The 57,671-nt window shown below is 37.4% G+C and carries 45 protein-coding genes, 8 tRNA genes, 1 other RNA gene and 7 pseudogenes (2 of these 61 running past the window's edge); 9 read left to right on the forward strand and 52 right to left on the reverse strand.

Translation table 11 applies throughout. The features are described 5' to 3' along the window. Positions 1-366: the end of an NAD(P)H-binding protein gene (locus H3Z85_04630; protein ID QPQ52723.1), read on the forward strand. It extends 513 nt beyond the left edge of the window; 366 of the gene's 879 nt are visible here — the last part of the coding sequence; the start codon falls outside the window, past its left edge; it ends in the stop codon at positions 364-366. Between the two features lie 155 nt (positions 367-521). Here the strand turns inward: H3Z85_04630 and H3Z85_04635 are convergent, their stop codons facing one another. The 43 genes and pseudogenes from H3Z85_04635 to H3Z85_04845 form a co-directional block, all read right to left on the reverse strand. Further along, positions 522-1,802: an alkaline phosphatase family protein gene (locus H3Z85_04635; protein ID QPQ52724.1), complete on the reverse strand. Its 1,281-nt coding sequence runs from the start codon at positions 1,800-1,802 to the stop codon at positions 522-524. 88 nt (positions 1,803-1,890) lie between these two features. Further along, the gene (locus H3Z85_04640) at positions 1,891-2,754 is read right to left on the reverse strand and encodes a GNAT family N-acetyltransferase (protein ID QPQ52725.1); all 864 of its coding nucleotides are present in this window, start codon (positions 2,752-2,754) and stop codon (positions 1,891-1,893) included. 31 nt (positions 2,755-2,785) lie between these two features. Continuing rightward, a complete protein-coding gene (locus H3Z85_04645) occupies positions 2,786-3,181 on the reverse strand; it encodes a cytidine deaminase (protein ID QPQ52726.1) in 396 nt (131 codons plus the stop codon). A 10-nt stretch (positions 3,182-3,191) separates the two neighbouring features. Continuing rightward, the gene (locus tag H3Z85_04650; GenBank protein ID QPQ52727.1) at positions 3,192-3,791 is read right to left on the reverse strand and encodes a GrpB family protein; all 600 of its coding nucleotides are present in this window, start codon (positions 3,789-3,791) and stop codon (positions 3,192-3,194) included. Positions 3,792-3,930: 139 nt separating this feature from the next. Next, positions 3,931-5,628 (reverse strand): hypothetical protein, encoded by a 1,698-nt coding sequence (locus tag H3Z85_04655; GenBank protein QPQ52728.1) that lies wholly within the window; start codon positions 5,626-5,628, stop codon positions 3,931-3,933. 196 nt (positions 5,629-5,824) lie between these two features. Beyond that, the gene (locus tag H3Z85_04660; GenBank protein ID QPQ52729.1) at positions 5,825-6,574 is read right to left on the reverse strand and encodes a T9SS type A sorting domain-containing protein; all 750 of its coding nucleotides are present in this window, start codon (positions 6,572-6,574) and stop codon (positions 5,825-5,827) included. A gap of 1 nt (position 6,575) precedes the next feature. Next, a complete protein-coding gene (locus tag H3Z85_04665; GenBank protein ID QPQ52730.1) occupies positions 6,576-7,100 on the reverse strand; it encodes an ankyrin repeat domain-containing protein in 525 nt (174 codons plus the stop codon). Then, on the reverse strand, positions 7,097-7,642 hold the full coding sequence (locus H3Z85_04670) for a YceI family protein (GenBank protein QPQ52731.1): 546 nt from the start codon (positions 7,640-7,642) through the stop codon (positions 7,097-7,099). The genes H3Z85_04665 and H3Z85_04670 overlap by 4 nt, the downstream gene beginning before the upstream one ends. Before the next feature lie 11 nt (positions 7,643-7,653). Beyond that, positions 7,654-8,031: a hypothetical protein gene (locus H3Z85_04675; protein ID QPQ52732.1), complete on the reverse strand. Its 378-nt coding sequence runs from the start codon at positions 8,029-8,031 to the stop codon at positions 7,654-7,656. After that, positions 8,003-8,844 (reverse strand): annotated as a pseudogene (locus tag H3Z85_04680) (hypothetical protein). The gene H3Z85_04675 and the pseudogene H3Z85_04680 overlap by 29 nt, the downstream one beginning before the upstream one ends. Positions 8,845-8,976: 132 nt before the next feature. After that, positions 8,977-9,627, reverse strand: a complete 651-nt coding sequence (locus H3Z85_04685; GenBank protein ID QPQ52733.1) for a Crp/Fnr family transcriptional regulator — start codon at positions 9,625-9,627, stop codon at positions 8,977-8,979. A 239-nt stretch (positions 9,628-9,866) separates the two neighbouring features. Continuing rightward, on the reverse strand, positions 9,867-10,172 hold the full coding sequence (locus tag H3Z85_04690) for a DUF3467 domain-containing protein (GenBank protein QPQ52734.1): 306 nt from the start codon (positions 10,170-10,172) through the stop codon (positions 9,867-9,869). 87 nt (positions 10,173-10,259) lie between these two features. Continuing rightward, a complete protein-coding gene (gene rpoC / locus H3Z85_04695) occupies positions 10,260-14,525 on the reverse strand; it encodes a DNA-directed RNA polymerase subunit beta' (GenBank protein QPQ52735.1) in 4,266 nt (1,421 codons plus the stop codon). Between the two features lie 124 nt (positions 14,526-14,649). Further along, positions 14,650-16,200 (reverse strand): hypothetical protein, encoded by a 1,551-nt coding sequence (locus tag H3Z85_04700; GenBank protein ID QPQ52736.1) that lies wholly within the window; start codon positions 16,198-16,200, stop codon positions 14,650-14,652. A 53-nt stretch (positions 16,201-16,253) separates the two neighbouring features. Beyond that, a complete protein-coding gene (rpoB, locus tag H3Z85_04705) occupies positions 16,254-20,075 on the reverse strand; it encodes a DNA-directed RNA polymerase subunit beta (GenBank protein QPQ52737.1) in 3,822 nt (1,273 codons plus the stop codon). Positions 20,076-20,519: 444 nt separating this feature from the next. Then, positions 20,520-20,777 carry a T9SS type A sorting domain-containing protein gene (locus H3Z85_04710; GenBank protein QPQ52738.1) on the reverse strand — a complete coding sequence of 86 codons (258 nt, stop codon included), beginning with the start codon at positions 20,775-20,777 and terminating at the stop codon, positions 20,520-20,522. Positions 20,778-20,840: 63 nt separating this feature from the next. After that, a complete protein-coding gene (locus H3Z85_04715) occupies positions 20,841-21,611 on the reverse strand; it encodes a hypothetical protein (protein QPQ52739.1) in 771 nt (256 codons plus the stop codon). Between the two features lie 305 nt (positions 21,612-21,916). After that, a complete protein-coding gene (gene rplL, locus H3Z85_04720) occupies positions 21,917-22,285 on the reverse strand; it encodes a 50S ribosomal protein L7/L12 (protein ID QPQ52740.1) in 369 nt (122 codons plus the stop codon). A 46-nt stretch (positions 22,286-22,331) separates the two neighbouring features. Beyond that, a complete protein-coding gene (locus H3Z85_04725) occupies positions 22,332-22,925 on the reverse strand; it encodes a 50S ribosomal protein L10 (protein QPQ52741.1) in 594 nt (197 codons plus the stop codon). Positions 22,926-22,942: 17 nt separating this feature from the next. Continuing rightward, the gene (locus H3Z85_04730) at positions 22,943-23,635 is read right to left on the reverse strand and encodes a 50S ribosomal protein L1 (protein ID QPQ52742.1); all 693 of its coding nucleotides are present in this window, start codon (positions 23,633-23,635) and stop codon (positions 22,943-22,945) included. Positions 23,636-23,646: 11 nt separating this feature from the next. Next, positions 23,647-24,093: a 50S ribosomal protein L11 gene (rplK, locus tag H3Z85_04735; GenBank protein ID QPQ52743.1), complete on the reverse strand. Its 447-nt coding sequence runs from the start codon at positions 24,091-24,093 to the stop codon at positions 23,647-23,649. A gap of 405 nt (positions 24,094-24,498) precedes the next feature. Next, positions 24,499-25,167: a hypothetical protein gene (locus H3Z85_04740; GenBank protein ID QPQ52744.1), complete on the reverse strand. Its 669-nt coding sequence runs from the start codon at positions 25,165-25,167 to the stop codon at positions 24,499-24,501. A gap of 8 nt (positions 25,168-25,175) precedes the next feature. Further along, a complete protein-coding gene (locus H3Z85_04745) occupies positions 25,176-25,823 on the reverse strand; it encodes a hypothetical protein (GenBank protein ID QPQ52745.1) in 648 nt (215 codons plus the stop codon). 12 nt (positions 25,824-25,835) lie between these two features. Further along, positions 25,836-26,453, reverse strand: coding sequence for a hypothetical protein (locus tag H3Z85_04750; GenBank protein QPQ52746.1), 618 nt, complete (start codon positions 26,451-26,453; stop codon positions 25,836-25,838). A gap of 538 nt (positions 26,454-26,991) precedes the next feature. Then, positions 26,992-27,534: a transcription termination/antitermination factor NusG gene (gene nusG / locus H3Z85_04755; protein QPQ52747.1), complete on the reverse strand. Its 543-nt coding sequence runs from the start codon at positions 27,532-27,534 to the stop codon at positions 26,992-26,994. A gap of 19 nt (positions 27,535-27,553) precedes the next feature. After that, entirely contained in the window at positions 27,554-27,760 is a 207-nt protein-coding gene (gene secE / locus H3Z85_04760; protein QPQ52748.1) for a preprotein translocase subunit SecE, read from the reverse strand. A 12-nt stretch (positions 27,761-27,772) separates the two neighbouring features. Further along, a tRNA-Trp gene (locus H3Z85_04765) sits at positions 27,773-27,843 on the reverse strand. A 52-nt stretch (positions 27,844-27,895) separates the two neighbouring features. Continuing rightward, complete coding sequence (gene tuf, locus H3Z85_04770) at positions 27,896-29,107, reverse strand: elongation factor Tu (GenBank protein QPQ52749.1); 1,212 nt, start codon at positions 29,105-29,107, stop codon at positions 27,896-27,898. 254 nt (positions 29,108-29,361) lie between these two features. Next, positions 29,362-32,460: an efflux RND transporter permease subunit gene (locus H3Z85_04775; protein ID QPQ52750.1), complete on the reverse strand. Its 3,099-nt coding sequence runs from the start codon at positions 32,458-32,460 to the stop codon at positions 29,362-29,364. Between the two features lie 55 nt (positions 32,461-32,515). After that, complete coding sequence (locus H3Z85_04780; GenBank protein QPQ52751.1) at positions 32,516-33,601, reverse strand: efflux RND transporter periplasmic adaptor subunit; 1,086 nt, start codon at positions 33,599-33,601, stop codon at positions 32,516-32,518. A gap of 4 nt (positions 33,602-33,605) precedes the next feature. Next, positions 33,606-34,852: pseudogene (locus H3Z85_04785) on the reverse strand (TolC family protein). Between the two features lie 211 nt (positions 34,853-35,063). Beyond that, positions 35,064-36,437 (reverse strand): HAMP domain-containing protein, encoded by a 1,374-nt coding sequence (locus H3Z85_04790; protein QPQ52752.1) that lies wholly within the window; start codon positions 36,435-36,437, stop codon positions 35,064-35,066. Beyond that, positions 36,438-37,117: pseudogene (locus tag H3Z85_04795) on the reverse strand (response regulator transcription factor). A 459-nt stretch (positions 37,118-37,576) separates the two neighbouring features. Next, positions 37,577-37,648 (reverse strand) — tRNA-Thr (locus H3Z85_04800). Positions 37,649-37,686: 38 nt separating this feature from the next. Continuing rightward, positions 37,687-37,759, reverse strand: a tRNA-Gly gene (locus H3Z85_04805). Between the two features lie 86 nt (positions 37,760-37,845). Beyond that, a tRNA-Tyr gene (locus H3Z85_04810) sits at positions 37,846-37,926 on the reverse strand. Between the two features lie 20 nt (positions 37,927-37,946). Next, positions 37,947-38,020, reverse strand: a tRNA-Thr gene (locus tag H3Z85_04815). A gap of 89 nt (positions 38,021-38,109) precedes the next feature. Continuing rightward, a tRNA-Gly gene (locus H3Z85_04820) sits at positions 38,110-38,182 on the reverse strand. 86 nt (positions 38,183-38,268) lie between these two features. Continuing rightward, a tRNA-Tyr gene (locus H3Z85_04825) sits at positions 38,269-38,349 on the reverse strand. A gap of 18 nt (positions 38,350-38,367) precedes the next feature. Then, positions 38,368-38,441, reverse strand: a tRNA-Thr gene (locus tag H3Z85_04830). 107 nt (positions 38,442-38,548) lie between these two features. Beyond that, the gene (locus H3Z85_04835) at positions 38,549-38,839 is read right to left on the reverse strand and encodes a ribosome-associated translation inhibitor RaiA (GenBank protein ID QPQ52753.1); all 291 of its coding nucleotides are present in this window, start codon (positions 38,837-38,839) and stop codon (positions 38,549-38,551) included. Next, positions 38,836-39,723 carry a tyrosine-type recombinase/integrase gene (locus H3Z85_04840; protein QPQ52754.1) on the reverse strand — a complete coding sequence of 296 codons (888 nt, stop codon included), beginning with the start codon at positions 39,721-39,723 and terminating at the stop codon, positions 38,836-38,838. The genes H3Z85_04835 and H3Z85_04840 overlap by 4 nt, the downstream gene beginning before the upstream one ends. 82 nt (positions 39,724-39,805) lie before the next feature. Then, the gene (locus H3Z85_04845) at positions 39,806-40,003 is read right to left on the reverse strand and encodes a 30S ribosomal protein S21 (GenBank protein ID QPQ52755.1); all 198 of its coding nucleotides are present in this window, start codon (positions 40,001-40,003) and stop codon (positions 39,806-39,808) included. Between the two features lie 269 nt (positions 40,004-40,272). On the opposite strand from H3Z85_04845, the gene ssrA reads away from it, so the two are divergent. Next, positions 40,273-40,675: a transfer-messenger RNA gene (gene ssrA, locus H3Z85_04850) on the forward strand. Between the two features lie 51 nt (positions 40,676-40,726). On the opposite strand, the gene H3Z85_04855 is transcribed toward ssrA, so the two are convergent. The 4 genes and pseudogenes from H3Z85_04855 to catB all read right to left on the reverse strand — a co-directional run bounded on the left by H3Z85_04855 (position 40,727) and on the right by catB (position 43,912). After that, positions 40,727-41,281, reverse strand: a complete 555-nt coding sequence (locus tag H3Z85_04855; protein QPQ52756.1) for an NAD(P)H-dependent oxidoreductase — start codon at positions 41,279-41,281, stop codon at positions 40,727-40,729. 79 nt (positions 41,282-41,360) lie between these two features. Next, entirely contained in the window at positions 41,361-42,164 is an 804-nt protein-coding gene (locus tag H3Z85_04860; protein QPQ52757.1) for a helix-turn-helix transcriptional regulator, read from the reverse strand. Positions 42,165-42,214: 50 nt separating this feature from the next. Continuing rightward, positions 42,215-43,111 carry an SDR family NAD(P)-dependent oxidoreductase gene (locus tag H3Z85_04865; GenBank protein ID QPQ52758.1) on the reverse strand — a complete coding sequence of 299 codons (897 nt, stop codon included), beginning with the start codon at positions 43,109-43,111 and terminating at the stop codon, positions 42,215-42,217. A 172-nt stretch (positions 43,112-43,283) separates the two neighbouring features. Continuing rightward, positions 43,284-43,912: pseudogene (catB, locus tag H3Z85_04870) on the reverse strand (type B chloramphenicol O-acetyltransferase). A 388-nt stretch (positions 43,913-44,300) separates the two neighbouring features. On the opposite strand from catB, the pseudogene H3Z85_04875 reads away from it, so the two are divergent. The 5 genes and pseudogenes from H3Z85_04875 to pyk all read left to right on the forward strand — a co-directional run bounded on the left by H3Z85_04875 (position 44,301) and on the right by pyk (position 48,483). Continuing rightward, positions 44,301-44,541 (forward strand): annotated as a pseudogene (locus tag H3Z85_04875) (acyl carrier protein). Between the two features lie 34 nt (positions 44,542-44,575). After that, the gene (gene fabF / locus H3Z85_04880; GenBank protein QPQ52759.1) at positions 44,576-45,820 is read left to right on the forward strand and encodes a beta-ketoacyl-ACP synthase II; all 1,245 of its coding nucleotides are present in this window, start codon (positions 44,576-44,578) and stop codon (positions 45,818-45,820) included. 9 nt (positions 45,821-45,829) lie between these two features. Next, entirely contained in the window at positions 45,830-46,594 is a 765-nt protein-coding gene (rnc, locus tag H3Z85_04885; protein QPQ52760.1) for a ribonuclease III, read from the forward strand. Then, the gene (locus tag H3Z85_04890) at positions 46,572-47,045 is read left to right on the forward strand and encodes an IPExxxVDY family protein (protein ID QPQ52761.1); all 474 of its coding nucleotides are present in this window, start codon (positions 46,572-46,574) and stop codon (positions 47,043-47,045) included. The genes rnc and H3Z85_04890 overlap by 23 nt, the downstream gene beginning before the upstream one ends. Beyond that, complete coding sequence (gene pyk, locus H3Z85_04895; GenBank protein QPQ52762.1) at positions 47,038-48,483, forward strand: pyruvate kinase; 1,446 nt, start codon at positions 47,038-47,040, stop codon at positions 48,481-48,483. Before H3Z85_04890 ends, pyk begins: the two co-directional genes overlap by 8 nt. Before the next feature lie 193 nt (positions 48,484-48,676). On the opposite strand, the pseudogene H3Z85_04900 reads toward pyk, so the two are convergent. The 5 genes and pseudogenes from H3Z85_04900 to H3Z85_04920 form a co-directional block, all read right to left on the reverse strand. Beyond that, a pseudogene (locus tag H3Z85_04900) lies at positions 48,677-49,968 on the reverse strand (aldehyde dehydrogenase family protein). A gap of 138 nt (positions 49,969-50,106) precedes the next feature. Further along, positions 50,107-51,030, reverse strand: coding sequence for a formimidoylglutamase (hutG, locus tag H3Z85_04905; protein QPQ52763.1), 924 nt, complete (start codon positions 51,028-51,030; stop codon positions 50,107-50,109). Between the two features lie 125 nt (positions 51,031-51,155). Further along, positions 51,156-53,170: pseudogene (locus tag H3Z85_04910) on the reverse strand (BCCT family transporter). A gap of 285 nt (positions 53,171-53,455) precedes the next feature. Beyond that, positions 53,456-54,520, reverse strand: a complete 1,065-nt coding sequence (locus tag H3Z85_04915) for a DUF695 domain-containing protein (GenBank protein QPQ52764.1) — start codon at positions 54,518-54,520, stop codon at positions 53,456-53,458. A gap of 13 nt (positions 54,521-54,533) precedes the next feature. Beyond that, a complete protein-coding gene (locus tag H3Z85_04920; protein ID QPQ52765.1) occupies positions 54,534-55,760 on the reverse strand; it encodes an imidazolonepropionase in 1,227 nt (408 codons plus the stop codon). Between the two features lie 266 nt (positions 55,761-56,026). Between H3Z85_04920 and ruvB the strand changes: the two genes are divergently transcribed. Continuing rightward, positions 56,027-57,049: a Holliday junction branch migration DNA helicase RuvB gene (ruvB, locus tag H3Z85_04925; protein QPQ52766.1), complete on the forward strand. Its 1,023-nt coding sequence runs from the start codon at positions 56,027-56,029 to the stop codon at positions 57,047-57,049. Positions 57,050-57,086: 37 nt separating this feature from the next. Next, positions 57,087-57,671, forward strand: partial view of an FMN-binding negative transcriptional regulator gene (locus H3Z85_04930; protein ID QPQ52767.1) — the 5' portion only. The gene runs 27 nt beyond the window's last position; only the first 585 of its 612 coding nucleotides appear in the window; its start codon is at positions 57,087-57,089; its stop codon lies off the right edge, out of view.

Here is a 57,671-nt window from a genome sequence, read left to right on the forward strand (position 1 = left end):
TCCAGCATTCCGTTAGTACACCCTCATGATATTGCCAAAGCAGCAGCAGAGGAGCTGGTTGCAAATGAAAGTGGAAAGAATATAAAATACATTGTAAGCGATATTCGTAATGCTGCAGATTTTGCTAAAGTATTGGGTGCTGCTGTTAACAAACCCGAGCTGCCATGGGTTGAATTCTCTGATGAGGAGGCCCTGAACGGTATGCTACAGGCGGGACTTCCACAGGATATGGCGGAACTGTATGTAGAAATGGGAAGAGGAATGAGAACCGGGGTGGTACAAAAGGATTTTATTGACCACGGCTCACCTGTTGCGGGAAGTGTAACACTTGAAGAGTTTGCGAAAGAGTTTTCTTCGAAGTTTTAAGGCATAAGTAAGGAAGCTGGAGGCAGATGATCGTTTAACAGTGGTATTTTTTCAACAAATCTCAAGATTCTTTATCTTTTAAACGGATTTCGGCGCACCAAAGGTGCGCCGAAATCCGTTTTGAATATCAATTTTAGCTTTAGCTTCAACTGTGATTATTTTTCCTTAAGAATTCCCTGTAAAACCTTTTGCTTTCCGTCGATAGGCTGATCAATTTTTAATCCCAAAACCTCAGCTACCATAGGATAAACATTAATATTGTTAAACTCGTCAATCGCTATATGATTCTTGAATTCAGGTCCCCAAGCATAGAATGTAGCTTTCATTTCAGGAACGACTCTCGGATTATATCCATGTTTCCCTACAGAAGACTTTTTTCCTTTTTCTAAAAATATCTTGGGAGCTTTAGGAAGTAAAAGAATCTGTCCTATTCTGTTGTATTGGTCATCTCTGGTTGCAAAATGAAGATATTTCGGAAGTCTCTTATCCAGATACACTTCATAATCATCTGTTTTATGAGCTTTTAGTTCTTTATAAACAGATTTTACCTCATCAGGATTTTTGACAAATACTCTCAATAAAGTCTGAGAATTATAAAAATCGAATCTGTTTTTATCTAAAAGAAGAGCAGGAATTTCTAAAGGCGCGCCGCCATCTACTTTTATCATTCCATGATCGGAAACAAAAACAAAATTGACATTTTTCAATCCCAGGTCACTTACTTTCTGAACCAAATCTCCGATAGCGTTATCAATCAGATGAACGGCAGTTTCCGTTTCCTTGCTATCAGGGCCAAAATGATGTCCGCTCCCATCTACTTCAGGGAAATACAATGAAATAAAGTGCGGCCTTTTGTCTTCGGGAAGTTTCAGCCAGTTAACTACTTTTTCTACTTTTTCAGATGGGGTAAATTTTTCATGGTACGGATAGTAATAAGACGGCCTTATTCCTCCCGCATCACTGGCAGAACCTACCCACATTAAAGAAGCGGAGACCATCCCCTGTTTTTCTGCCAATCCCCATAGCGGAATTCCACCATACCAGCTTCCGTCTTCAGCATTCTTTTTATTACTCATGGCATAGGCTTCGTTTTTCTTGTAGTCATAGAAAAAATTATCTATCAAACCATGATGAGAAGGATAAAGCCCTGTAATCAGGCTCCAGTGATTAGGAAATGTGATACTCGGGTAGCTCGGAATCATCGCTTTTGCCTGCACTCCGTTGCCGGATAGTTTCAACAGATGCTCAGCATTGTACTTTTTAGCATAATCATATCGAAAACCGTCGGTGGAGATCATGATCACGTAGGGCTTCGACTGAGCTTCTAAACTGTTATGCCTTCCCGGAACAACTACCTGGGCCGTATCAATAACAGGTTGCTGGGCAAAAACCGTAAAGGAAAGCAACAGCAGTAAAAAATGTAATCCTCGCTTCATTGTTTAAAAATTTCGGCAAAGTTACATTCTCTATTGCTGCCTGAAAAGTTTATAAGGTTAAAAGAATATTAAAAACCTGTTATTTCTTTTAATCAAATAATAATTTTCTAAATATTTTTTTCATTTCAAATTGTGACAGCCAATTGGTAAGCCCCATTTTTTGGCTAAGAAATACACTTGTATTTTCTGAGGAATCATCTACGTTATTCAATGCTATAGTCTGTCCGTTATTTCTCTCTCTGATCGCATTAAAAAGCGCAGTACCGATTCCCTGATTTCTATAGTTTTTATCTACTGCAAACTGATATACTTTTTTTGATGCTGGACCATAAATGATATAGCCAACTAAGGTATCCCCGTGGTAAGCACCTAAAGTTACGTAGTTTTCAGGCATTGGTTCTAAGACGAAAACAGATCCTTGCCATGAAGGTTCAATATCCCAGAAAGACTGCATCAACTTCCAGGGAAATTCTTTCATATCCTGAACAGAGACCTCAGCCGTATCATTTCTTTGTTGGATATTTCCATTAAAACAAAGCAACCTGCGAACAATGTTAAATCCAAGATTTTCATATGCTCTTATTGCATTTTTATTTCCTTCAATAACCTCCAGCAGTAGTGTATCGGCATTTCTTTCTTTTAAGACCGGTATAATAAAATCGTACATTTTTCTCACCAGTCCCTTCCCTCTGCTTTCTGGTATTACTCCCGTTCCGCCGTTATAAATAATCTTTTTACCATTTTCCAATTTTTCAGACTGAAGAATAAAGCTTACCAGTTTTCCGTTTTCAAATGCTCCGACTGACAGGCTCATATCTAATTTTTCGGCTGCAATTTTCGAGATCAGCACCTCTTTTGTTAAGTGAAAAGGAACAACATAATCAGAGAAAGAATAATTGAAAACTTCTAAAAGTTCGTCTATAGCAGTATGGCTTAAAGTATTGAATTCCATAGATATTTATTTACATAATAAGATTAAAAAATTACCATTCTCTGTCAAGATCTTCTTTCCAGTCAAAAGGCATGAGTTCTTTTAAAGTGACAAATACGCCGTTTTTCACTTCTATAATTGCATTGAGATTTTCCTTAGATAACTGGCTCATCAATTCGCGACAACGTCCGCATGGCGGTACGGCATTTCCATCACTTCCTACTGCCACGGCCGCCTTAATATACCTTTCGCCATTTTTCAACATTTCCGCAACAGCACTATGCTCGGCACAAAACCCCATAGAACAGGCTGTATCAATACTGATTCCTGTATATATATTTCCGGCTACCGTTTCAATTGCAGCAGCTACTCCTCCATATTCTATAAAATCATTGAGTACACGGGATTTCGCAAATTGGGCAGCGATTTCTTTTAAATCATTTCTCATGGTTATTTTTTTATTTCTGATGTGCTAAATACCATTGAACAGCTTTACGTTCTTCCCTTTTAATAAACGGATCTTTTCCGTCATTATAATCATTCCCGTCATGCCATTCTTTTTGACTCAGATGTTCTTTCAATTGTTGATATTCCTTCTTTACTTCAGGATGAGCACGTAAATAGTCCCGGAATGCGATATGCCGAAGCCAATGTTCTGAAGAAACAGGTATTGCATGAATATGGGCAATGCGAAGTTTGTGATTGTGCAACTTATCCGGAATCTCGTCATCCGTACGAATAATTTCGGGGAAACCAAGTTTATGAGGTCGGTCTATAAGTTTAATAAAGAAGCGACGGTAAGGCATATCTTCATTATACTTTTCATAGTATACATAGTCCAGACCTTGTAACAGCGGGGGAATCTGATCGAGTTCCTGTTCATTTTTCACTCCAATCATGATATCTATTACCGGTTTGGCAGATAAACCTTCTACGGATGTACTTCCTATATGTTCGATTTGCGGATGTAAAAAACCTATACTTTTTTCTAATTCAGTTTTAATCGATGCAAACTGATCTTTCCAGGAAGGATTGTATTGTTCAAAAGTCACTTTCATAGGTATCCGTTTGTACACAAATATATAAAAATTCGTCCAAAACCCTTATGGATAAGTGATTCAATTTTTTAAACTACAGATAAAACGAAAATACCTCTGAAAAATCAGAGGTATTAATTTAAAGTATTATATTTTTATTTTAATCCGGCCAGTTACTAAAGAGTTCGTCCAGATATATTTTGGTAGGATTAGAATAGCTGTTTTTTATTTTATCTCTCCACTGGTACCAGTTTCTGGATCCTTTAAGTGCCTGCTCCAGCTGTGGAGCTGTATATCCGGTAACCCTGTCTACAGGATATCCCACGCCATACATTATGCTTTGGTTCTGCCCGTCGATCATATCATACCCACCTGAGGTGTAATGGTTTTCAGCACTGATGGTCCGGTTCTGGAAATTATTAGATCCTGTGGATCTGTACACTGCATAGCCTCTGATTTTTTTATATCGCTCTAAAGTCATCAAAGTTTCCACTGTAGTCGGCCAGCTTTCCAGCAATCTGCGGTTTCTGTTTTTAACTGCTGAATTAAAAGACAGAAATGCATCCTGACAGATGTCATTATAAGCTGATCTGTCTATAATGGAATGCAACGCGTGGCTTAGTTCATGAATCGTTGTTCCGTACACCATATCAGATAATCTTCCATATGCCTTAATATGCACCTGAGCCGAAAGACCAAATGTGAGCTCACTCCTTATATGAGAATAAGAAGATGGCACTCCCCAAGGCGCTGTTTTACGAGCAGCAATTTTTATCTGGCTCTGTCTTCCAAAATTGTAAATATGGTTATTCTGCGGTGGAGAAGTTAATCCAAATCTATTTCCGTAATAAAAGTCGTGTGCCGCCTGATGTATCAGAGCATGATACTCATCTTCACCTCCGTCAATGACAGGATACCACGCTTGTTGTTTAACATTGGGCCCTTTCATTTCAGCCTGGAAAATAGATCCGTTTCTTACACTATAATTGTATCTTTCCCATTGGATGACGTATTTTGCCTTTCCGCGTACAGATGACGTTGAAAAGTTCCCGTTTCCGTCTGTAATTCCCTGGGCAACGGTAAACCATTGTCGCATCAATACCTGAGCTCCGGTTACCGGTACCACATCTAAAATATCATCTTTCACCATAATTCTACCGCTTGGATACCATTTTTTTCCAAAGATCCACTTGGCTTGCGGGGTAGAACCGTCGACCAGCAGATCATTTTCATTTCCGGTAAGCTCATAAGCAGTGTACAGCAGATTATGAAACAAGTCAGTTTTATTTGCTACTTTCCCGTTTACTTCATAACGTTCTATATCTTCGATATCGGCAAAATAAGGATCCTGCTCAGGAATATATAGTTCGCTGATTACTTCATGTCGCACTGCAGGAAGTGGTTTTCCTACAGGAACTGCAGTGTAATATACAGGGATAGAATCTGCATCGGGAGCTCTGTTTTCAAGAAATCCTTCTCTATATTCAGCATCTAATCTGTAATCAAAATAATGAGTGGTAGAATCCTGTTTCAACAGGCCTACTTCGTCTTCATTCTGAGGGGTGAATTTAAGATAAAGGTGTGATGGGTGTACTTCAAATCCTCCAATTTCATTTGGATTCTGTTCTCTTACTTTTTCCAGAGCTATCTTCATAGACTCTAAGGAATAAGGATTTTCCAAAACGATTGAATCTCCGGAAAAAGAGCGGGCATAAGCATTATTAAGGCTTTTTGCTTCAGCCTTGTCGTTCTGGCTTTCAATAAAATCATCTTTACAGGAGTGTTGAAAAGAAAGGAGTAAAGCTCCGAATGCAAATAGCAGGATCTGCCCAAGTTTAAACGTGGTAGTTGTTTTCATCGTTGATTATTAGTTTTTGTTTGTTTTTTGATGTCGTAAATATAAAATAAAAATTGAGAGAAAAAATATAATTTTCAATAAATAATTATTAATTCTGTAAAATTTCCACTAATAACCTATCAATTTATAGATAATAAAAATCAAATACCTCTGAAAAATCAGAGGTATCGATTACTATTTTTACAGATGTTTATGGCTATTCCTTGATCAGCTTTTCATACGATGTACTTCCATCTTTAAGCTTAATTTCAAAATAATAATTTCCTGGCTGAAGATCTTCGACATTGATGCCTGCATTACTTAAGTCTGCAGATTTCAACTTTCTTCCGGACGCTTCATAGATGTCGACAGTTTTTATCTTATCATAATTTTTAAAATATACAGTCTGCCTGGCTGGATTCGGATATAGTCCTGTTTTTTTATTTGCCGCGGCAATTTCATTGGTAGATAAAGTACTTGCGGTCATTGTTAACGTCGCATACCCTCTTCCTGCATCATGATATCCCAATGCAGTTCCACTGCCTTTGCGGGAATAAAAAATATTAATCGTTCCGGGAGCATTTGGAATGGCAAAATCGCCTGCCCCTCCTGACAATGATCTTGTAGCTACAATAGTTCGTGTAGACCCTGATACAGTATTGGAGGTTTCAGTCCAGTCTTGCGATGTATCAGCTGTCGGTGTGTTAGGAACTCCGCTGAAAGAATAATCTCTATTGGCAGATGAATTATAAATAAATCCGTCTGCACCGGCAGCCATGCCTGTACTTCCAAATCCGAGTCCCAACATAGAATTGCTGTCACCTGTTACAGTCATCGTTACTGCGGTCGGAGTTGTATCTAATTTTACGGTCATCGAAGTGACAGGTAAATTTACCGTACCTGATGAAAACTGAGCCCACGCCAGGTTGGCAAAGGCTATACTGAATGTTAGTAAAGTTTTTTTCATATCAATTTTTTAAGAGGTTAATGATTTCTTTGTTATTGGTCTGCAATGCATATTCAAAAGGGGTCATTCCCATTGAATCTTTTTTAGATTTATCAGCATTGTAGTCTAGCAGTAGTTGTACCAGTTCTTTATTTCCGAACTTTACGGCCCAGAATAAAGGAGTGTATCCTGTTTCATCGGGAATATTCGGGTCAGCATTCTTTTTCAGTAAAGATTCTACCAGCTCTTTATTGTATTTTACGGAAAGGCCGGCCAATGCTGTTCCTTCTTTACTTTTGTAATTCACATCTTTTACATGATCGATCAGAAACTTCGCAACTTCCGTATTTCCTCTGTAACAAGCCAAAATGAGGGGTGAGAATCCATTTTCGTTAAGTTTATTGATGATCTCCGGATCCTGTTTCATGACTTCTTTTACTTCTGCTACAGTTCCGCTTCTGGCAATATCAAATATTGATTTTGCTTTTTCCTGAGAAAACAAAAATGAGCCCAGGAGTAAGGCTAAGAATAAGATTAAATTTTTCATTGTTTTACCATGACATAATTATATTCAACGTTGACCGTTTCAGCGATCTTTTTGGTCACCATTTTGGGGATTGTGACTTTATAATCTGCCGGCTTGGCAGTAAAACCTCCCTGCATATATATTTTATTGTCTTTCAAATATAGAGTTGCCGGGGAAGTAACCGCTTTGTCAACCCCATGAAAATTAAGAGTTCCCTGGACGGTATATTTCTGTGGGGTGGCGGTAAGTTTTGTTTTGTCAAAGCCGGCTATTTTACCTTTGAACGTGGTTTTCGGATATTTCGCTGTTTCAGCATAACTTTCATTAAAATGTTCTTCCATCAGCTTGGTTTTAAAATGAAAGTTTTTAACCACGGAAACACTTGCCATCTCTCCGTTATCCGCATTAAATACTACGAGATTATTATCATCCTGTGCATGAATATCATCAAATAAAGGTACGGAAGCTTCAAATGTCACTTTACCGGTTTTAGAACTGTATTTTTGAGCTGAAGCGTAGCTGGCAAAAAGCAGTGAAACGCTGATTAATATTAATTTTTTCATATCAAATATTTTTAATTTTCAGTTAATCCATCCGCTTTCCATTTGATGAAAATATTGATTTGTGTGGCAGATAGCGAGCCTCCTTTGGGCATTTTCAGCGGATCTCCGTTCGGTCTTTGGATGCGGTCAAGGATGCCGTCTATATTATTTTTCACCTGGTCGTAAGTGGCAAAAGGTTTAAAAGCACCTGCACCATGACACCCCATACAGCTGTTATCCATAATCGGTTTTACATCGGCTGTATAATTGACCGGGACTGTTATAGGAGTATTGTCTGAAATCTCTTCATAGGTTCTGCTTTCGCAAGCGACTATGGTCATTGTTGACGATATAATCAATAGGTATACTAACTTTTTCATATTAAAAAACTCTGTAAAGATTAAACCCAAAGAAAATATGTCCCTTTCCCCAGTTGCCGGATGCATTGGTCAGATATCCAATGTCTGAATTGATCTGGGAATTGGTAAATAAAAGCTGGAAAACATGTCCCCCGGTCTCTATATCCAATCCTAATGATAGTGGGTTTTTATAGAAACTGTGATTATCGAAATTCACAAAATATTCTGCATTAACAGAAACTCTTTTTGATATTTTATAACGTCCGCCAAGTCCTGCCAGAAATTGATTTTTGTCTTCAATATTCTGATTGTAAAGATTTTTGTGAATATATGACGGCGTGAGCTGTACTGAAAGCTTATCATTAAATCTTCGGGAAATCAAAGCCTGTGTAAGATAAGAAAGTCTGTCACTGAATGTAAGATGGGGATAGGTATCCTTGTCGAGTTCTGTATTGGTACCTATTACGTTGTATCCGACAATATCCACAGGGAAGTTTTCATTTTGCTTTATCAGCCTGTATTTTACAGCCCCTTCAAAAGTTTTCATATTGGTTTCCCGGGATAAACTTACGGATACGGCATCGCTGATACCATAGATAACGCCTAATTTTGTAGAGGCATTATCCAACCCGAAGAAATTTTTAAACCCTGTACTTATGTCACCGAAACGGTGTGCTACTACGATATACCATTCTTTTTTGCGGCTAGTTTCGTAGATTGTCCGGTAACGATCTGTAATGCTTTAAAGGCGGGTTGAGAAGTATCGGTAGTGGTGCTAATGGTATCAATATCTTTCAGCAGATCTTCCTGTGCAAAGGTAAAACCTGATAAAAATACTGACAAAAATAAGAAAGCTCTTGTCATATACAATTTGAATTAAATTTAAATTATGATATAACAAACTTATCAAGTTATCAATTCAAAAATATGTGATAAAAGTCACCAAGGGAATCGTTTTTATCAATCGTAAAAGAAAAACTTTTAAAACAATATAAATTAGATCAATCTAACATTTTCATTTACAGGCAGTTTTAAGCCTTCTTTAGTTTGAAAAATTTCTCCTTCATTTTCAATTTTTTTCAAAACTCTGCTTACCACTTCTCTGGAAGTCCCGAGGCTGTTGGCAATTTCGCGATGGGTAATCTTAATGGGATTGTTTCCTGTAGTTATTATCTGTTGTTTAATATAATTCAGGACTCTTTTATCCAATCTGTGGAAAACAGCATCATTCACCATATTCATTACTTCCGAAAAACGTCTGTCGTATTCCCTGTAGAATAGTTTATTGATTTCAGGGAACCTGATCAACCAGTCATGCATTACGGAAACGGGAATCAGTAAGGCTTCGGAATCTTCTTCAGCAATAGCATATACCCTGCTTATATAGTCTGTAAATATGGAGGAGAAGGTCATCAGACAGCTGTCATTGGTTTTAATGAAATAGTATACGAGTTCCCGTCCGTCATTCAGGGTAAAAACTTTAATAGAGCCTTTGGTGAGAAAGGGTACATACTTATTTTTTTGTCCTTCTCTTATAATTTCTGTCTTTGCCTTTATATCAATCATCACGGCATGTTTCTCCAGTTCTGGTAAGAAGTCAGGACCTAAAAAGCCAAATTTATTGACAACAAATTTATTATTCAACATATTTTCTATTTTCTACTTTTTCTAAAAACAAAGATATAAAATTGATATATCTCTATCATATTTTTTAATTTAATTAAAAATATTTAATACAAGTATCTTAAATACAAAAAAAAATGACTAATTATTAAAAAAATATAAAAATAAATATTTTAAAAAGGTCATTACAATTGAAATGGAAAATCTGAATAAAAAATGCCCCGGTAAAAACCGGGGCATTCTATTGTATTGTAAAAGAAATCTTACGCTTGTACGTTGTTTCCACCTAATACGAAAGGCTCAACTTCTTTAATTTCTCCGAACTGCTGCTCGTAATTAGCGATGTTCTGCTGAAGAGCGCTTAATACTCTTTTTGCGTGAAGTGGAGCAAGAATAACTCTTGATCTTACTTTAGCCTGCTGAACACCTGGCATCAACTGAATAAAGTCTACTACAAACTCAGATGGAGAGTGGTTTACTAAAGCAAGGTTAGCATAGATACCAGCAGCTACCATTTCGTTTAATTCGATGTTGATGTTCCCGTCTTGTGGATTTTGATTGTTGTCCATTGTTATAAATTATGTTTTTAAAATTCGAAATTTGAGATTGTGAAAATATAAAAATAATTTCACATCCCAAATTTCAAATCATTAATTTTAGTTAAGGTCTTCGAATTCTTTCTTAGAACCTACGATAACATTCTGGTACTCTTTAAGACCTGTACCTGCAGGAATTCTGTGACCTACAATTACGTTTTCTTTAAGACCACCAAGAGAGTCAACTTTACCAGCCACTGCTGCTTCGTTAAGAACTTTAGTTGTTTCCTGGAACGATGCTGCAGACATGAATGACTTCGTCTGAAGAGCTGCTCTTGTAATACCTTGCAATACAGGTGTTGCTGTAGCAGGTAAAGCGTCTCTTACTTCAACTAAAGCCTGATCTTCACGTCTCAACTTAGAGTTTTCGTCTCTTAATTCTCTTGCAGTAATCATCTGACCTGGTCTGAATTCTTTGGAATCACCAGCATCTACTACTACTTTAAGACCGAATACTCTGTTGTTTTCTTCAAGGAAGTCATATTTATGTTCAAGAGCACCTTCAAGGAATTGAGTATCACCTCCGTCCACGATAGAAACTTTAGTCATCATCTGTCTTACGATGATTTCGAAGTGCTTATCGTCGATTTTTACCCCTTGCAGACGGTAAACTTCCTGAATTTCATTTACTAAGTATTCCTGAACGGCTGTTGGACCTTTAATTCTTAAGATATCTTCCGGTGTAATAGAACCGTCAGAAAGCGGAGAACCTGCTCTTACGAAGTCATTTTCCTGAACCAAGATCTGGTTGGAAAGTTTTACTAAGTAAATTTTTCTTTCACCTGTTTTAGCCTCAACAATAAGTTCACGGTTACCTCTCTTAATTTTTCCGTAAGAAACTACCCCATCGATTTCAGTAACAACCGCTGGGTTTGAAGGGTTTCTTGCTTCGAATAATTCGGTAACTCTCGGAAGACCTCCGGTGATATCCCCTGCTTTTGCAGATTTTCTCGGGATCTTGATCAAGACTTTACCAGCCTTAATTTTCTCACCATCGTTTACCATTAAGTGGGCTCCTACCGGTAAGTTGTAAGCTTTTTGCTCAACTCCTTTAGAGTCTACCACCTTCAGGGTAGGTACGGCTTTCTTATTTCTAGATTCAGAGATTACTTTCTCTTCGAATCCTGTTTGTTCGTCAATTTCAAGTTGGAATGAAATACCCTGGATGATATCCTCGTATTCTACCTTACCTGAAGTTTCAGCAATAATTACGGCGTTATACGGATCCCATCTACAGATTGTATCACCTTTTTTCACTTTATCACCTGGTTTTACAGATAATATAGATCCATAAGGTACGTTAGCTACCATTAATGGAGTTCTGAACTCATTATCAGCAACTAATCTGAATTCTGTTGAACGAGACACTACAACTTCAGCAGTATTACCGTTTTCATCTTCCGAAGTAATTGTTCTTACTTCATCCATTTCAACGATACCATCTCTTCTTGCAACGATGGATGGGTTTTCTGATACGTTTCCTGCAGTACCCCCTTGGTGGAAGGTTCTCAACGTAAGCTGAGTACCAGGTTCCCCAATTGATTGTGCTGCAATTACACCTACCGCTTCACCCATATGGATTACTTTACCTGTTGCCAGGTTTCTACCGTAACATTTCGCACAGATACCTTTCTTAGCTTCACAAGTTAACGGAGAACGTACTTCCACCGCTTCTAAACCTGCTTCTTCAATTTTCTTCGCTAATTCTTCGATGATCACCTGATCTGCATGAGCAATCAGCTCGTCAGTTTCAGGGTCATAGATATTGTGAAGAGATACTCTACCTAAGATTCTTTCAGAGATTCTTTCAACGATCTCATCATTTTTCTTAAGTGCAGTAACTTCTGTACCTCTTAAAGTTCCACAGTCGTCTTCTGTAACGATAACGTCCTGTGCAACGTCTACCAATCTTCTCGTTAAGTAACCTGCATCGGCAGTCTTAAGAGCGGTATCCGCAAGACCTTTACGTGCACCGTGGGTAGAGATAAAGTATTCTAGAATCGAAAGACCTTCTTTAAAGTTGGCAAGGATCGGGTTTTCGATGATCTCCGCTCCGGTAGAACCGGCTTTTTGCGGTTTTGCCATCAAACCTCTCATCCCTGATAACTGACGGATCTGTTCTTTAGAACCCCTCGCTCCAGAGTCAAGCATCATGTATACAGAGTTGAAACCACCTTGGTCAGTTTTCATTCTGCTCATGATCATTTCAGTTAATCCTGCGTTGGTATTTGTCCAAACGTCGATTACCTGGTTATAACGTTCTGTATCGGTAATAAGACCCATGTTATAGTTGGCTCTAATTTCGTCTACAGTTTCAATTGAACTTGCGATCATCTGCTTTTTCTCAACAGGAACTACAATATCCCCAAGTGAGAAAGAAAGACCTCCTTTGAATGCGTTTGAATACCCCAGGTCTTTCATTGCATCAAGGAACTTCACAGTAGTAGGGAAATCAGTATCAGCAAGGATCTTACCGATAACGTTTCTCAATGATTTCTTGGTAAGAAGTTCATTGATATATCCTACCTGCTTAGGTACGATCTGGTTGAATAAGATTCTACCAACAGAAGTTTCGATCAGTTTTGTTACGATTTCTCCGTTTTCTTTAACTGGTAGTCTACATCTTACTTTAGCATTTAATGATACTCTACCTTCAGCGTAAGCGATTTCTGCTTCTTCCGGAGAATAGAATGCAAGACCTTCTCCTTTTACTTTCATTGTCTCGGTAGAGCTTAATTCTTTAGTCATGAAATAAAGACCAAGAACCATGTCCTGAGATGGTACCGTAATCGGAGAACCGTTGGCAGGGTTCAAAATGTTTTGAGAACCTAACATCAATAACTGAGCTTCAAGGATCGCCTCTGGTCCTAACGGTAAGTGTACCGCCATCTGGTCACCATCGAAATCGGCGTTGAATGCTGTAGTTACTAACGGGTGTAGCTGGATTGCCTTACCTTCGATCATCTTAGGTTGGAAAGCCTGGATACCCAGTCTGTGAAGGGTAGGTGCTCTGTTCAACAGAACAGGGTGACCTTTCATCACGTTTTCAAGGATATCGTACACTACCGGCTCTTTTCTATCGATAATTCTCTTTGCAGATTTTACTGTTTTTACAATACCTCTTTCGATTAGTTTTCTAATGATGAACGGTTTGTAAAGTTCAGCTGCCATATCTTTAGGAATACCACATTCGTGAAGCTGTAGGTTTGGACCTACAACAATTACGGAACGCGCAGAGTAATCTACCCTTTTCCCTAGTAAGTTCTGACGGAAACGACCTTGCTTACCTTTCAATGAATCAGAAAGTGATTTCAATGGTCTGTTTGATTCAGATTTTACAGCAGAAGATTTTCTTGTGTTATCGAATAAAGAATCTACTGATTCCTGAAGCATACGCTTCTCGTTTCTTAAGATTACTTCAGGAGCTTTAATCTCCAATAATCTCTTTAAACGGTTATTTCTGATGATAACTCTTCTATAAAGGTCATTTAAGTCAGAAGTCGCGAAACGTCCTCCATCCAATGGAACCAATGGTCTTAGTTCTGGTGGGATCACAGGAAGTACACGCATGATCATCCACTCCGGTCTGTTGATCATTCTTGTATTAGCACCTCTCAATGCTTCTACAACGTTCAGTCTCTTAAGAGCTTCTGTTCTTCTTTGTTTAGAACCTTCGTTGTGAGCTTTATGTCTCAAGTCGAAAGATAATGCATCAAGATCGATTCTTTTTAACAGATCTTCTACAGCTTCAGCACCCATTCTGGCGATGAATTTGTTTGGATCGGAATCATCAAGATACTGGTTTTCTACAGGAAGGGTTTCCATGATATCAAGGTACTCTTCTTCTGTAAGGAACTCCATATTTTCAAAATCGGAACCGTCTAATTTCTTAGCAATACCTTGCTGGATCACTACATATCTTTCGTAGTAGATGATCATATCTAATTTCTTAGAAGGAATTCCTAAAAGGTATCCTATTTTATTTGGTAACGAACGGAAGTACCAGATGTGAGCAATAGGAACAACCAATCCAATGTGACCGATTCTTTCTCTTCTTACTTTTTTCTCAGTAACTTCTACCCCACAACGGTCGCAAACGATACCTTTATAACGAATTCTCTTATATTTACCACAAGCACATTCGTAATCCTTTACAGGACCAAAGATTTTCTCACAGAATAGCCCGTCTCTTTCAGGCTTGTGAGTTCTGTAGTTAATAGTTTCCGGTTTTAAAACCTCCCCTCTTGAGTCCTGTAAGATAGACTCCGGTGAAGCTAAACCGATGGTTATTTTATTAAATCTACTTGTTTTATTTTTATTTGACATAAAAAATGTTTTATTCTTTATTTCTAAATCTTTTATTTTAATATTTTTTCTTAGTTTCAAACGGGTCAATCATTTTGCCCGGTCTGAATACTTAACAAGCATCAAAAGATCAAACTTTAGTTGTCTATTGTCTTTTTTTAAGTTGTAGCAATATAACATTGTCATAATCCGGCTGCCATACTTTAAGAGGGTTGGCATAAGTTTTAACAAGATTAAAATCCTTTAAATCTATTGCGCTAACATTCTTTTTCAGAAAGCTGCTTCTTGCTATATAAGAAACAGTATCATTTTTATGCACAGCTTCAATTCCTATAAATGTTATCGTTCCTTTTTTCTGAAATCCTGATGGCAATACAACATATTCAATATTTTCTTCCTTCAGGAACTTTTCAAAAGGCATCGATGCCATCTTCTCAAAAAAGCTTTTATCTGCCACCAAACCATCCGCAGGGATGATTTGCAGATCTGAATAAAATGCTAATTTCCCAGGCATATCGTAGGTAAAAATCCTTGAATCTGCGGGAAGATTTTTTTTCAGATCTTCTGCAATACTTTGTACTTTATCTTTTCTGACTTCTTCAATCTCTTCATTACCTCCTGCTGCATTGTAGCCTAAACTTATATTGGTATTAGCCTTTACATAAGAAATTGAACTCAAAAAGACCGTACTTCCCAACAACAGAACTCCTGTTGCTATTTTACCTTGCTTAATACGCAACTTCAGTAAAAATACATTTACTATATCATTCAGCATTAGAGCTACAGCCAACATCTGCATGACGAAATACCACTGTCCTATCTGTGACTGAAAATACAGGTTATATAATAACTGTACTATAGCCCCGGCAACGAAGTATAATTTTAATTTTCTAAAATCAACCTTCGTAAAGGAAAGCAATAATGCATATCCCAAATTTGAAGCTAGGAAGATGGTTCCCCAAAGATTCCCAAAAACAGAACCTTCGGCATAGGGAAAACTAGATTTTATTCTCCCGCTTATCGGAACTATATTTCCAAATTCAAATTTATTATACAGTAAGTATCCACCCATAAGGGCAATACATACACCTGCAGCTTTTACCAGGTCTCCTGTTTTGGGCCTTGTATCACCGGATAAACAGTATAATCCTAAAAAAGCAAGGACTAAAGCATTGTCTAACCGGGATAAAAACACCATACTGGTTGCCAGTCCCAGAAGCCATCCGTTTACTGATCTGCCTTTTATAAGCAAGTTGAGCAGTAATGCCGTGCAAAATAAATTAAGGTGCGCCTCTGTTAAATACAAGGTACCGACTGAGAAAAAGACCAACACCAAAAATCCGACTCCTGCTATTTTCCCAATCCCTCCGTCTTTAAACAAAGGCTGCAGATATTTTATACTTAAAAAGAACAATATTACCTGTATCAGCCACAGCACATAAATCATTTCCTGTTTTGGAATTGCAATTATGAAATCTGCAATGATACATACTAACATCCACAAGGGATGAAAACCATTTGTAGTATAAATGTCATTGAATGTAAAGCCTGCTCCGTTCACAAAATTGTTGGCTATCTGAGGGTAAAAGAACCCGTCATCAGCAGGAAACTTAGCTGGACTCAACAAGAAAAACAAGGCTGGTATGGCGAAAAGCCAATATCCATATTTTTCTGTTTTGCCTAAATTCTGAAACATTATACTTTCAAAAATGATTATAATTAAAGTTTGTTCTCATTAAAAGATTTAATTTATTCCTCCAATCTTACGTCTAATCCAAGACCTTGCAACTCGTGAAGTAATACATTGAATGATTCCGGAATACCTGGTTCAGGCATAGATTCACCTTTTGCAATTGCTTCATAAGTTTTTGCTCTACCAATAACGTCATCCGACTTCACTGTTAAGATCTCTCTAAGGATATTTGATGCACCGAATGCTTCAAGTGCCCAAACCTCCATCTCTCCGAATCTCTGACCTCCGAACTGAGCTTTACCTCCTAACGGCTGCTGAGTAATCAATGAGTAAGGACCGATAGAACGTGCGTGCATTTTGTCATCAACCATGTGTCCTAGTTTCAGCATGTAAATAACACCTACTGTTGCAGCCTGCGTAAATCTTTCTCCGGTACCCCCATCATAAAGGTAAGTGTGACCGAATTTAGGTAACCCTGCTTTTTCTGTGTATTCAGTAATCTGATCTAAGCTAGCTCCGTCGAAGATCGGTGTAGCGAACTTCATTCCCAGTTTCTGACCAGCCCATCCAAGAACTGTTTCGTAGATCTGACCGATGTTCATACGAGAAGGTACCCCTAGTGGATTCAATACGATATCTACCGGTGTTCCATCTTCTAAGAACGGCATATCTTCTTCACGAACGATTCTTGATACGATACCTTTGTTACCGTGACGTCCTGCCATTTTATCTCCTACGTTCAGTTTACGTTTCTTAGCGATGTAAACTTTAGCAAGCTTCATGATACCGGCTGGAAGCTCATCTCCGATTGAAATAGCGAATTTCTCACGGTTTTTAACTCCCTGGATGTCGTTATATTTGATTTTGTAATTGTGAATCAATTGTTTGATCAATTCATTTTTGTCAGCATCCACTGTCCAGTCTGCACCGCTAACATTTACATAATCTTCTACTGAAGTCAATAATTTGTGAGTGAACTTCACGCCTTTACCGATAATTTCTTCGTCAAGGTCGTTTTGTACCCCTTGGGAAGTTTTACCGCTTACCAGGGTGTTTAATTTTTCAATTAAAGTATTTCTTAACTCATCAAATTTAGCCTTGTAAGTGTTTTCAATTTCTTCAAGTCTAAGTTTTTCTTCAGTTCTTTTCTTTTTGTCTTTGATGTTTCTTGAGAACAATTTCTTGTTGATAACAACTCCTCTTAATGAAGAATCTGCTTTTAATGATGCATCTTTTACATCACCAGCTTTATCACCGAAGATTGCTCTAAGAAGTTTTTCTTCAGGAGTCGGGTCAGATTCACCTTTTGGAGTAATTTTACCAATCATGATATCTCCAGGCTTCACTTCAGCACCGATTCTGATCATACCGTTCTCGTCAAGATCTTTGGTAGCTTCTTCAGATACGTTTGGAATATCTGCGGTAAGTTCTTCCATACCTAATTTAGTATCACGAACTTCCAGAGAGTACTCATCCACGTGGATTGAAGTAAACCAGTCTTCACGTACAACTTTTTCGTTGATTACGATGGCATCCTCGAAGTTGTATCCTTTCCAAGGCATGAACGCTACTACTAAGTTTCTACCAAGAGCCAATTCTCCTTTTTCAGTAGCATAACCGTCACAAAGCACCTGTCCTTTTTCCACTACATCACCTACTCTTACGTTTGGTCTTAGGGTAATGGTTGTACTCTGGTTAGTTTTTCTAAACTTAGTAAGGTTGTATGTTTTAGTAGCAGACTCAAATTGTACTAAATCTTCGTCTTCGCTTCTTTCGTACTTAATAACAATTCTGTCAGCATCTACGTACTCTACAGTACCTGTACCTTCAGCGTTGATTAAGATTCTTGAATCTCTTGCAACTTGTTGCTCAAGCCCTGTACCAACGATTGGAGCCTGTGGCTTCAATAGAGGAACAGCCTGACGCATCATGTTGGATCCCATCAATGCACGGTTCGCATCATCATGCTCCAGGAATGGAATTAATGAAGCGGAAATACCAGAAATCTGGTTTGGTGCAACGTCGATAAGGTTAACCTGAGCTGGCTCAACTACCGGGTAGTCACCATCCAGTCTCGCAATAATTCTGTCTGTTAAGAAGTCTCCGTTATCGCTCAACTCAACGTTTGCCTGAGCAATTACTTTGTCTTCTTCGTCTTCAGCATTAAGATAAATAGGATCGGCATTAAGATTAATCTTACCTTCTTCTACTTTTCTATATGGAGTTTCGATGAAACCAAGTCTGTTGATCTTAGCATAGATACCTAACGATGAAATCAAACCGATGTTTGGTCCTTCCGGAGTTTCAATCGGACAAATTCTTCCATAGTGAGTATGGTGAACGTCACGAACCTCGAAACCTGCTCTTTCTCTTGATAAACCACCAGGCCCTAGTGCAGAAAGTCTACGCTTGTGCGTGATTTCTGATAGCGGGTTGGTCTGGTCCATAAACTGAGATAGCTGGTTGGTACCAAAGAATGAGTTGATTACAGATGTTAAAGTCTTGGCATTAACAAGGTCAAGTGGAGTAAAGATTTCGTTATCTCTAACGTTCATTCTCTCCTTGATTGTTCTTGCAATTCTTGAAAGACCTACCCCAAACTGTCCTGCTAATTGCTCACCAACAGTTTTAATTCTTCTGTTTGATAAGTGGTCGATGTCATCCACCTCCGCTTTAGAGTTTACAAGCTCAATTAAGTGTCTTACGATCGCAATGATATCTTCTTTTGTAAGAACTTCAGTTGTAGTAGGGATATTAAGACCTAATTTTTTGTTTAGTCTGTAACGTCCAACTTCACCTAAAGAGTATCTCTGCTCAGAGAAGAATAATTTTTCAATGATTCCTCTTGCAGTTTCCTCATCTGGCGGATCTGCGTTTCTTAACTGACGATAGATGTACTCTACTGCTTCTTTTTCAGAGTTAGTAGGGTCTTTTTGTAATGTATTCTGGATGATAGAGAATTCGTTGCTGTTTTCTTTGTGGATCAGGATTGATTTCACACCAGCGTCCAGGATAAGATCTAAATGTTCTTTTTCAAGGATTGTTTCTCTATCAAGGATGATCTCGTTTCTTTCGATAGAAACTACTTCACCTGTATCTTCGTCTACGAAATCTTCGAACCATGTGTTCAATACTCTCGCAGCCAAAGTTCTCCCTTCTACCTTTTTAAGTGCTGCTTTAGAAACTTTCACTTCTTCAGCAAGGTCGAAGATCTGAAGGATATCCTTATCAGATTCGTAACCGATAGCTCTTAATAAAGTTGTTAATGGTAACTTTTTCTTACGGTCGATATACGCGTACATAACGCTGTTGATATCGGTTGTAAATTCCATCCAAGATCCTTTGAAAGGGATAATTCTTGAATAGTACAGTTTGGTTCCGTTGGCGTGGTAAGTCTGTCCGAAGAATACACCAGGTGAACGGTGAAGCTGCGTAACGATAACTCTCTCAGCACCGTTGATGATGAAAGATCCACTTGGCGTCATGTAAGGAACCGGACCTAAATATACATCCTGAACCACCGTCTGGAAATCTTCATGTTCCGGGTCAGTACAGTACAGTTTAAGTCTTGCTTTTAGAGGAACTGAATAAGTAAGTCCTCTTTCCACACACTCATCGATTGAATAACGTGGAGAATCAACCAGATAGTCTAAGAATTCTAATACGAATTGGTTTCTTGAATCCGTAATTGGGAAATTCTCCTGGAAAGTCTTGTAAAGAGCTTCTGTCTTTCTGGCTTCAGGAAGTGTATCAAGCTGGAAAAATTCTCTGAAAGACTCGATTTGGATGTCCAAAAAGTCAGGAGTAATAATTTTTCCTTTCGCTGATGAGAAATTAATTCTCGGATTTCCTTGAGTTGTTGATTTTGTTTTACTCATAAAACTTTTAAGAAAGGGTTAAAAAATATTTTGATTCATTAAAAAATATCAGGAAGCGAAAAAAGAGAAAAGAAATAAAGAGAAAAGACTTGAGATATTTGGCGCTATCAGAAATAGTCTTTATTCTTTGTTCTTTATTCTTAGAGTCTGATTCCTAACTGCAACACTGGTATATCTTTTCACAGCGTAATGCAAAATATTTTTATTACTTTTGAGGCAGAATTACCGCAATATATATAAACAGTAAATCCCTTCCATGCTTACACAATGAAAGAGTTGATTTTCAGTATATTATAAATTTACAAACAATTTTTCGCGCCAAAAGAGGGGCAAAGATACAAAAAGTTATCCACAATTGCAAATAAAATAATCTCATTTTGAGACTTTTATAGAAAGAGGGCTGTCTATTTTCGACAGCCCTTGAAACACCCAATTACCTTACAGCTATTTTACAATAACCTTATAAGAGGTAATCGTTGACTGAGTTTCTACCTTAATGATGTATACTCCTGTTGGTAACGAAGAAGTATCAATACCAAGTTTTCCTGTCAATTTACCTTTGCTGATCGGTTGACCACCAGCTGAAAACAAGCTATAAGCACCTTCTTCCTTGGTTGTAATCATTAGATGCTCTCCCGCTTTTACAGGGTTATAAATAAAAAGAAAGCCCGGGCCATTGGCCCGGGCTCTTGTATGTATCAATATAATTGAAATTATTTCAATTCTACTTCAGCACCAGCTTTTATATTTACAATATCAATTAAGCTAAAGCTTAGTAATAGACAACCCGCCTAGAGCAACAATATTACTAGTACTTGAATCGCATCTAAATCGTACTTTTAATTTGTCACCTCCGCTTAATTCCCCTGTCCAAAACAATGTATTACCATTTTCAACATCACCATATTCATTATTTGCGCTAGTATTCGATATAATTGTAGTCCAGCTATTGCCATCATCAGTACTTTTAAGCAAATCTGAGATCACAAACCAGCGGCTACCTCCTACATCATGATAGTTAGCCGTCTGTCCATTAACTACATAAATGCCTTTTTGATTATTAGGCACAGTATAGATATTGTTTCCCCATCCATTAAAAATATCAATATTCTTTATGGTGAATTCAGCAGTAACTCCGCCAGGAGTATTTCCAATATTCTGACTTCCGGAAACATTGACACTTAAAACTTGCCGTGGAATTCCCTGAGCATGCTCTAATAATTTAAGCCATGTCACACCATTAAAATAATAAAATCCTTCATTATCAACATTTATTGTTGTTCCGTTCTGTGTACCTGTTGATACATTATTAATATAGATTAGCGTTGACACTGGTATATCAATCATCGATTGCGCTCTTTGTCGATCCACTCTAGGAATCAAAAGACCATCAACCTCGGCAGAAGCTCCTACAGAATTTTTTGCCATCACCTCTAAAGTAGAATAAGGCACATCCGTATTAATCCCTATCTGGCTATTGCAAAAAACAGAAATAGCCAAAAAAATAACTGATAATAATAATCTTTCTTTCATCATTAACAAATTTTAAAATATAATTTAACAAAAAAAAGAAATTTTATTTTATAATAAAAATAATACATAAAATATTATCATTAAATTAACATTATTCAATTTTAAGTTATAAGTTTATACTTTTTTATTATAAATTAACATTTTTACGAAATTTTAGCTTGTAAATAAAATAGAATAGTAAAAAAATAATAAATGAAGTTAACAAAAGAATACCAGATATTGATAAGAGCTATTATTTACACTATTTGCAACTACGAAAAAGCCCGGGCCAATGGCCCGGGCTCTTATATGTATCAATATAATTGAAATTATTTCAATTCTACTTCAGCACCAGCTTCTTCTAATTGCTTCTTAAGAGCTTCAGCTTCGTCTTTAGATACACCTTGCTTGATTGGAGCAGGAGCACCGTCTACGATATCTTTAGCTTCTTTAAGACCAGCACCAGTTAAATCTTTTACTAATTTAACGATAGCTAATTTAGAAGCACCTGCAGACTTAAGAATTACGTCGAATTCAGTCTTTTCTTCAGCAGCTTCACCTGCACCACCTGCAGCAACAACTACAGCAGCAGCAGCCGGCTCAATTCCGTACTCATCCTTAAGGATAGTAGCTAATTCGTTTACGTCTTTTACAGTTAGGTTTACTAGCGTTTCAGCTAAATTTTTTAAATCTGACATTGTTGTAATGTTTTTGTTGATTATTTATTTAATTTTTTGAGTGTAATTATTCAGCAGCTGGCGTTTCGTCAGTGCTTTCTGCAGCAGGAGCTTCAGGAGCTTCAGCAGCAGGAGTTTCTTCTACTGCAGGAGCAGCTTCTTCAGCCTGAGCTTCTACAGTTTCAGATTTGTTTTGAAGAGCAGAAACAACTCTTTGGATTGGAGACTGAAGTAATCCGATGATTTCACCGATCATTTCTTCTCTAGACTTGATGCTTACTAGGGTATCAAGGTTGTTGTCACCAACATAGAAAGTTTCCTGTACAAAAGCAGACTTCAAAGCCGGCTTCTCTTCTTTCTTTCTGAAATCTTTGATTAATTTTGCAGGAGCATTTGCTGTATCAGCAATCATTAAAGCAGAGTTTCCTTTGAAAGTGTCAAACATTTCAGAGAAATCTACTCCATCAATTTGCTCCATTGCTTTTTGTAAAAGTGTATTTTTTACAACTTTTACTTTGATATTTTGTTTGAAAGCTTGTCTTCTGAAATCTGAAGATTTAGCAGCGTTCAAACCTTCTAGATCTGCTACGTATACTACTTTTGCATCCTGAAGCAAGTCTTTGATCTCTTGTATTGCTACAACTTTTTGGTCTTTTGTCATTGTCTTAGGATTAAATATTAGTTAACAGATTTAGTATCAATTGCAATACCTGGGCTCATAGTAGAAGACAAATAGATGCTCTTCACATAAGTTCCTTTAGCAGCAGTTGGTTTCATTTTGATCAATGTCTGGATAAGCTCCTGAGCATTTTCTTTGATCTTGGCAGCATCGAAAGATACTTTACCGATACCAGCATGGATGATCCCATACTTATCAACTTTGAAATCAATTTTACCTGCTTTCACTTCAGCTACTGCTTTACCAATTTCCATTGTTACAGTACCTGATTTAGGGTTTGGCATTAAACCTCTTGGACCTAATACTCTACCTAATGGACCTAATTTACCCATTACAGCCGGCATAGTAACGATAACGTCAACATCTGTCCAACCTTCTTTGATTTTTTGCAAGTATTCGTCAAGACCTACATAGTCAGCACCAGCAGCTTTAGCTTCTGCTTCTTTATCTGGAGTTACTAAAGCCAAAACTTTAACATCTTTACCAGTACCGTGAGGAAGAGATACTACACCTCTTACCATTTGGTTTGCTTTTCTTGGGTCTACACCTAATCTTACAGCGATATCTACAGAAGCATCAAATTTTGTAGTGTTCACTTCTTTTACAAGAGCTGAACCTTCTTCAAGATTATAGATTCTTCCTTTTTCTACTTTGCTTAAAGCTTCCTTTTGCTTTTTAGTCAATTTTGCCATTTCTAATAGTTTTAAGCGTTAAAAGTTGGTTTAGTTCCTGTTACTCTTAATCCCATAGATCTAGCAGTACCTGCAACCATAGAAACTGCAGAATCCATTGTAAAGCAGTTAAGGTCAGCCATTTTATCCTCAGCGATTTTCTTCACCTGATCCCAAGATACAGAACCTACTTTGTTTCTGTTTGGTTCACCAGAACCTCCCTTGATTTTAGCTGCATCCATTAACTGGATCGCTGCAGGTGGAGTTTTAATAACGAATTCAAAAGATTTGTCTTCGTATACTGTAATTACTACAGGTAAAACTTGCCCTGGCTTATCTTGGGTTCTTCCGTTAAATTGCTTACAAAACTCCATGATGTTCACACCTGCAGAACCCAATGCTGGACCTACTGGTGGAGAAGGGTTAGCCGCGCCACCTTTCACCTGAAGCTTTACCATTTTAAAGACTTTCTTAGCCATTGTTTGTTTTTTAAATTTGAATAATTAATGAGTTTGGAAGCATTTATTATTCAGCAGGTTATGCACTCACATAACAATAAACCTACTTTTTGGACTGCAAAAGTATAAAATATTTTTGAATCTACAAACGGATAACGCTGATTTTTAAAAAGTTTTAAAAAAAATATCAGGAATATAATCTCATATTTTTCAGCTCGATACCGTTGAAAGCGTTCTATCAAAAAGAAAGGAAAATACTTTTTTATTCTTTCTTACGTATCCTGATTTTATCATAACGATCCGTTGGTTTTTAATAAAATCCTTATCATATACTGCAACTGTAATAGTATATTCTTTTCAAATGCAATGAAATAAAAAAGGCCATTATACTTAATGGCCTTGTCCTTTTATAGTGAGAATGTGTTTTTAAAATCCGGATGGTTTATTTATTGTTTGTGCGGAACCGTCAGTTCCTCCAAGGTCAGCATTGACATCAGCGATATTATGTTTTGTGATCAGCCTTTTGTATGCCATCAGGTAAAGATCAACCGTAAAATTATTATAAACTCTGGATGGGGGGTTAGCATTGGTAGCAACCATTCTACTATCCGAAAACCTTGCTCTTATGTGCCAAGTTCCATTGCTCTTGAACGCCACAACATCCGGAGACCCCTGCTTGTTATCATTCACTCCATTATCCCCATAATCCAACATAACATTAGTAGTACCATCGTTAAGTTTAAAAGAATAATTGTGAAGAACTACCAAAAAGTTGTTTGCATCGATCTTGGTATCATAATCTGTAATACCTAGACCGGACACCCCCGTAAGAGAAAGCTTAAGATAATTAAATAACCCACTGCTTTCCAATGTAGGATCATATAATTGAATGGCATTTTCAGAGGTGGCCAGAAAACTACCACCTGTCATAGTGGGTTCACCAGGATTTCTAAGATATAACGAGTTCGTATAGGTTTTTCCGTTAACGTCAAGTGTCTCTACAGGATTAGAGGTATTGATTCCGACTTTTCCTTTCTGGGCATTCAAAAATAGCCCCAGACTCATGATCATTATGATATAAATTTTTCTTTTCATATGTTTTTTTATTGAAGCCCAAGAGGCGTATTGGTTGAAACTCCCGAATAACCCGGAGAAGCAGATGCTGAAACAGATCCGTTAAATGTACCCCAGTCTTTTACTAATGATCTTTCAAAAACATTCAATGTAAATGTCCATGTCCCATTTTGTGATGAAACTGTACCTGCTCCTTTAAAACTAAGATTGATAGCATGGTAATTTTTACCTCCACTTGCAATCTGGGTTATTTCTGTAGAATAAGAGCCGTAAGATTTAGGATTTGTTGATGTATTCGCTGCAGATACGGCAGCTGTAAACACAGCTCCGGTAATGGCTACTACATATTTACTGGTATCCAAACCTGTGTTTAAATTAACAACTTCATCCTGTTTAACATTTTTCAGAATTACATTATAAATGTTTACAGGTGCTACATTACGAAGTGAAATATCCAACAATTTCACTTTACCCACAGGAGAAGTATCTTTCGAACGTGTAATAAGAAGATAATTACCACCTGCTTTTGAATTTTCTGTATCGATCAGGTATGATTCAACTAATGTTTCTCCTACTACATCCAAAGTACCTTTAGGACTTGTAGTATTAATTCCAACCTGAGCTTTAATACCTGAAGAAGCAAAAACTATCAAGAAGATTGCAATAATATTTTTCATATAGTGTTTGTTTTATTGAATTAATGGAGCGGTGGCAGCACCGGTTGTTGAAGCTTTAAGATCCTGAGTAGAATTAAAATCTTTAGCATAAGATCTATCAAAAACTAACAAATTGAGTGTCCATACTCCGGTGGGAAGAGATGCATCGGGTGAAAAGCCTTGGTAATCGGCCTTTAGCTTCCAGGTACCAGCGGTAGGATAAGCAAAGATCTGAGGAACCGGGGTCACCCAATCTGCAGAATATGTTCTGGTAGACTGTGTAAATCCGAAGGAAGAAATGACTACAAGAAATTTATTAGAATTGATTTTTGTATCAAATTGATTCACCCAATCTTTATCCGAAGGATCACACGTAATCTTAAACTGAATAAGATTAATCGGTGCAGGTGAATTGGGAACAAAAGAGTCATTATAAGCTGTAATCTTATTTTCAGGTGCGGGAGATTTAATGATAAATGTATAATTTTCATTAGCTCCCAATTTTTCCATAGGTGTTTTCAACACTATTCCGGATGTTTTCATGGTACCATTAACAGTCAATTCCTTTTCAGGTTTTGTTGTATTAATACCAACCTGTGCCTTAGCCCATACTGTAGCCAGTAATAAGACTATCGAAATAATTTTTGTCATGAGGTTATGTGTTTATATAAAGTTTGTGTTTTTTAATATCCATTATAATTTTTCACATTGGGATTTTTACGCTAAAATATAAGCATCCGACACTGCTAAAAGCAGTGCATTAAATAAGAAAAATATAAAGTTTTTTGGATTATAGGATTGATAGGTTACAATAAGCATGCCATAAAAAGTGAAATACTTATGAAAACCTATTTATTGACAGGCAATACCACCGGTTATCCCAAAGAGGTGAAATATGATGTAAATCAAAGTGCCATATCGAAGCATTAAACAAAGATTTTATATTTTATTTACAATTTTAAGGAATAAACAAACTTAAAAAGACTTAATCAAAAGAGAAAGAAAAAATCATCATTACTTAAACAGACGTTTGGTATTATGAATAAGTTATGATTGTTTATAATTAAAAAATAATCTACGGACTATAATATATCATCCAAGCCTGATCTCTGAATATATATTATATTCCAATTTTAAGGCAAAAAAAAGACTGCAAATAGCAGTCTTTTTATTTATATATAAGTATGTATTATACTTTTTCTACTTGCATGTAGCTTAGTTCCATTGGAGTTTTTCTACCGAAGATCAATACAGAAACTTCAATTTTCTTTTTATCTTCAAGAATTTTCTCAACTGTACCATTGAATCCGTTGAAAGGTCCATCTATTACTTTAACGTTTTCACCTACTACATAAGGAATTTCAACATCGCTTGCAAATTCTGAAAGTTCATCCATTCTTCCCAACATTCTGTTAACCTCAGATTTTCTCATAGGAACAGGATCTCCACCTTTTGTTAAGCTCAAGAAAGATATCACTCCAGGAATGTTTTTAATAACGTGAGGAATTTCCCCCATCAGATCAGCTTCGATCATCAAGTAACCAGGATAGTAAGGTCTCTCTTTAGGAACTTTTTTTCCGTTTCTAATCTGAATTACCTTTTCCATAGGAATAACCACTTGAGTAACGTACTGCTCAAACCCTAAACGCTTGATTTCTGTCTCAATATAGTTTTTCACTTTATTTTCCTGTCCGCTGATTGCTTTCAGCACATACCATTTCAATTCGCTCATTATGGGAAAATACTTTTAATTAATTGAACAAGTTGATTAGCATTCCTATTATGTTGCTGATTGCTTTTGAAAACAATTCATCAACTCCAAAGGTAAATAATGCCAGAATCACTGTCGCAATAGTCACTACAATAGTAGATGACTGAAGGTCAGCCCACTTTGGCCATTCAACTTTATGTCTGAATTCGTTATAAGAACCTTTTAAAAAATCGACAAATGAACTCATAATTTATATTTGCACGGGCACAAGGATTCGAACCCTGATCAACGGTTTTGGAGACCGGTATCCTACCATTGGACGATGCCCGTAGATAAAAGCTTCCGAGAGTTTCCTTTCGGAAGCTAATTTATTTTAAGATGATTAGTCTAAGATTTCAGTAACCTGACCTGAACCAACTGTTCTACCTCCTTCTCTGATCGCAAATCTAAGACCTACGTTAAGAGCGATTGGCTGTAACAATTCTACAGTGATCTCTAAGTTATCTCCTGGCATTACCATTTCAACACCTTCTGGTAAGAAGATTTCACCTGTAACGTCAGTAGTTCTTACGTAGAACTGAGGACGGTATTTGTTGTGGAATGGAGTGTGACGTCCACCTTCTTCTTTAGAAAGGATATAAACAGAAGCTTTGAATTTTTTGTGTGGCTTAACTGAATCTTTCTTAGCGATAACCATACCTCTCTTGATGTCAGTTTTTTCAATACCTCTCAACAATAGACCTACGTTATCTCCAGCTTCACCTCTATCTAGGATTTTTCTGAACATCTCAACTCCTGTAATAGTAGAAGTTAATTTCTCATCACCCATACCTACGATATCAACTGGATCTCCAGTGTTGATAACACCAGCCTCGATTCTACCAGTTGCTACAGTACCTCTACCTGTAATAGAGAATACATCTTCGATTGGCATCAAGAATGGCTTTTCAGTATCTCTTGGTGGTTGCTCGATCCAAGTATCAACAGCATTCATCAATTCTTCAACGCTCTTGAACCACTTATCTTCAGTGTTAGCAGGAGATGCAGTAGCTGCAGTAAGAGCTCCTAATGCAGAACCTTGAATTACTGGAGAGTTATCTCCGTCAAATTCGTAAGTAGACAATAAGTCTCTAAGTTCCATTTCAACAAGCTCTAACAATTCTGGATCATCCACCATGTCAACTTTGTTCATGAAAACAACGATTCTTGGTACGTTTACCTGACGGCAAAGTAGGATATGTTCTCTAGTCTGAGGCATTGGACCGTCAGTAGCAGCACATACAACGATAGCTCCATCCATCTGAGCAGCACCAGTTACCATGTTCTTAACATAGTCGGCGTGACCTGGACAGTCAACGTGAGCGTAGTGTCTTTTTTCAGTTTCGTATTCGATGTGAGCTGTATTGATAGTAATACCTCTTTCTTTTTCTTCTGGAGCAGAGTCAATTGCAGAGAAGTCTTTTTTCTCAGCAAGACCTTTGCTAGCTAATACAGCAGAAATAGCAGCTGTAAGAGTAGTTTTACCATGGTCAACGTGACCAATAGTACCAATGTTCAAGTGTGGTTTGTTACGATTAAACGTTTCCTTTGCCATGATTTAAAATTATTTATTTATTGTTTTTCAAATTTTCGGTGTGCAAATATAATGAATTTTTAAATACCAAAAACTTTTTATTAAAAAAACTTTCAATATTCTCTTCCAGTGAAGGACAAACCTTATATTTCAACGTATTGAGACTGCAAATTTACATAATTTTCCTGATTGAAAAAAACTTTCTGAAACCTTTTACGAAAAAGCCTGAAATACAGAATATTCCAGGCTCAGTCAATATATAAAATGAAAGATAATCAGGCTTGACGAAGCTTTTTGGTCCTATTGAATATCCAGAAAATTATGGGAAAAATAAGCAATGTAAGGATGGTTGCCGTGATCAGTCCCCCGATAATGACAATGGCAAGTGGTTTTTGAGATTCCGAACCGATGCCCGTAGACAAAGCAGCCGGCATCAGCCCTATGGATGCCATCAATGCAGTCATAATCACAGGTCTGGTTCTGGATTTCACCCCGTTCAATATAGCCGTATCCAGGTCTAACCCGTTTCTGACGTTCTGATGAAATTCTGTGATAAGAATTACCCCGTTCTGAATACAGATCCCGAGGAGGGCGATCATTCCTACTCCGGCCGAAATCCCAAAGTTGATTCCGGTAACATGCAGGGCGATAATTCCCCCGATCAATGCAAAAGGAACGTTGGCCAGTACCAGAAGGGAATCCTTCATATTTCCGAAGAGCACAAACAACAGGAAAAATATCATCAGGATACTCACCGGCACCACCTGCGCCAGTCTGTGGGAAGCACGCTGTTGGTTTTCAAACTGCCCCGTCCATCCAATGGAGTAACCGTCAGGAAGCTCAATAGCTGCAACTTTCTTTTGTGCGTCTGCAATAGTACCGCCCAAATCACGGTCACGGATGGAAAATTTCACTCCGATATATCTTTTAATATTGTCACGGTAAATGAATGCAGCACCATTATCTTTCACGATCGTACTGATCTCTTTCAAAGGAATTTTAGCACCATCCTGGGTAGGCACCATCAGAGATGCAATATCATTTTCATCTGTTCTGTATTCCTGGGAATAACGAAGCCTGATCGGAAACTTTCTTTCTCCGTCAAACATTTCAGAAGCCGTTTTCCCTCCGAATGCCATTTCCAGTACAGCCTGCGCATCAGCAGGCATGACGCCATAAGCAGCCATTTTATCTCTATCCAAAACCACGCTGACTTCCGGCTGCCCGATATTTTTAATGATTCCCGGATCTTTTACTCCTTCCACATCTTTAATTTTTGTAATCACTTCATGGGCAAGTTTATCAAGTGTTTCCAGGTTATCCCCATAAATTTTAATTCCGTTTTCAGCTTTAAATCCTGCCACAGCTTCTGCTACGTTATCTGAAATCGGCTGAGAATAATTAAAGGTTATTCCCTGATAGCTTCTGAGTTTTTTGTCAATTTCATTGATCAATTCCTCGTAAGAGATCTTTCGCTTCCATTCATCCCTGGGTTTAAGGTTCACTGCAAATTGTACAAATCCAAATCCGTTAGGATCGGTCCCGTCATTACTTCTTCCGGTCTGTGCCAGTACATCTGTAACTTCCGAGAAACTCATAATATCTTTTTTCAGAAGGTTGGCTGTTTTGAGGGATTCTTTTAAAGATGAGCTCATTGGCATTTCAGCAGTGATCCAAAGAGAACCCTCGTTAAGCTGCGGCAGGAACTCTGTTCCTAAAAATTTTCCTGAAAACAGGGTTATTGCAAGAAACGAAATAGCCACAATCATGCTGGTTCTTTTATGCTTAAATGTCATATTAAAACCCTTTAATACAATTCTATCCCAAAAATTCACAAAAGGATTATTTTTTTCTTTTACATTTTTATTTAAAAGAATATGAGACAATACCGGTACCAGGGTAAGGGTAAAAATAAGAGCACCTATTAAAGCAAATCCTAAAGTAAAGGCCAACGGAGAGAACATCTTTCCTTCCACTTTCTGAAAAGAAAAAATCGGAATAAGAGAAGTGATGATGATTAATTTTGAGAAGAAAATAGCTTTACCCAATCCGGTTCCGGTTTGTTTGATCCATCCTCCTTTCGCCAACTTGTTAAATTTCTCGGTGCCATATTTGTGGGCTTTATGGTCCAGCATTACAAAGAGGCCTTCCACCATGACGACAGCTCCGTCTATGATAATCCCGAAGTCTACCGCTCCCAGTGAAAGTAAATTGGCACTCATTCCTGCGAGTTTTAAGCATAAAAACGCAAATAACAGTGATAACGGAATGATAATGGAAACGATCAGTGTCGTTCTCCAGTCTGCCATGAAGATTAAAACGATTACGGTCACCAGTACAATTCCCTCAATCAGGTTGTGCATTACGGTTTTCGTGGTAAAGTCCATCAGGTTGTCACGGTCGTAGAACGTCACCATTTTTACATCTTTAGGCAGGATCTTTTCATTCAGCTCTTTAATTTTAGCTTTTACTCCTACCAAAACTTCTCTTGGGTTCTCGCCTTTTCTCATTACGACAATTCCTTCTACGGTATCATCGTGATTATTCAGGGCAGCCTGCCCTACCCTAGGCATAGAACTCTCATGAACTTCTGCTACATTTTTTACCAGAACAGGATTTCCACTGTCATTCTGAATGGTAATATTTCCTATATCAGTTACGGTCTTTACTAAACCAATTCCTCTTACCACATAAGCTTGTCCGTTTTTTTCAATGACATCTCCTCCGACATTCAGATTACTTTTGGTAACGGCATCATACACCTGAAGCGGTGTCAGATTGTATTTATCCAGGGCTCTGGGATCAATACTTAACTCAAATACTTTATCCTGGCCTCCGAAAACGTTAATATCTGCTACACCGGGAACACCTCTAAGAGCACGGTCAATAACCCATGTCTGCAAAGTAAGCAGCTTACGGGAATCTTTGGTTTTACTTTCCAGGGTATATCTGAAAATTTCACCTGTGGGCCCATAGGGTGGCTGTACTTCCGGATCAACATCATCAGGCAGGCTAATGGTTCGTAATTGGTTATTGACCTGATTTCTTGCGAAAGTATCATCCACCCCATCATCGAACAGAATTTTAACAATAGAGAGTCCAAACATTGTGGTACTTCTCACGCTTGTTTTTTTCTGAACCGGGCTCATGGCCAATTCGATCGGTGTTGTGACAAAACGTTCTACTTCTTCTGCACTACGCCCATTCCATTGGGTAATGATGACTATCTGGGTGTTGGTTACATCCGGAAAAGCTTCAATCGGCATGTTTTTGAAACTTATAAAACCGGCTATCGCTAAAATAGCGACCCAGATAAAAGTAAATGCTTTATTCTTTAATGAAAAAGCGATTATATTTTTAATGAATTTATTCATGACAGATACATTGATGACCTAAAAAAGTCGTTGAAAGAATTGTTTTAAATCACTACTAGCTATTCAGAGAACGGTATATCAGCAGTTGATTATTGGTAATGACTTCTTCACCTTCTTTAAGACCATCGGTTATATAAGTAATGTCTCCCACCTGCTTCAACACTTTTACTTCTCTTATTTTCACATCTGTTCTTGATTTGAAAATAACGACAAAACTTTTGTTATCATCAAAAATGACGGCCTTTGAAGGAACGGTCAGCATTGTATTATTTTCAGAATTGAAAACCTTTATTGTCGCTTTACTGTCCGGAATTAATAATCCGTTGGCATTATCAAGAACTACTCTTGCCTGCATGGCATTGGTTTGCGGATCGATAATTTTGAATATTTTGTCAATTTTTCCGTCAAAAACTTTATCCGGATAGGAAAGAGTGGAAACCTGAGCTCTCATGCCCAGATTTATTTTATCAATATCTGATTCGTTAACGTTCATAATAGCCCATACGTTGGTAGTATTGGCAACATCAAAGATATTCTCGCTCCGGTCGCTTCTCAGCTGCATGTCTTTATTGATATTCTTCTGAACGATATATCCACTGATTGGTGCCACCACACTATAGATGTTTCCGGTCTTCACATTGTAGACTGTACTTACGGCTGTAGCTCTCTGTAACTGGTCCTCTGCTTTCTGCAACTGACTTTTTGCTTCCAGAACATCTCTTTCGGTATTCAGTTTTCCTTCATACAATTCCTTGGAAACACGTAAATTATTCTTAGCTACCACCAAATCTGTTTTGGCATCGCTTACATCTTTTTGGATTTCTGCAAGTTCTGTACTTCGGATGGTTGCCAGGACCTGACCTTTTTTCACATAATCCCCCAACTCCACATTGACGCTCATTACATTACCACCTACGAGGGGATAAACATCAATATAACTGTTTTTATCGGCTGAAATCTTCCCATAAAAACTGTATTCATTTTCGATATTCTTTGCCTCAACCTTAGCCAGGGAAATAGAATTCAACATGGTGTTACTCAATTCGAAGCCTTTTTTAGACTGGCTTGCTTTTTCTTCCTCTTTTTTAGAACAGGCTATTAGCGAAAGGCCTACCAATACCGGGATAATATATTTTTTCATTATTTTAATAGAAGATTTTCGTTTGTACTAGTTGATTAAGTTGTTCTGCAGAAAGCATAATCTGTTTTTTCATATCATAAATATGCAAGACGCTCTGCTTATAGCTTTCCATAAAGTCTGTAAAATCAATGAGACTTACATTTCCTCTCTGGAAGTTGGTCACGATTCCGTCGAATACCAGATCCATATTTTTAAAATCATGGGGTTGCAAAGTATAATACTGCTTATACTGATTATCCCAGATTTTATAAGAGGTATTCACCTGCGACAGAAGTTCTTCTTTTTGTCTTTCCTCATCTTTTTTACTTTCTTCTATCTGGTAGGCAGCTTTCATCTCATTTCCTTTATTTTTTTCCACAAAGGAAGAGGGATTCCAAAAGAAACGGCCACCTGATTATCAAAAGCGGCTCCTCTTTGTGTATAGCGGGCTCCCACCGTCAGGTCAGGGATATTAAGAGATTGTTGCCATTTCAGATTAAGCTGGCTGCTTTCTGTTATTTTAATGAAGGTCAGGTAATTGGTGTTATTTTCCAACGCCTTTTGTTGTAATTCCTGCAGATTGATTAAAGGTTGCCTGTTGAACAGCTGATCCAGCTCTTCCTCAGAAATCACCGGTTCGATATCCGTCTGGCTTCCGGTAAGCAGCTTCAGAGTCTGTTTTTGCTGGATGATATTATTGGTAATTTCAGTCTTATCATTTTGTAGTCCTATGACAAGTGACTGAAGTCTTACCACATCCTTCAGAGAAACATTTCCTTTTTTATTCTGGTTTTCGTAGGCGTTGAGGAGATTGGTAATGTATTTAAGCTGAAGATCTACGTTCTGTTCTTTCTTTTCGTCAAAAATAATACTGTAGAAAGTATTTCTCAACTGTGATCTTAAATCTATTACAAGTCCTTTGAATTGTAATTCTGCTATTTCTTTATTGGATTTTGCAAAAGCAACTTCATTTTTTCTTTTTCCACCTAATACAAAAAGCTGATCAACACCAAATTCTTTAGCTCCTGTACTGCCGATATGAAAGACTTTATTATTTTCAGGATCTATAGCATTGAGCTCCACAGACAAGTTAGGCTGATCCCATATTTTTGCCTGAATGATGTCTGCTTCTGCTTCGCTGATATTATATCGGGCAGCAAGCAACTGAAGGTTGTTCTTCTGGAAAGCTTCTTCGCACTCCAAAAGAGACATTTGCTGTTGTGCCGCCGAGAATGAGGAAATGGCCAGGCACAGCATTGCAATTCTGTTCATTATTTTTCTTTTTAAATTACAAAATTGCTTTCATGTGATTAAAAGAAACTTAAATGAGCCTTAAAAAAAAATTAAAATGTCCTTAAATAGGGCATTCTAATTAGTATCCTGAATTTCATAAAGAATTGATATTTTTCTCTATTGTTTGAATTTTAATGTAAATCCAATCGTAAGTTTAACAAAAAAACCATATGATTTCATAAAAACAATATTAATGGATTGTTTTTTTAAAGACAATTGTAAACGTATTGACCTGCTCAGCTGGAGAAGAATATATAATGTCTGCACCATGATATTCTAAGATTCGCTTAACAATCCTGAGCCCAAGACCGGAACCTGCTATATTCTGGGTGTTATTCCCTCTCATAAAGGCTTCAAACAGCTTCGACTGATCTTCTTTCGAAATAGTTTCTCCATGAGAAATCACTTCTACATCGAGATTATCGTTAGTCTCCGTGATTAACACTTTTACTTCCGCACTATCTGAATATATGGCTGCGTTTTTAAAAAGATTAATAAAGACAATAACCAGTAACGACTGTATTCCATCAATGGTCAGAAATGCATTTTCTGAGGTTTCTTCAGTAATTAAAAAATCCATTTTCAGATCCGGATAACTTTTCTCTACAGCTTCAAAAGCTTCAAAGATCACTTCATCAATTCTTACTTCTTCATAAATAGTCTGGATATTTTCTTTATCAAATTTGGTAAGCAGCAACAACGAGTTTGTCAAATCAGACAACTGATACACATCACGCTGAATTTGTTGCAGGGAAGAAAGGGTTTCCGGGGAATGTTCTTCAAATTTTATCAGATTCTCAAGCTGGAAAGCCATTCTAGTAATGGGTGTCCTGATTTCATGGGAGGCACTTGCTGTAAAATCTTTTTGTGACTGGAAGACATCGTTCAGCCTTGCGATCATCGTATTGAACGACTTGGCAAGAACACTGATTTCATCATTGGACTGCTGAACGGGAATCTGCTTTGTCAGTTGATGGGCAGTAACTTCAGAAATTTCCTTATTGAGGTCTTCAAGAGGGTGAAGGAATTTCTCCACAAAATAATAGCTGAAAAAGCCAATAAGAAGGGTACTCATCACATAGGCGGTCACCAAAAGATATTTAAGATATCCCAGTTTGGATTTACCGTTGGTGTCAAAAGCACTGGTAAGAATGTAATAATTTTCACCGTTGATATTTCTTAAAGCCGCATAAATCTCAGGAACGGTCTTTTCTGTATAAATAATTTTCTTTCGATCCAGTTCCTTAAGCATCGTTGTATCCCAGGTGACATTTCTGTCTTTGATCGTACTGTAAATTAATTCCTTTTTTTGATTGAAAATTAAAATAGTCTCGTTCAAAAGAATATTGTCGGAATTTTCGTTGAAAAAAACCGGGGCTTCTTCTTCAAAGTCTTTGGATTTCGAAATAAAGTGAGTCGTAAACTCCAGTCTCTGCCTGAATCTTTCTTTAAATTCGTCTCTTCTGAAATCGTTAAAAGATAAATAAATAACCGCCATCACCATTCCAAAAAGCAGTGAAAAGGCAATACTGATCGTTAACGCTATCTTTCTTTTTAAAGACATTTATAATGGACTTAGGTAATATCCGAACCCTGAACGGGTGTGGATGAGTTTTATTTTAAAATCTTTATCTATTTTTTTTCGTAGAAAATTAATATAGACTTCAACGGTATTGGTATTCGTATTAAAATTATGTTCCCATACATGTTCTGTAATCTGCTGCTTGGAAACTGTTCTTCCCTGAGCTTCCGCAAGGTATACCAGCAGCTGGAATTCCTTCAATGTAAGTGTTATTTCATTACCTCCACGATAGACTTTCTGCTCTGTCTTATTAATAATCAGATCATCAATCCTGAGGATATCCTGGTCTGAACTATCTGAAGTAGATTTCCTTCTGAGCAGAGAGTTGATTCTCAGCAACAGTTCCTCAAATTGGAAAGGCTTTACAAGATAATCGTCTGCAAGCCTGGTGAAGGCGTCTTTTTATCTGAAATATCGCCATAAGCCGAAATAATGATGATAGGAGTACTTTTATCAAAAGAACGGATGGTCTGGCAGACATCAAGCCCGTTTACCTTTGGTACATTGATATCCAGCAGATACAGATTATAGGTGTTATTTTTAATCTGGCGAAGAAAAGTTTCCCCGTCATAGATTTTATCACAGGTAAAATTATGGGATTCTAAAAATCTGCAAAGTTCTGCCGAAAGAATGAGATCATCTTCCAATAAAAGAATATTCATCAAAAATTTATTTTACACGAATTTAAAGAAATTTTTATGATTCCGATTCTAAAGATAAAAATTAAACTTCAAAGTATTTAATAATAGAGGATCAGTTTCAAAAAATGGAAGTATACTGTTTACTTTTATGGATTTTAAAATGCCATACCAATTGTTCAGTGTTTCATTATACATTTCGATGATGAAAAGTTGGATCAACGTCATGAAGTCTTCAACGCACGGGTACCTCCATAAAAAGTCATCCGCTGGTCTGTTCGCTCTTAGTCTTCATCAATAAAGAATAGTATTCTGTTTTTATGTTTTGTCAAACTTCAGTATGAGTTTGAGGATAAGATATTTTATTCTTAATGAGATTCAATTTTTTGTCTGCTTCCAACTCTTCTATTTGATTCTGTTTTTCTTTTGTGATGCTTGAGTTTTGGGCAAAAAAAATCCCGAAATAAATTCGGGAAAATCGAGAGCCAACTACGGGACTTGAACCCGTGACCTCTTCCTTACCAAGGAAGCACTCTACCGCTGAGCTAAGTCGGCATCAACTAAAAAAATCACACTGAAAGCGTGTTTTTTTGAGCGGAAGACGGGGGTCGAACCCGCGACATTCAGCTTGGAAGGCTGACGCTCTACCAACTGAGCTACTTCCGCAATTTTGTTTCCAAAACTATTGGTAAACGCTGTGCAAAACTAAAAAAATTAATTTAATTCTGCAAGTTTTTTTCTAATATAAAATGTGGGGAGAGCAGGATTCGAACCTACGAAGCCGAAGCAACTGAGTTACAGTCAGTCCCATTTAGCCACTCTGGAATCTCCCCAGATATTTTATATTAAATAGAGCCTCCAGAGGGATTCGAACCCACGACCCCGAGATTACAAATCACGTGCTCTGGCCAACTGAGCTATGGAGGCATTTAATATATATGACTGAAAGTGATTGAGAAACTCTACTCATTACATTTCAGTGTTAAAAAAAATCACAAATTACAGTGATTTTTTTGAGCGGAAGACGGGGGTCGAACCCGCGACATTCAGCTTGGAAGGCTGACGCTCTACCAACTGAGCTACTTCCGCAATTTTGTTTCCAAAACCATTGGTAAACGCTGTGCAAAACTAAGAAAATTAATTTAATTCTGCAAGTTTTTTTCTAATATAAAATGTGGGGAGAGCAGGATTCGAACCTACGAAGCCGAAGCAACTGAGTTACAGTCAGTCCCATTTAGCCACTCTGGAATCTCCCCAGATATTTTATATTAATGAGCCTCCAGAGGGATTCGAACCCACGACCCCGAGATTACAAATCACGTGCTCTGGCCAACTGAGCTATGGAGGCAAATTAAAAAGAATTCAAAAGATCGCTGTTCCTTTTTTGCGAGTGCAAATATAGAACGGATTTTTTGAATTCTCAAATTTTTTATAAACTTTTTTTAACTTTTTTCTTTAAGCCATTTCTTTTTTCTTGATTAGTAGCTTTTTAGCAGTATCAACGCAAAGGTCCAAACTTTCTTCAAAACTTGTAGATGTCTTTTTTACTACGATATCGTCTCCCGGAACCGCCAGAATAATCTCGGCTGTTTTATTCGCTTTATCCGAATTATTTTCTACTTTCAAAAAGATTTTGCAATCCTGGATTTTGTCGTAGAAGGTGTCTAGTTTGCTTACTTTTTTTTCGATGTGTGATTCTAGTGGTTCGTGTGGAGTTAAACCAATTGATTGTACTGAAATCTTCATAATTCTTCTTTTTTTGTTGCTCGAGGGTGAGCCTGATTAAACACTTTTTTCAATTGTTCAATATTGGCATTCGTATAGACTTGAGTACTGGCAAGACTGGAATGCCCTAATATTTTTTTTACTTTGGAGATCTCCGCCCCATTATCCAACACGTGAGTAGCAAAGCTATGGCGAAGGATGTGAGGACTTCTTTTTTCCTTTGTTGTTATAAGACTAAGGTACTTATTAACTACCACATAAACAAATTTTTCATTGAGTTTTTTCCCTTTCTTATTTACAAAAAAATATGAGATATATTCTGTCTGCGGTTTTCTGATTTCAAGATAACTCCTGAGAAGCTCAGACAGTTCTTTGGAAACAGGAATTACCCTTTCTTTATTTCCTTTTCCAATGACTTTTAATTCATTCTCATTTAAATCAATATTTTCAAATATCAGGCCACAAAGCTCTGCTTTCCTCATTCCGGTCTGATATAATACTTCTACAATACATTTTTCCAGGATGTCGTGGGTCTGCTCAAAAACCCTGTCATGAAGATCGTTCATTTCTTCTTTAGACATAGGAATCTGTTTTTCAGCATAAAACTTCAGGGATGAGATACCTTCTACGGGAGAAATTTTAATTTCACCTATTTTAAGAAGGGAAAGAAAAAAACTTCGGAGCGAAGATAGTTTTCTGTTGATACTTCTCTTGGAAATATTATTTTCACTGAGATCTACAATAAAGTTTCGGATTACTTTTTTATCGGCTTTGGAAATATCTTCTGATGATTCTGTTTTGAGATAAAAACAGGAGAAGTCACCAAGATCTTTTTTGTAACTTGTAATGGTATGGGGAGAATACCTCTTTTCGAATTGTAAATATTCTAAAAATTTATCCAACATCGCCTATAGGTATAAAAATAAAAATTCACTCCTCAAATATAAGAATTTAAGAAGTGAATTAATATGTGATTTAAGAAAATTCTTAAGCCTGCTCTTCTTTACTAAGTGCTCTTTGCTTATAAGCTGCTTTTAGCCTAGCTTGTCTCAAAGTTACAGAAGGCTTGATAAACGCTTGTCTAGATCTTAATTGACGAACTGTACCTGTTTTATCAAATTTTCTTTTGTATTTTTTTAAAGCTCTGTCGATGGATTCACCATCTTTTACTGGAATTATTAACATATTTTACATCTCATTTTGGATTGCAAAACTAGACAATTTTTATGAGAACACAAAATATATTGTAATAAACAATCAATACTCCACCCTATGACTGTTAAAAAAGTCCGTATTAAAGCCCATTACCAAGCAATAATATTTTATCCACAATGACTGGATATTCAATTCTTAATAACTTCAGGTTACTCATTTTGTTTCCTAATTTCTATTAAAACCATCTACATTAATGAAATGTAAACAAAAAGCATTATCTTTGCATTCACTTTATTCATGGGGTTGACTGGTTTCGACAGCAAGACTAATGGGTAAGTAAGCATGCAGAGAACCGTAGCGCGATCTCTATAATCCCTTGCTACAAAATTTTAACTGGCAACGAAGAGTTCGCTCTTGCAGCTTAATATCGAAGTATAGTAGATTCAAGCGTTTTCCCGAAGATTTCAGTAGGGAAGCAAGATATTCCACAAATGCTCTGTTCTGCGGCGTTTGATCCTGGGATATAGGAATGCGGAAATAAGGTTGTAGAAGCTTCGGCTATAACACGAAAACTTTAGAAGATAAGCTGGAAGTTGGGTGTCTGCTCTCTGCTTCCCGTCGAAAATTAATAGTAGAATAAGCATGTAGAAAGCTTATGTATTGCTTGTTTGGACGAGGGTTCGAATCCCTCCAACTCCACAGAAAATACAAAAACCACTGATTTTTCTCAGTGGTTTTTTATTTTTATAATAATCAACTATTCTTTTTAAACCATTCAATGTAGGCATCTACAGCCTTTTGAAGAAAATCTATGGTATCCTCGTCTTTCAAGCTTCCATTTTCGTCCCATACTTTATCTATATGAGGAAGGTACACTTCCGGCTGCTGCATCGCAGGAATATTAAGGAAAACGAGACTTTGTCTCAGGTGATGATTGGCACCGAAGGCAGACAAATTTCCTGGTGAACTGCTAAATACGGCCCCAGGTTTTCCATCCCAGGCGTTTTTACCTGCAGGCCTTGAAGCGACGTCGATAGCATTTTTCAATGCAGCCGGTACAGATCGGTTGTGCTCAGGAGTAATGAAAATGACTCCATTGAGGCTTTTAATAACCTGTCTGAATTTCACATACGATTCAGGCACATTGTTATGATCATCAAAATCCTGGTTATAAATGGGCAAATCTTCGATTGAGACTATAGTAAATTCAAATCCCGGAGGTGCCATAGAAACCAGGGCTCTGGCAATTTTTTTGGAAAAGGATTCTTTTCGTAAACTGCCTGCGACAAGTCCGATTACATTATTCATAATAATAGTATTTAAGTGATTATACTATTAAATAAAGCAAAAACAGTGCGAAAGGTCAGCGGAACACAACAGGTGATTCTTAGGAGACCATACTTGGTGATAAGCCGAATTGTTTTTTAAAAGCAAATGAAAAATGGGAAAGATCTTCAAACCCCAGATCCAAATAGATTTCAGAAGCTGTTTTTCTTTCTTCTGCAATTAAATAATAAGCCTCCTGCAATCTTTTTTGAATCAACCATTTTCCGGGGGTAGTTCCGAAAATCTTTTCAAAATCACGTTTAAAAGTTGCCAAACTTCTTCCTGTAAGATAAGCAAAGCGATCCAGGTGGACGTTAAAATGAAAATTCTTATTCATAAAAGCTTCGATATCTATCTTACCCGGTTCCGTAAAATCAAATAAAATATTTTTCACCTCCGGTATTTCCTCCAATAACAGGAATAGTGCTTCCTTTATTTTTAAATCTACCAATCTTTGATCGGAAAGTTTGCCCAGATCATGGTACAATAAAAGTGAATTCATGTAATTCCGAATTTCAGGGCTCTCATGTAAAAAACATACGGGCTTGTTGTATTCTCTTTTTTCTGCAATCATATGATATTCAAGGCTGAAATCTCTGAGAATTTGCTGATTTAAATAAATGGATAAAGATTTAAAGTCTCCATCCGGCGGAGGTTGCTTTATAAATTTCAACAGCTGATTTCTTCTCAGAAAACGAACTGAGCCGTCTTTTGCCGAATAATTGTGCAAGCCGTCATTTAAAATTAAATCACCGGAAATCTGGTAGCTCAAGACATGATCAGACACAAAATGCTCACCCTGCCGGCTCAGCTCAGTGTAGCAGGAGTATACAATATTGCCAACATCTTCTTTTTTAGATTTCATGATATGACAAAGGTATAAAATGAGTTTTCAAAAAAATAAAGGCTGGGTTATTATTCTAACGAAATTCCTTTATGCGCTAAATATTGTTTTCCGTATTCCGTCTCAAAGATATTTACAGCATCGTCATGATCGGTTGAAACCGTTACATCTAGCCATTTTTCAAATTCCTCTTTTCTTCTTTCATCCGTTGCTTTTAAAATTGCAGCAGCTTCACTTCCCAAAACCAGATGTAATGGTGGATTTTCATTTTCCACGATATCAATCATTACTTTTGCGGCTTTTGCCGGATCACCCATAGGAAGAAACTTTCCTGAAGTCAAATGTTCTTTCACTCCTCCAACAGTGGTTTCATATCCTTCAATATCTTTTGCGAAACTCATCGAAGATCCCGCCCACTCGGTACGGAAACCGCCGGGCTGAATACAGGTTAGTCTGATCCCCAAAGGAGCAATTTCTTTGCTTAAAGATTCCGAAAAACCTACAAGGCCAAATTTAGCAGCCTGATACATAGAAAGTCCTGCATTTCCTACCCGACCTCCAATTGAACTGATTTGCAGAATATGCCCTGACCGTTCTTTTCTCATATGAGGCAAAACAGCTCTCGTTATTTCAATAGGTGCATATAGATTCACCTCCAGTTGATTTCTGACCTGTTCGTAAGTAAAAGCTTCTGCTGCCCCTGTAATTCCGAATCCTGCATTGTTTACCAGGACATCTATTTTACCAAAATGTTTCACAGCTTTATCTACTGCAAAATAAATCTGTTCTTTATTCTGAACATCCAGTTCTATCGTCAGCAGCTGTTTGGGATACTGTTCTGCTAAATCATTTAATTGCTGAGGATTTCTTGCGGTTGCCACAACATCATCTCCTTTTAATAATACTGCTTCTACAAGGCTTTTTCCTAAGCCTTTTGAGCTTCCTGTGATAAACCAAACTTTTTTCATTGTCTTATTGATTTTTGTTTGATACAAATTTCTGTCAATAACAACCACAACTAATTTGTTGAAAAGTTCAATTTCACTTTGTTAAAAAGCTCATTCCATAACCCTCATCTATTCCATCCCTGAAATCTTCAACTTTTAAAAAGAAAAGAGCCCCTAAATTGGGACTTTTCAATTATTTTATTTTTTTATAAAATTTATACAGGGTATCAATGTCCGCTGAACAAAGTATAGGAATGGCTTCCTGAAGAATATCTTCACTCCACTCCCACCACTTCATTTCAAGAAGGAGTTGGATATGATGATCGGTAAATCTTTTTTAATAGGTCTGGCAGGATTTCCACCAACAATTGTATAGGGCTCCACATCTTTAGTCACTAATGCACGGCTTCCTATTACCGCACCGTCTCCTATTTTGATTCCGGGCATAATCATTGCTTCACCTCCGATCCAGACATCATTTCCAATAATAGTATCTCCTGCAGGCTGAAAAGCATCTTTACTACTTTGGAAGCAATCTACTTCAGACATATAAAAAAACGGAAAACTGGAAATCCAGTCATGACGATGCCCCTGATTTCCGCACATGATGAAACTGGCTCCGGTTCCTATAGAACAATAAGATCCGATAATCAGCTTATCTACATCATTTCTGTCAGGAAGAAGATAACGGGCACAGTCGTCAAAAGAATGCCGATGATAATATCCTGAATAATAGGAATATTTACCGGCTATAATATTGGGATTCTGGATATGGTCTTTTATGATTTTGCCTTTAAAAGGACTTTCAAAGAAATTTTTCATTTTTTAGCTTTTAAATATAACAATAGAAATAAAGGAACAGTTCAAAACTGTTCTTTCAAAATATGATCTGTTTATTCAAAAAAGCTAACGAATTAATTTCATAACACACAAATATAGGTAAAAAGCATAGATCCCAGATTCATTTTCGTCCTGAAAAAGATAAAACCCGCCTGTTTTTAAACTATTTACTCATAAAATAATCAAGTTTATCACAAAATAAAAATTAAGCCTCTCTGATCCAACAAAATATAAACAACTGAAAACTAAAACACTAAACTATCCGGATTCGAAATGAAAGCTTCCTGTCCACAAAAAAGACTAAAAAAATGTTTTATCGTAAAGAATTTTATATATTTGCACCATCTAACAATTAAAAAAATAATTTACTATGTCAGACATTGCATCAAGAGTAAAAGCTATCATCGCTGATAAGCTTGACGTTGAAGAAACAGAAGTAACTCCTGAAGCTAGCTTCACTAACGATTTAGGAGCTGACTCACTAGATACAGTTGAGTTAATCATGGAATTTGAAAAAGAATTTAACATTCAAATCCCTGATGATCAAGCTGAAAAAAATTACTACTGTAGGACACGCTATCGCTTACATCGAGGAAGTAGTAAATAAATAATATTCTTCAACAAAAAAGAAATTAAAAAAAGTTTATGGAATTAAAAAGAGTAGTTGTAACCGGGTTTGGAGCAATAACACCGATTGGAAATAATGCAAAAGAATACTGGGAAAATCTTGTGAAAGGTGAGAGCGGTGCCGCTCCGATTACTCTTTTTGATGCCACAAACTTTAAAACCAAGTTCGCCTGTGAAGTAAAAAACTTCGATCCGTTACAGCATTTCGATAAGAAAGAGTCTAAAAAAATGGATCGAAATACTCAACTGGGACTTGTGGCTGCCAGAGAGGCAGTAGTACATTCAGGCATTATTGAAGATAATGTAGATAAAAACAGAGTGGGTGTAATTTGGGGCTCCGGTATCGGAGGTCTGGAAACATTTGAAACGGAAGTTCTGGGATGGGCCAATACGGAAATCCCTAGATTCAATCCTTTCTTCATACCTAAAATGATTGCTGATATGACTCCTGGTCAGATCTCCATCGAGTATGGTTTCCATGGACCGAATTATACAACGGTATCTGCATGTGCATCTTCAGCTAATGCTATTATTGATTCCAAGATGCTGATCCAGCTAGGAAAAGCAGACGTGATTGTGTGTGGAGGCTCAGAAGCAGCCGTTACAGCAAGTGGTGTCGGTGGATTCAATGCAATGATGGCACTTTCTACAAGAAATGATGATCCAAAAACGGCTTCCAGACCTTTTGACAAAGACAGAGATGGCTTTGTGCTGGGTGAAGGAGCAGGATGTATCATTCTTGAGGAATACGAGCACGCGGTAAAACGTGGGGCTACCATTTATGCAGAATTATTGGGTGGTGGTATGAGTGCAGATGCATATCATATGACTGCTCCTCATCCTGAAGGCCTTGGCGCTTATCTGGTAATGAAAAACTGTTTGGATGATGCAGGCTTAACTGCTGATGAAGTAGACCATATCAACATGCATGGTACGTCTACTCCATTAGGAGATATTGCAGAATCTAATGCAATTTCGAAATTATTAGGCGAGCACGCTTATGACATTCAGATTAATTCTACAAAATCAATGACAGGTCACCTTTTAGGAGCAGCCGGTGTCATTGAAGCTATCGCTGCGTTGGGAACAATTATTCATGGTGTTGTTCCTCCTACCATAAACCATTTTACTGATGATGAAAAGATTGACAGCAGGCTGAACTTTACGTTTAACGATGCTGTGAAGAAAGATGTAAAAGTAGCCATGAGTAATACTTTTGGATTTGGCGGGCATAACGCTTGTGTTCTATTTAAGAAAATCTAAATTCACTGAATGGAGTTACAGAAATACTTTTCTAAATTCCTTCTCAAAAAAAGAAAAAGACAGCTAACGGAAAGAGATTATTTTCTCAGTACCGAACTCAACAAGGTTCTGGGTACGGAGGTTCAGAATATTGCTCTTTACCGCGAAGCTTTTTCTTTAAAAAATTCTTCTAAAAATCAAGACAGCAATTACGAAAGACTTGAATTTTTGGGAGATTCTGTTTTGGGTACAATTATTTCTTGTCATTTGTTCCAGACTTATCCTCAGGCTAATGAAGGATATCTCACGCAAATGAAGTCTAAGATTGTTAATAGGAAAAACCTTAATAAATTAGGAGAAGATCTCAAACTTACCAACCTTTTGCAAAAGCAAAACAGTTCTTCAGCTTTGGGTGAAAATATCTCCGGAAACTTATTTGAAGCCTTAATTGGTGCCGTTTACCTGGACTTCCACTATGATACTTGCCGAAAGATCATTATGGAAAAATTGCTGACGCCTTCTGAAATTAATAAGCTTGAAAATAAAATTGTCAGCTATAAAGGTCTCCTACTGGAATGGAGCCAGAAGAAGAAGGTTACTATAAAGTACGAAACCTGCGAAGAGATACAGGTCAACAAATCGGTCGTTTTCAGGTGCCATGTATGGCTGGGTGATGAAAAAATTGCCAATGCAACAGAAACATCCAAGAAGAAGGCAGAGGAAAAGGCAGCACAAAGGGCATTTTATATTTTAAATAAAAAGGAGAATATACTTGGAAATTCAAAAACTTTATGATCTGGATGATATAGAATTTGAAGATATTGCCATAGGATTGGTAAGATTAGCAAAAGATATACCCGCTCATGAGTTTTTTTTCAAAATCAATCAAATCAACAACCTCAGTTTCTCAAGAAAGAAAGACCTTGTCTTCCATGGGGATTATTATGATTATTTTTTTCCAAGATTTGAGGCCTACCACAAGTTTTCAAAGACCTGTTTCACTTTTATTTCAAACAAATCTTCTGAAAGTAAGCAAAAAAAAGTTCAGACCGAGCTCTTTACAGGAGAAGAAAACATTAAATTTTTATTAAATAATCAGGTAGATGTGGAATATATTCTGCATAGTTCGGAACAGTTTCCTGATTTTTCCGTAATTTTGCTCCCTGAAAATCTTGTGTTTCCAATTCAAGATTATACACTGAGTTCTGAAGAGGAACTTTATCAAATTATCCAGTATTATGAATAAGTATTTAAAGAAGACAAAAATTATCGCAACACTAGGGCCTGCTTCATCGTCGAAGGAGGTAATGTTAGATTTAATGAAAGCGGGTGTTGATATTTTCAGAATAAATTTTTCACATGCAGATTACGACTTAGTTCGAAAAAATATTGAAATAATTAGAGAGCTAAACAGCGAGTATGGTTATTCAGTGGGTATTCTGGGAGACCTGCAGGGTCCGAAGCTAAGAGTGGGGGTGGTAAAGGAAGGTTCTTACCTAAACCCCGGAGATATTCTTACCTTCACGAATGAAAAGATGGAAGGAGATTCTACCAAAGTGTATATGACCTACCAACAGTTTCCTCAGGACGTAAAAGTTGGGGAAAGAATCCTTATCGATGATGGTAAGCTGGTATTGGAAGTTACTGAAACGAATGAAAAGGATACGGTAAAGGCTAAAACAATCCAAGGGGGACCTCTAAGTTCTAAAAAAGGGGTTAATCTTCCCAATACTCAGGTATCTCTTCCTGCATTAACGGAAAAGGACATTCAGGATGCAAACTTCATGCTTGACATGGAAGTAGACTGGATCGCTCTTTCTTTCGTACGTCATGCGCAGGATATTATCGATCTGAAGGAACTGATCGCTAAACATCCGAACGGTAAATTCAAAACGCCTATTATTGCCAAGATTGAAAAGCCTGAAGGAGTTAAAAATATTGAAGAAATTTTAGTAGAATGTGACGGATTAATGGTTGCCCGTGGTGACTTGGGAGTAGAAGTTCCGATGGAGGAAGTTCCTGCTATCCAGAAAAACCTTGTGGAGAAAGCTAGATTCTATTCAAAACCGGTAATCATTGCTACCCAGATGATGGAAACGATGATCAACAGCTTAACGCCAACAAGAGCGGAAGTAAATGACGTGGCCAACTCCGTATTGGATGGTGCTGATGCGGTAATGCTTTCCGGAGAAACTTCTGTAGGAAGATATCCTGTACAGGTTGTGGAAAACATGGCGAAAATTGTAAAAAACATCGAAACAACTCACTTCTACCAACATAAAAATGAGCCGATTGAGAAAGATTACAACTGTATCGATGAAAGATTCATCACAAACAGGGTGTGCCTTGCAGCGGTTAGAATTGCTAAAACAACCAATGTTTCTGCGATTGTAACGCTTACCCATTCGGGATATACCGCTTTCCAGCTTGCAGCTCACAGACCAAACTCTCACATTATTGTGTATAGTGGCAACAGAAGAGTAATCACGATGCTGAACCTTCTTTGGGGAGTACACGCTTATTATTATGACATGAAAAAGTCTACTGATGAAACGATCATCCAGGTGAATATGTTAACGCATAACTACGGATATATTGAAACAGGAGATTTCGTGATCAATATCAATGCTACTCCTTCATATGAAGGTGGTAAGACCAATACGTTGAGATTGACAACAGTATAGACAACAGGCAAAATCAAATTTTTGTCAAAGCATAAAAAAACTCCCGGAAAGTAATTTCCGGGAGTTTTTTTATGTTGTGGTATGTAAGTAAGGATAACCTGTCATTGGCTCCGTCGAACCTTCGATTTCTGAGCGAAGTGGAGCGAAAAACACCTGAGATTCCTCTGTTCCTCGGAATGACATTACAAAGATTTTAATTACCTACAATGGTTCTTGCCGTCACAAACTCTTTTAAAGCCAGCAAAGACAGCTCCGTACCATAGCCTGAAGCCTTAGAGCCACCAAATGGAAAGCGCGGGTCAGAACTGGTCATTCTGTTAATATTTACAGTACCTGATTCAAGGTTTTCAATAAAGAATAACTGACGGGCTTTATCCTGGGTCCAGACTGCATTTGAAAGTCCGAAAGGAATATCATTGGCCATTTGCAATGCTTCTTCATCCGTTTTAGCAATCATTATCATTCCAAGAGGACCGAAAAGTTCTTCTTTTAAAATTGGGTTTCCTTCCTGAACCCTGATTAAACCGGGTTTAAACTGATTTTCTGAAATTCTTTCCAAAGGAATAATGATTTCCGCACCATTTTCCAGCGCCCTGTTGAATTGTGCTTCCAATTCATCAGCAAGGTCCGGTCTTGCCATTCCTGCCAATTTGGTTTCTTTGTTTAAAGGATCTCCTATTTCATATTTTTTATATTCTTCGATGAAAATAGGTAAGAATTTTTCTTCAACTTTTTCATCAATGATAAATCTTTTTGCTGCCGTACAGGTTTGTCCGCAGTTTTGAAGTCTTGATTTTGCACCCGCTTGGGCTGCTGCCTCCAGATCAGCATCTTCGAAAATGATGAAAGCATCGCTTCCCCCAATTCAAGCAAAGATTTTTTGATATTTAATCCGGCTATAGAGGCTACCTCTCCTCCTGCTTTTCCGCTTCCTGTAAGACTAACTCCTTTCACGGCATCGTGTTCAAGAATTTCTTTTACCGCTTTATGCCCCACTTCCAAATTCTGGAATATACCTTCCGGGAAACCGGCTTCCAAAAGAACTTCTTCAATGGCATTTCCACTTCCAAAACAAATAGAAGCATGCTTTAAAACGACTGTATTTCCTGCCAGAATTGCCGGTGTAGCGAATCTTAATACCTGCCAGAAAGGAAAGTTCCAGGGCATTACTCCTAATATAACTCCTTTCGGGACGTAATGAACTTCAGAATAGGCAAATTCGGATTGAATTTTTTCGGCTTTTAAAATATTTTCCGCATCAGCGTAATAATTCATCATCAAGGCACATTTTTCCACCTCAGCAATTGATTCTGAGATGGGTTTATTCATTTCAGTAGTAATGATCCTGCCAAATTTTTCTGAATTATTTTTTAAAATTTCTGCTGCTTTTGCAATTAACTTCTGCCTTTCCTCAAACGGCACTTTTCTCCATACTGAAAACGCTTTATCTGCTTTAATAAGCTTGCTTTCAATTGATTGTTCCATAATATAATCTCTGTTTTAAATTCAGTTAATGAATTTATGAGCGCTTTCATTTTAAAAGCACGGATAAAATCAGCAAATTCTGTTCCTTAAGAATACATAAAATAGTGATTTTCTCTATCGGAAGAATATAATTTTACCTTACATCATTAACCATTCATTCACAAGACATGCTGCCAGTCTCGCCGTCCTGTCCTGAATATCAAAAGACGGGTTTACCTCAGCCACATCGAGTGCAACCAGTTTTTTGTTCTTTAAAATATGTCTGTAGAAATGCATAAAGGTTGCATCTGCAAAGATACCATTATATGCGGAAGCGGAAACCCCCGGAGCGATAGATGCATTAAAAACATCCATACAAATGGTAAGATAGACAAAGTCGACACTGTTTAACAGGTCATCTATACGCTGATAGATTGAGGGAAGGTTTTCAAAAAAGAGTTCATCAGCAAGGATATATTTCATTCCATATTGGTGAGCTGTGTCAAAAAGTTTTAGGGTATTTGAGTTTTTCTGAATACCGATATGCAGAGAATTAATAGGGCCTTCCTGGGCAATCTGCCAGAATCCAGTTCCTGAACTCGGGCCTACTCCTTTTTCGGGTTGTCTGTTATCAAAATGAGCATCGATATTGATGATTCCGATTTTTTGTTCCGGAAAGGCTGTTTTTACTCCCAGATAATGTGCGTAGGTCACCTCATGGCCTCCACTCAGAACAAGAGATTTCCCGCCCTTTAAAAGTAACTTTGACACATTTTTGGCAAGATTGTTCTGAGAGTTTTCCAAGTTACCATCTTCACAAGTAATATTTCCAAAATCAAGCAATGAAAAATCCGGAAGAACCACCGGAAAATTAGACATATTTTTCCTGATCACATCCGGGGCATCTTTAGCTCCCTGACGGCCTTTGTTTCTCCTGACTCCTTCATCTACGGCAAAGCCATGCAAAACGAAATCATCCGTTGAAATATTGTCGTAATTGTGTTCTTCTTTTACTCTCTGAAATAGCCTGTGGAAAAGGAGCTCTTCTCCATCCAATCTACCCTGCCAAATATTTTGAAACATAATTCTGTAAAATTCAATTTTAGTTGCATCATTATATCCAGTAAAGCTAGCTAATATTGTTTAGATATAAAAGTGGCTTTCACAGATTATGCAAAGAATTCATTATAAAGAAAATATAATGTGTTTTATTCCATATTCCTGTTAGCATTACTGCTGACAAACATCTCATTTCTTTCTTCGGAAATAATCTTCAGGAATCTTTCATAATGTTTTAAGACATCGGAAATAAGCTCATTTTTGGTAAAATACTGTACATCATAACCTTCCCTGCCATCGCCAAAATAGGACCTTGGGTAATGGGTTTTATTATCATCGAGATCGGGCAGATTCTCTTCATTAATGATATAATCAGAAACTGTCTTTACCTGATTCCTGATTCCATATACAAAGTTATTAACGACTCCCTGATGAATTTCTATCTCAATCCTGACCGGATTTTCAAAATGATTTATTTTAGCATCAATGCCATTCATAGCAAACTCAGCCTGTAAATCTGTAAAGGCTTCTTTTGCTTTTACCTGAATAAAATGGTCAACTGAAGAATTATCTTTAAAAGAAACAATATTTTTTAAACGTTCCTTCCAGAACTCACCTGACCATGGCACTGTAGACTCCGAAAAGTTTCTGTCATAATATTTCTGATCGATGCTGAGACCTTTCATCAAACTGACAATAAACATGATCACAATGATAGAAAAAGGCAATGCTGTAATCAGGGTCATACTTTGGAGCGCCTTCAATCCGCCTACATTAAGCAACAGGAGTGATAAAACGGCCAGTAAGACTCCCCAGAATACAATTTGCCATTTGGGTGATTTTGTGGAATTTTTCGTGGCAATACTGTTCATTACAAATATCCCTGAATCTGCTGAAGTCACAAAAAAGATAATAATGATGAGAATGACAAAGAAGCCTGTAAGAGATGAGAATGGCATATATTCCAGAAATCTGAACATAAGGGCATCAGGATCTGTTGCCAGTTTACTTAATTGCCCGCCAGCAATATTCAGATCGAACCATATGGCACTGTTTCCGAACACTGACATCCAGATAAAATTGAACAAAGTAGGCAATATCAAAACAGCCAGGATAAACTCTCTGATTGTTCTTCCCTTGGATATTCTTGCAATAAACAATCCTACATAAGGAGACCATGAAATCCACCACGCCCAATACAGAATTGTCCAGTCATAGAACCATGGGAGAGCATTTTTTTCATAGACGTGCGTATTGAAGGTAAGGTTAAAAAAATTATTGATATAATTTCCCAATCCATCTGTAAAACTTCCGATCAGATACACCGTTGGTCCCAATGCCAGTACAAATAATAAAAGAGCAATAACACTTACAATATTGATATTACTCAGTAACTTCACTCCTTTTCCCACTCCGGAAATTGCAGAAATAACGGAAAGAGTGATGAGGCAAACCACAATAATTACCTGATATATAAAGCTGTTCTCAGGAGTAATATGAAGGACATTCAGTCCTGAGCTGATCTGTACAACTCCAAATCCCAGCGTTGTGGTAATCCCGAAAAAGGTACAGCAAAGCGCAAAAACATCAATGGCATTCCCCCACTTTCCATTAATTTTATTTTTTAGAAGCGGATAAAAACAGCTTCGTAGCGAAAGTGGTAATCTGTAGCGATAGGCAAAGTAGGATAATGAAAGCCCTACCACCCCATAGATTGCCCATGCATGGATTCCCCAGTGGAAAAAGGTATATAGCTGTGCCTGTTTGGCTCTGCTTACATAATGATTGTCAGCGAAAACTTCTGAAGAATAGTGTTGCATGGGTTCAGCGACACTGAAATAGATCAACCCGATTCCCATACCTGCAGCAAAAAGCATTGAAATCCATGAGAAAAAGAATACTCCGGCTTACTATCGTTGGCACCGAGTTTTATATTGGCATATTTACTAAAGAGCAGATACACTAAAAATATGACAAACAGAGTGACCGACCATACATATACCCAGTTTAAATTGACAAATATGAATTGTTTAATTTCATTCAGAATACTCTCTGTCTTTATGGGATAGAGTGCGGAAAGAAAACAGGTTCCTATAATAAAGATTAAACTTGGAACGGTAACTCCTTTGTTAAAAGTAGATTTAACATTTTTAAAATTCATCATTTTTATTTTCGCGTTTATTGTGTAGACAAGTTCACCTGGTAAAGTGTATAGCTGTACTGAAAGCACTGAAAATGGAGAAAATATCCAGGTTTTCCCCTATCTGAAGCGTACTTAAGAACTATAGAGCATCGTCATTTTTGAAAAAATCAACGGCAATCGAAGCACAATATAAGGAAACTTCCATAAATATAAAAAAGGCAGGAGACTTTTATGGTTTCCACCTGTTGCCTCCTGCCTTTTAGTATTAATTGTTGAATAAATACCTATTTACTGCAAAACATGCTTTTAGTGACCGGTATAATATTTAAAATACTGCCAGTACTTATCTTTAAAAATTCTGACAGAGACTTTGTACTCAGGATTATTCAGTTGGATGGCGTTGAAGACTTTTGAAATTTTTCTAAAATCCTTGCCTGCAAAATAACTTTCTTTAACATTATCTGCAGTCTCGCGTCCGATATACAAGTATCCGTATCCTTTTAATTCTTCAATGGCCTGATCTTCTATAGCACCAAGTTTTTCAAAATCCCCTTTATCAGGAAGCCCGTCATTGAGCTCTCCGTTGAAATGAAAAGTAAGCACTGAGATCCATGGATATGATGCTTTTGCGTCATATTCCAACAGATGCATATTCATACAGGCAATGAGAGGTCTCCCGTTTTCGAGATCAGCCCTGAGAATGGAGAATTCGTCTTCGGCATCATCCTTTTTTACACTTTTATACTTTTCTATGAATTCCCTTTCTCTCCATAACAAAAAGTCCTGTAATTTTTCAATGGGAACAAGTTCTTTCTGTGCCTGATCTATTCCTATGACTGTAAAAGTATCAATCTGTGTGGCGAAGTTTAATTCTCCCAAAAAGTTATCTAAGAATATACAAACTCCTGTAGTAACAGCATCTTTATTCTCAACTTTATCATGATATACGAAAACAAGATCAATCTCATCCCGGAAATCTTCCAGTTCATTGGAATAAAAAGAAATATTATCTTTTGAGAACTCATAATCGCCCATATTGACCCTCACCTTTTGTATATCCATTGAAGGTTTCAAAGCGGTAAATTTCCAATGATCAAGCTTAGGAGCGAGCTCAACAAGCTCTTCCGCAAAGACAATATTCGTAATTTCCCCATCAACAGTGATAATCAGTTCTGCAGTATGCTCATCGGCCATTCCGGTCAGGAAATAATATCCGTCTTTTATCTGGTTAAGCACAGAAGTCATAACGTCAAAAAAATCTTTTTCGATAGAATCCTGTCCGCCTTTTTTAACAACGTTATAAAATTTCTTTTCCATTGTTAAAAACCAGTCCCAGAAATCTCTATACTGCTTTTCCTCTGTTCTCTGCATTTAGTAGTTTTAATTAATCTACAATATTTCCGTCAATGTAAACATGTTCAGCTTTGAGGCTCCCTTGATTATAAAGTACATTTTGAAAATTATTGGTTTTAAAAGTCACAAAATCTGCTTTTTTACCAGCCTCTAATATTCCTCTGTCTTCGAGATTAAGGGCATAAGCAGCCCGGAAAGTGATTCCTGCTAAAACCTCAGCAGTCGTAACTTTTTGAAAAGTAGCCAAAACAGAAGCCTGTGTAATTAAATTGCCCATTGGAGCTGACCCGGGATTCCAGTCACTTGCAATGGCCAGAATTGCTCCTGCATCTAATAATTTTCTTGCAGGAGTAAATTTTTCTCCCAGTCCTAAACTCGCTCCGGGAAGTGCGGTAGCCACAGTATCTGATTGTGCTAAAAATTCGATATCCTCATCAATGGTTGCTTCCAAATGATCTGCAGATTTTGCTCCGACTTCTACTGCAATCCTTGAGCTTCCCGGCGTAAACTGATCGGCATGAACGGTAATTTCAAAACCTAAATCTTTAGTTTTAAGAAGAAACTCCTTACTTTCTTCCGGCTGGAACGCTGATTTCTCAATAAATATATCCACACGATTCGCAAGGTTTTCTTCTTTTACTTTTGGTAAAATCTGAGTAAGGATATACTCCAAATACTCAGGATTGCTTCCTTCAAAATCTTTTGGTTTCAAATGGGCAGAAAGGCATGTAGGAACTAATGTCGCTTTGGTGGATCCTTGTGCTTTTTTAATAATTCTAAGCATTTTAAGCTCATTTTCCACATCTAAGCCATAACCGCTTTTTACTTCAATAGTGGTAATTCCCAAACCAACAAGGAAATTAATTCTCTCGAGTAACGTTTTTAATAATTCCTCTTCTGAAGCATTTCTTGTATGTTGTACCGAACTCCATATTCCGCCTCCGCTTTCAGCAATTTCAAGGTATGTCTTTCCGGCATTACGCATTGCAAAATCATTAGCACGGTTTCCTCCAAAACAAATATGGGTGTGGGCATCTACAAATGCAGGAAGAACGATCTGTTCACCTTGTACCTGTTCGATTTCTATTGCCGGATTTTCTGTTTTTAAGGTTTCAAAAATTCCGATTTTTTGGATCATATTGTTATCAACTACAATTCCTCCGTCAACAATAATTTCAAGTTGCTCATCGGTTAATTTTCCTCTCAGTGGTAAATTGGCAAGTGTCACGACCTGCTTAAATGGTCCTATTAATTTCATGTATTTAGGCTAAGGGTTAGAAGATGAACTGTTTTTATAATGTATGACATCCGGTTATACAGAATATCTGTTATTCTGAGGCATAATACATTCATTGTTCAAACTTTGATTTTCCTCTCAAAAATACTTAAAATATCTCAATTGATTCATCTTCTCCCCGTTATTCTCAGCTTTAGCATAAACCTAAACCTTAAATTAACCTTTTCACAATCCTCCCTGAAATCTTAGTCTAAATTTCCTATCTTTGAGGTAAATGAAATGAATTAATGCCAGATTTTTTACATCCAGATAAGGAAAACTACTCAGATGAGGAATTGATGCAGGAAGAGCAAATCCGTCCCCAGAGCTTTAAAGATTTTGCGGGACAGAGAAAAACGCTGGAAAACCTTGAAGTTTTTGTATCCGCTGCCAAAAGGCGTGGCGGAGCACTTGATCATGTACTATTGCATGGTCCTCCGGGTCTGGGAAAAACAACCCTGGCCAATATTATTGCCAATGAGCTGGGAGTCAATTGTAAAATCACTTCAGGGCCTGTTTTGGATAAACCGGGAAGTTTAGCGGGATTATTAACAAACCTGGAAGAAAATGATGTACTCTTCATTGATGAGATTCACCGTCTTTCTCCAGTGGTGGAAGAATATCTGTATTCTGCCATGGAAGACTATAAAATCGATATTATGCTGGAGACCGGTCCAAATGCACGAAGTGTTCAGATCGGGCTTAATCCTTTTACGCTGGTAGGGGCCACTACAAGAAGTGGTATGCTGACTAAACCCATGCTTGCAAGATTTGGTATTCAAAGCAGGCTTGAATATTATTCCATCGAGCTTTTATCTATGATTATTCAAAGAAGTGCAAGAGTTTTGGGGGTTACTATTTATGAAGATGCCGCTATAGAAATTGCCAGAAGAAGCCGTGGAACTCCAAGAATCGCCAACGCCCTGTTAAGAAGGGTCCGCGACTTCGCTGAAATTAAAGGAAATGGAGAGATCGAGATCAATATTTCCCAATATGCTTTAAATTCTCTTAACGTAGATGAATTCGGCTTGGATGAAATGGATAATAAGATCATGCGGGTCATGATTGAAAATTTCAGAGGCAAACCCGTAGGGATTTCTGCACTGGCGACTTCTATCGGAGAAAATCCTGAAACCCTGGAGGAAGTGTATGAGCCATTTCTGATTCAGGAAGGTTTTATCATCAGAACTCCAAGAGGAAGAGAAGTGACTGAAAAAGCTTATCAGCATCTGAATATCGCAAGACCTAAAAATCCGGGAGAGCTTTTCTGATGAATGATTAGTATGTTCAATTAATGACCAAGAAAACATGTTTGTACCCAAATTATACAAAAGCGAAGATGTACATGTGATGAGAGAAATTATCAGTGAAAATTCATTTGCTTTACTGATTTCTTCTGTTGATAAAATCCGTGCGACACATTCTATGATGATGATGAATGAAAATGATCCGGAAAATGTTTATATTGAAACCCATATTTCGAGAGCTAATCCACAGGCGAAAATCCTGAAAAACGGAGATGAAGTGCTTTGTGATTTTTTAGGGGCACACACCTATATTTCGAGCAGCTGGTATGATCATATCAACGTTTCGACTTGGAATTATGAAGCGGTGCAAATCTATGGCAAGGTGGAGCTTATGACTCATGAAGACCTTTATATTCATTTAGAAAAATTAACCTCGAAGTATGAAAACTTTCAGCAGTGCCCGATGATGGTGAAAGATATGGGAAAGGAATTTGTGGAAAAGGAGATGAAGGGAGCTTTCGGAATTAAAATTATTCCAACCGAGATATTCATCAAGCAAAAGCTTTCTCAGAACAGGAAGGAAAATGATTTTCAAAATATCATTTCACAACTTGAACATTCGGATGACAATGCCCGGAAAATTGCT

It is taken from the genome of Chryseobacterium indologenes (genome assembly GCA_016025055.1).
Classification (GTDB): Bacteria; Bacteroidota; Bacteroidia; order Flavobacteriales; family Weeksellaceae; genus Chryseobacterium; species Chryseobacterium indologenes.

Excerpts from the sequence above, each read along its gene's own strand:
- H3Z85_04635 (QPQ52724.1), bottom strand. The coding sequence starts at position 1,802 with ATGAAGCGAGGATTACATTTTTTACTGCTGTTGCTTTCCTTTACGGTT.
- H3Z85_04640 (QPQ52725.1), bottom strand. The coding sequence starts at position 2,754 with ATGGAATTCAATACTTTAAGCCATACTGCTATAGACGAACTTTTAGAA.
- H3Z85_04645 (QPQ52726.1), bottom strand. The coding sequence starts at position 3,181 with ATGAGAAATGATTTAAAAGAAATCGCTGCCCAATTTGCGAAATCCCGT.
- H3Z85_04650 (QPQ52727.1), bottom strand. The coding sequence starts at position 3,791 with ATGAAAGTGACTTTTGAACAATACAATCCTTCCTGGAAAGATCAGTTT.
- H3Z85_04655 (QPQ52728.1), bottom strand. The coding sequence starts at position 5,628 with ATGAAAACAACTACCACGTTTAAACTTGGGCAGATCCTGCTATTTGCA.
- H3Z85_04660 (QPQ52729.1), bottom strand. The coding sequence starts at position 6,574 with ATGAAAAAAACTTTACTAACATTCAGTATAGCCTTTGCCAACCTGGCG.
- H3Z85_04665 (QPQ52730.1), bottom strand. The coding sequence starts at position 7,100 with ATGAAAAATTTAATCTTATTCTTAGCCTTACTCCTGGGCTCATTTTTG.
- H3Z85_04670 (QPQ52731.1), bottom strand. The coding sequence starts at position 7,642 with ATGAAAAAATTAATATTAATCAGCGTTTCACTGCTTTTTGCCAGCTAC.
- H3Z85_04685 (QPQ52733.1), bottom strand. The coding sequence starts at position 9,627 with ATGTTGAATAATAAATTTGTTGTCAATAAATTTGGCTTTTTAGGTCCT.
- H3Z85_04690 (QPQ52734.1), bottom strand. The coding sequence starts at position 10,172 with ATGGACAACAATCAAAATCCACAAGACGGGAACATCAACATCGAATTA.
- rpoC (QPQ52735.1), bottom strand. The coding sequence starts at position 14,525 with ATGTCAAATAAAAATAAAACAAGTAGATTTAATAAAATAACCATCGGT.
- H3Z85_04700 (QPQ52736.1), bottom strand. The coding sequence starts at position 16,200 with ATGTTTCAGAATTTAGGCAAAACAGAAAAATATGGATATTGGCTTTTC.
- rpoB (QPQ52737.1), bottom strand. The coding sequence starts at position 20,075 with ATGAGTAAAACAAAATCAACAACTCAAGGAAATCCGAGAATTAATTTC.
- H3Z85_04715 (QPQ52739.1), bottom strand. The coding sequence starts at position 21,611 with ATGATGAAAGAAAGATTATTATTATCAGTTATTTTTTTGGCTATTTCT.
- rplL (QPQ52740.1), bottom strand. The coding sequence starts at position 22,285 with ATGTCAGATTTAAAAAATTTAGCTGAAACGCTAGTAAACCTAACTGTA.
- H3Z85_04725 (QPQ52741.1), bottom strand. The coding sequence starts at position 22,925 with ATGACAAAAGACCAAAAAGTTGTAGCAATACAAGAGATCAAAGACTTG.
- H3Z85_04730 (QPQ52742.1), bottom strand. The coding sequence starts at position 23,635 with ATGGCAAAATTGACTAAAAAGCAAAAGGAAGCTTTAAGCAAAGTAGAA.
- rplK (QPQ52743.1), bottom strand. The coding sequence starts at position 24,093 with ATGGCTAAGAAAGTCTTTAAAATGGTAAAGCTTCAGGTGAAAGGTGGC.
- H3Z85_04740 (QPQ52744.1), bottom strand. The coding sequence starts at position 25,167 with ATGAAAAGAAAAATTTATATCATAATGATCATGAGTCTGGGGCTATTT.
- H3Z85_04745 (QPQ52745.1), bottom strand. The coding sequence starts at position 25,823 with ATGAAAAATATTATTGCAATCTTCTTGATAGTTTTTGCTTCTTCAGGT.
- H3Z85_04750 (QPQ52746.1), bottom strand. The coding sequence starts at position 26,453 with ATGACAAAAATTATTTCGATAGTCTTATTACTGGCTACAGTATGGGCT.
- nusG (QPQ52747.1), bottom strand. The coding sequence starts at position 27,534 with ATGAGCGAATTGAAATGGTATGTGCTGAAAGCAATCAGCGGACAGGAA.
- secE (QPQ52748.1), bottom strand. The coding sequence starts at position 27,760 with ATGAGTTCATTTGTCGATTTTTTAAAAGGTTCTTATAACGAATTCAGA.
- tuf (QPQ52749.1), bottom strand. The coding sequence starts at position 29,107 with ATGGCAAAGGAAACGTTTAATCGTAACAAACCACACTTGAACATTGGT.
- H3Z85_04775 (QPQ52750.1), bottom strand. The coding sequence starts at position 32,460 with ATGAATAAATTCATTAAAAATATAATCGCTTTTTCATTAAAGAATAAA.
- H3Z85_04780 (QPQ52751.1), bottom strand. The coding sequence starts at position 33,601 with ATGAAAAAATATATTATCCCGGTATTGGTAGGCCTTTCGCTAATAGCC.
- H3Z85_04790 (QPQ52752.1), bottom strand. The coding sequence starts at position 36,437 with ATGTCTTTAAAAAGAAAGATAGCGTTAACGATCAGTATTGCCTTTTCA.
- H3Z85_04835 (QPQ52753.1), bottom strand. The coding sequence starts at position 38,839 with ATGAAGATTTCAGTACAATCAATTGGTTTAACTCCACACGAACCACTA.
- H3Z85_04840 (QPQ52754.1), bottom strand. The coding sequence starts at position 39,723 with ATGTTGGATAAATTTTTAGAATATTTACAATTCGAAAAGAGGTATTCT.
- H3Z85_04845 (QPQ52755.1), bottom strand. The coding sequence starts at position 40,003 with ATGTTAATAATTCCAGTAAAAGATGGTGAATCCATCGACAGAGCTTTA.
- H3Z85_04855 (QPQ52756.1), bottom strand. The coding sequence starts at position 41,281 with ATGAATAATGTAATCGGACTTGTCGCAGGCAGTTTACGAAAAGAATCC.
- H3Z85_04860 (QPQ52757.1), bottom strand. The coding sequence starts at position 42,164 with ATGAAATCTAAAAAAGAAGATGTTGGCAATATTGTATACTCCTGCTAC.
- H3Z85_04865 (QPQ52758.1), bottom strand. The coding sequence starts at position 43,111 with ATGAAAAAAGTTTGGTTTATCACAGGAAGCTCAAAAGGCTTAGGAAAA.
- fabF (QPQ52759.1), top strand. The coding sequence starts at position 44,576 with ATGGAATTAAAAAGAGTAGTTGTAACCGGGTTTGGAGCAATAACACCG.
- rnc (QPQ52760.1), top strand. The coding sequence starts at position 45,830 with ATGGAGTTACAGAAATACTTTTCTAAATTCCTTCTCAAAAAAAGAAAA.
- pyk (QPQ52762.1), top strand. The coding sequence starts at position 47,038 with ATGAATAAGTATTTAAAGAAGACAAAAATTATCGCAACACTAGGGCCT.
- hutG (QPQ52763.1), bottom strand. The coding sequence starts at position 51,030 with ATGTTTCAAAATATTTGGCAGGGTAGATTGGATGGAGAAGAGCTCCTT.
- H3Z85_04915 (QPQ52764.1), bottom strand. The coding sequence starts at position 54,520 with ATGCAGAGAACAGAGGAAAAGCAGTATAGAGATTTCTGGGACTGGTTT.
- H3Z85_04920 (QPQ52765.1), bottom strand. The coding sequence starts at position 55,760 with ATGAAATTAATAGGACCATTTAAGCAGGTCGTGACACTTGCCAATTTA.
- ruvB (QPQ52766.1), top strand. The coding sequence starts at position 56,027 with ATGCCAGATTTTTTACATCCAGATAAGGAAAACTACTCAGATGAGGAA.